Here is a 56,699-nt window from a genome sequence, read left to right on the forward strand (position 1 = left end):
TCCGGCTGCTGCGGGCACGTGACCGGCACTGCCGGTTCCCCGGATGCCGGCAACCCGCGATCCGATGCGAGCTCGACCACACCGTCGCCGCCTCAGCCGGCGGCCCAACGCACGTGTGCAACCTCGCGAACCTCTGCAAGAGACACCACGACGTCAAACACCACACCCGCTGGCGAGTCCAACAGCTTCCGGGTGGTCGGCTCGTCTGGACCTCCCCCACCGGACGGATCTACCGCGAAGACGCACCACCACCCCTCGTCGCCTTCACGACCACAGACCCACCCGACCCGGGGGCCGCGCCATTCTGAGCGGTCGAGTTCCAGCTTCTCCTCGCCGGGCGCGTTGCCCTGCGCGCCGCCGACCCGGTTTGTCCTGCCGTCGGGAACGCCGGTGGCCGCGGCATCCGATTGCTCGGATCCGCGGCCGCCGGATAAGGGGAACGGTCAGCGCGTCGCGGCCTCGCGACGGAGGCGAGCGCGCTCCTCCTTGGCCGCCGCCTCCTCGAGAGCGGCGTCACCGAGGCCCTGCGTGTTGACGGCACCGGTGTCGTCCGACATCCCGTCGTGACCATGACCGGAGAGCATCGCCTCGTCGAACGGGCGCTCTCCGCTGAGGACGGCGCGGGCCTGGTCGCGGTCGAACTCGCGGGTCCAGGTTCCGATGAGGATCGTGGCGACGGCGTTGCCCGTGAAGTTGGTCAGCGCGCGACCTTCCGACATGAAGCGGTCGATACCGACGATCACGCCGACGCCGTTGACGAGGTCGGGGCGGTACGCCTGCAGACCGCCCGCGAGGGTTGCCAGTCCCGCACCGGTGACTCCGGCCGCACCCTTCGAGGCGATGATCATGAAGACCAGCAGGCCGATCTGCTCGGGGATCGACATGGGAGCGCCCATACCCGCGGCGATGAACAGCGACGCCATCGTGAGGTAGATGGCCGTCCCATCGAGGTTGAAGGAGTATCCCGTGGGGACGGTGATGCCCACGACCGGCTTCGAGACGCCGACGTGCTCCATCTTCGCGATCAGGCGGGGCAGCGCCGACTCGCTCGACGACGTCCCGACGATCAGCAGGTACTCGCGTGCGAGGTACTTCATCAGGCTGAAGATGTTGATCCGCGCCACGGCGTAGAGCAGCGTGCCGAGCACCGCGACGATGAAGACGATGCACGTGATGTAGAACGCGATCATCAGCACGCCGAGGCTCACGATGGCGGCGACACCGGTCTTGCCCACCAAAGCGGCGATCGCCCCGAAGGCGCCGATCGGAGCGAGCCACAGGATCATGCCGAGGATGCGGAAGACGAGCGTCTGCAGGTTCTTCACGGCGCTCATGATCGGCGCGCCTTTCTCACCGAGTCCCTGAAGCGCGAATCCGACCAGCAGCGCGATGAACAGCACCTGGAGCACGCTCTCACCGGTGAACGCCGAGAAGAACGTGGTGGGGATGATGCCGAGCAGGAAGTCGGTCGTCGACTTCGCCTCGGCCGCCGTCCCGGCGTCGTAGACCGCGCTCTGCATGTTGAGCCCCTCACCCGGGTGGATGATGTTGCCCACGATGAGACCGATCGCCAGGGCGAACGTCGACATCACCATGAAGTAGAGCAGCGCGAGACCACCGATGCGTCCGACCGTCGCGGCCTTGGCGATCGAGCCGACGCCCACCACGATCGTGCAGAAGATGATCGGCGCGATCATCATCTTGATGAGGTTGACGAAGCCCTTCCCGAGCGGTTCGAGGCCGACCGCGAAGGTGGGCCACACGAGCCCGACGATCGCGCCCAGCACGACCGCCAGGATGACCGAGACGTAGAGCCAGGTGTGCTTGTCCCAGGCCTGCTTGCCCTTCCGGGCGTTGTACCCCGGCAGGCGAAAAGATGATGTGAGAGCCATGGTCTCCTCCAGCTGAACAGTCGTTGTCCGATGCCGACGTCTCTGTCGGTGCGCTCTCAGCGTCGGACTGTTCCGCTCGCACGCCGATTTATGGTCGTATTGGTCGCGGCCCGCGACCCGGGCGCACCCGACGATGACGACGAGAGCGAGAGCGGCATGACGACGCGTACCCGCAGCGCCGCCTCGCTGGTGTTCGTGGCGATCGCCGTGGCCGTGGCCGTCCTCACCCTGGCCATCGCCGGCATCCTCATCGCCGACGGGCAGCGGTCCGCGCGGTCCGAGGCTGAGCGCGTCACCCAGGCCGTCGCGCAGACCGTCGCCGACTCGGCGCAGGTCGCCGACCTCCTCGCCACCGGCGACCGCGACCTCGCGTCCGCAGCACTGCAGCCCCAGGTCGAGCAGGTCATCGTCGATGCGCGCGTCGACTTCGTCACGATCATGGATCCCGGCGGCATCCGGATCACGCATCGCGACCCCGAGCGGATCGGCGAGCGCTATCTCGGCTCCATCCCCACCGCACCCCGGGCCCTCACCGAGGAGTTCACGGGCACCCTCGGCCCCTCGATCCGCACGATCGTGCCCGTGGAGAGCGACGGCTCCGTCGTCGGGTGGGTCTCGGTCGGCGTGACGATCGGCAGCATCGCGGCGACTCTGGGGCCCCGCATCCTCGTCGTCATCGGCATCGCGGCCGCGCTTCTCGCAGCCGGTCTCGTCGGAGCCGTCGTCGCACGTCGGGCGACGCGGCAGGTCACCGGAGACCTGCCCGCCGGCGCCATCCGCGACGCCGTCTCGTCGTTCGAGTCGCTCCGCACCCTCGGCGAAGCCCTGCGGGCGCAGACTCATGAGCACGGCAACCGCATGCACACCGCCATCGCCCTGCTCGAGCTGGGTCGCACCCCCGAAGCGATCGAGATCCTCGCCGAGACCTCGCGGCAGAGCCAGGTGCTGGTCGACGAGGTCGCCGCCCGCCGCGACGGTGACCCGACCGTCGGGGCGCTGCTGCTCGGCAAGGCCTCGCAGGCCAAGGAACGCGGCATCCGGTGGCGCTCCCGCATCGAACCCGACGCGCCTCGCTCGGTGCTCTCGCCGGTCGACGCCGTCTCGGTCGTCGGTAATCTCATCGACAATGCGCTCGACGCCGCCGCCGCCGGACCCGAACCGCGCTGGGTGGAGATCAGGATGACGCGCACCGAGGAGGACGAGCTCGAGATCGCCGTCTCCGACTCGGGAACCGGCGTTCCTCCCGAGCTTCGGCGCCGGATCTTCGAGCACGGCTTCTCGACCAAGCCCGCCGCCGCCGAGGGTCGCGGTGTAGGCCTCGCCCTCGTCGCGGCGATCGTCGACGACGCCGGCGGTACCCTCGCCCTCGACCACGACCCGACGACGTTCCGCGTCATCCTGCCGAGGAGGCAAGCATGATCGGCGTGCTGCTCGTCGACGACGAAGCCCTCACCCTCGACCTGCACCGTCACTACATCGACCGGCTCGACGGGTTCGGTGTCGTGGCCGAATGCAGCGGGGCGCGCGCGGCGCTGCGGGCACTCCTCGACAGTCCCACCGCCGACGAGATCGACCTCGTGCTGCTGGACATGACGATGCCGGACGGCTCAGGACTCGATGTCCTCCGTCATCTGCGAGCACGAGCGCGCGATGTCGACGTCATCGCGATCACCTCCGTGCGCGATGCGGACGTGGTGCGCCAGGTCGTCGGCCTCGGCGCGGTGCAGTACCTCGTGAAGCCGTTCACCTTCGCCGACTTCCAGGAACGGATGTCGCAGTACGCGCGATTCCGCGCACGCGCGAGCGAGACCACGGGCGCAGCGACCCAGGCCGAGATCGACGCACTGCTCGGGGCGCTGCGACCGATCACCGCGCCGATCCCGAAGGGCCTGGCCCCCGAAACGCTCGAGCGCGTGTCGAACCGGCTCCGCGACGCGGGCGCCCTGTCGGCCCGCGAGGCTGCGGAGGCGCTCGGGATGTCGCGGGTCGCCGCCCGTCGATACCTCGAACACCTCGCCGACGCCGGCCGCGCCGAGCGCGCCCAGCGCTACGGCACCCCCGGCCGTCCCGAGGCCGAGTACCGCTGGCGCGCGTGACCCCCGCCCGCTCCGCCGAGAACGCACCCGTGCCGTGAACGCGTACCGGCGAAGGTGCGTTGTCGCGGGAACGGTACGCGCTCGTCGGGGCGGGGCGGGGCGGGGCGGGGCGGGGCGGGCTACTGCTGCGGGGAGGGCGAGCGGCGCGAGTCCATGGGGCCGATGCGCACGTAGGCGGGGAGCTTGGGGGCGACACCGTCGCCGGCGGTACGACCGCGCAGGCGCCGCCACACCCACGGCAGAGCATCGCGCCGCAGCCATGTCCCGGGCACAACCGGGTCGTCATCGAGGTGGAAGGCCTCGTCGAGACCGGCCAGCGCCTCGGCATGCGGCACCCCGAGCGCTTCCGCGGCGCGATAAGCCACGAGCCGGTGCCCGCGCGAGCGCAGGTGCACCTTGTCGTCGGCCCACAGTTCCAGGCGGGCGAGCTCCGGCACCGCCTCGAGATCGACCAGGATCGCGCCCGTCGTCGCTGCGATCGTCCGCAACCGCGCGTTGTAGGCGGCGAACCGGCGGGCGAAGATGCCCGCGGCGGCCCGGCCGGGAAGGAACACGGTGGCGAGCAGCACGTCGGCGCCGGACTCCCGCAACCGCCGGACGGCGATCTCGACCTCGTCTGCGACGCTCGCGACGTCGACCCGTGCCTGCACGAGATCATTGGCTCCGATGAGCACCGAGACGAGGTCGGGTCGCAGCGCCAGACACGCCGGCACCTGCTCGTCGACGAGGTGACGCACCCGTCTGCTGCGCACGGCGAGGTTCGCGTACTGGAAGGCGCCCGTTCCCCCGCCGACGCGCGGCGCCGCCGAGGCGAGCAGCTGCGCGAGGCGGTCGGCCCAGCCCCGGTGCATGCCCGCGGGCATTCGAGAGGTGTCGCAGAGCCCCTCCGTGATCGAATCGCCCAGCGCGACGTAGCGCCGCCAGAGCGGTGGTCCGTCTGCGGCGGCGGGCAGCTCGGCTCGCGGCCACACCCGCGCGCGCCGCGCGCGGTCGAGCGCATGCAGCTCACCCGCACGCTCGTAGTGGCCGAGCAGCGCGTCGCCGAGGCTCTCCCAGGTCCGCGCGGCGACGGCCTCCCGCGCGGCGGCACCGAACGCTCGCCGTTTGGCGGCGTCACCCGCCAGGTCGGCGACCCGGCTGCGGAGGTCGTCGGGGTCACCGGGCCGGTAGAGCCACCCGTCGACACTGCTGCGGACGAGATCCAGGGGTCCCCCGCGTCCGGTCGCGACGACCGGCACACCGCTCGCCTGCGCCTCCTGGATGGTCTGTCCGAACGTCTCGCTCTCACCCGGGTGCACGAACACGTCGAAGCTCGCCATCGCCGTGGCCAGCTCATCACCCTGCAGATGCCCGAGGAACACGGCATCCGGCAGCAGGCGCTCGAGCCCCGCCCGTGACGGACCGTCGCCCACGATGACCAGTCGCACTCCGGGCAGCGAGCTCAGCGCGGCGAGGTCCTCGATCTGCTTCTCGGGTGCGAGCCGCCCGACGTAGCCGACCACGACCTCGCCGCTCGTCGCCCCCGGCACGGTCCGGGCCCGCCACGCTTCGTCGCGCCGATGCGGTGCGAAGCGGATGCCGTCGACCCCGCGGCCCCAGATCGCCACACGATCCACCCCGAGGCCGACGAGCTGGCGTCGCGCCGCATCGGCGGGAGCGAGCGTCAGCGTCGCGCGGCGATGCAGTCGCCGCACGTGTGCCGCCGTGAGCGCGGTGGCGTGCGGCAGGCCGTAGCGCTCGGTGTAGGCGATGACGTCGGTCTGGTAGACGGCGACGCTCGGCACACCGAGACCGTCGGCTGCGAGCAGCCCCTGCCACCCGAGGAGGAACGGCGAAGCCAGGTGCACGACGTCGGGTCGGAACGAACGCAGGGCGCGGGTGACCGATGCCACCGGCGGAGCGGCGACGCGCACCGCCGGATAGCGGGGCATCGGGATCGACCTGACCGACCGGCCCGGAACAGCGAGCGGATGCCGGCGGCCCGCGCCCGGCGCGACGACGAAAGCTTCATGCCCGCGACGCTCGAGATGCTCGAGCACCCGCAGCACAGAACCGGTCACCCCGTTCATGTGGGGGAGGAAGGACTCGGTGACCACCGCGACTCTCACGAGACCAGGGTGTCGCCCGCTACGCCTCGGCACGCGCGGATGCGGCAGGTATCGCGCACTGTTCACGCGTTCCTCGGCGGCCGGTCACCTCGCGGATGCCTGACCGTCGCCGTTCCCGCACCGTTCATCCCCGGCTGATAGGGATGCCACGTGCTGGCCGACCTGCTGAACGCGATCTCCGGCGGGCCGTGGCTCCTCGTCGCGGTCTTCGTGCTCGTCCTGCTCGACTCGGTGCTGGTCGTCGTTCCCGGGGAGATCGCGGTGACGGCGGCGGGAGCACTCGCGGCGTCGACCGGCGATCCCCCCGTGGCGGCCGTCGTCGGTGTCGCCGCGGCGGCGGCGTTCTGCGGGGATGCGCTCTGCTACGCCGTGGGGCGTCGGATCGGCCTCCGCCGCTGGCGATGGATGCGGCATCCGCGCGTGCAGCGCGCGTTCACGTGGGCGGGGGCTCGGCTGCAGCGGGGAACGGCGACGGTCGTCTTCACCGCCCGCTTCATCCCCTTCGCGCGCCTCGCGGTCAACCTCACCGCGGGCGCGACGCGCGTGTCTGCCGCGCGCTTCCTCACCGTCGCCGCGGTCGCGGCCACGACCTGGGCCGCCTATCAGAGCATCATCGGAGCGGCGATCGGCGCGCTTCTTCCCGATGCTCCGCTTCTCGCGGTCGTCCTGTCGGTCGTCGCGGCGCTCGCGCTGGGCGTCGTGATCGATCTGATCACGGCCGCCGTCGCGCGGCGCCGCGAGCGGGTCACTCCCCCGCGAGACCGCCCAGCAGATGACCGAACGACTTGCCCTCGCCCAGGTACGAGGCCGGGTCGAACGGATCCGCGTCGGTGACGGGCGTGCGTGCCACGACGGCCGCCGCCAGCTCACGCGCCCCGCGCTCGACCCTGGCGCTCAGCGGAGCGACCTCGTCGGCCTTGCTCCCCCAGTCGCTCGATGCCGCGAACACGCCGGTCGAGACCGGGGCCGCGTGCAGGTAGGCGAACAGCGGGCGGATGGCGTAGTCGATCGCCAGCGAGTGCCGTGCCGTGCCCGCGTTGGCCCCGATGAGCACCGGCTTCCCGGTGAGCGAGTCGGGATCGAGCACGTCGATGAACGACTTGAACAGTCCCGAGTAGCTCGTCGAGAAGATCGGCGTCACGGCGATGAGCGCATCGGCCGAGACGACCGAGTTGATCGCCGACTCGAGCGCGGGCGGCGCGAAGCCGGTCAGGAGGTTGTTGGTGATGTCGTGCGCGAGATCGCGCAGCTCGATGACGTCGGCGGTCGCGGTGATGTCGGATGCCGCGAGCTCCGCGATCGTGGCGGTCGCCAGCCGATCGGCCAGCATCCGCGTCGACGACGGGTTCGACAGCCCCGCCGACACGACGGCGATCCGGCGCGCGCTCATCGTGCCGCCGCCACGCCGAAGGCCGAACCTGCGGGCGCCGGAGCGTCCTGGTAGGGCGAAGGGCCGCTGAGGTTGTCGCCGCGGTTGGCGCGGGGCCGCGCCTCGCGAGCGGGGCCGTCACCGTACACCTCACGGACGCGCGCAGCGTGCGTCGGGGCGTCGGGCACCGCGGCGCGGCGTCCCTGCGCGAGCTCCTTGCGCAGCACGGGCACGACCTCGCCGCCCAGGATGTCGAGCTGCTCGAGGACCGTCTTCAGCGGCAGCCCCGCGTGGTCGATGAGGAACAGCTGACGCTGGTAGTCGCCGAACGTCTCGCGCATGGCGGCGTATCGGTCGATGACCTGCTGCGACGATCCCACCGTCAGCGGGGTCATCTCGCTGAAGTCCTCGAGCGAGGGGCCGTGGCCGTAGACGGGCGCGTTGTCGAAGTACGGACGGAACTGCCGGACGGCATCCTGCGAGTTGGCGCTCATGAAAACCTGGCCGCCGAGACCGACGATCGCCTGCTCGGGGGTGCCGTGGCCGTAGTGAGCGAAGCGCTGACGGTACAGGTCGATCAGGCGCTGGTAGTGCTCCTTGGGCCAGAAGATGTTGTTCGCGAAGAAGCCGTCGCCGTAGTAGGCGGCCTGCTCGGCGATCTCGGGGGTGCGGATCGAGCCGTGCCAGACGAACGGCGCGACGCCGTCGAGCGGGCGGGGCGTCGAGGTGAAGCCCTGCAGCGGGGTGCGGAACTTGCCCTCCCAGTCGACGACGTCCTCCCGCCACAGCTTGTGCAGCAGGGCGTAGTTCTCGATCGCGAGCGGCAGACCCTGACGGATGTCCTTGCCGAACCACGGGTACACCGGGCCGGTGTTGCCACGGCCCATGATGAGGTCGACGCGGCCGCCCGACAGGTGCTGCAGCATCGCGTAGTCCTCGGCGATCTTCACCGGGTCGTTCGTCGTGATGAGCGTCGTGGCGGTGGAGAGGATGAGGCGCTCGGTCTGCGCCGCGATGTAGGCGAGCGTCGTGGTGGGCGAGGACGACCAGAACGGCGGGTTGTGGTGCTCTCCGATCGCGTAGACGTCGAGCCCGACCTCCTCGGCGTGCTTGGCGATGGTCACGGCTGCGCGGATCTTCTCCGCCTCGCTCGGGGTGTGGCCGGTCGTCGGGTCTGCCGTGATGTCGCTCACGGAGAAGATGCCGAACTGCATCCCCGACCAGCCGGTGTGTTCGCTCGTGTGCGTGTTCACGTCGGTCCGCCTTCCCGGATGCCGCGGCATCCGTTTCATGCAAATGAATATAAACCATGCAACGCCGTCGCGCTCGGACTATTCCCGCGGGATAGTGTTTCATCCACGATGACGCATCCCGCCACCGGCACGACCGGAACGCGCCCGAAGCGGCGCGTGCCCTTCTGGGACAACGCCCGCTTCGCCTGCATCGTGCTGGTGGTGCTGGGACACGCCGTCCAGCGCCTGACGTACGACTCCGACATCGCGATGGCGATGTACCTCGTGATCTACGCGTTCCACATGCCCGCGTTCGCGATCATCTCGGGCTACTTCTCGAAGTCCGATCCGCCGTCGCGGCGACAGATGGCCCGCGTCATCACCGACATCATCGTGCCGTACGCGATCTTCGAGGGCCTGTGGACGCTCACGAAGTTCCTCGTCGAAGGACACGCGAACCCCAACCCGACGCAGCCCTCGTGGACGCTGTGGTTCCTGCTGGCACTGGGCATCTTCCGCCTCGTGCTGCCCTACCTCGCGCTCCTGCGGTGGCCGCTGCTGTGGGCCGTCGCGATCTCGATCGTCTCGGGCTACCTCCCCAACATCGACTCGACCCTGTCGCTGTCGCGCACCCTCGGCTTCCTGCCCTTCTTCGTCCTGGGCTGGTGGCTGCGCGACCGCGACGTGGTCGACAGGTTCGACCTGCTGCGACGCAATGCCGCGACCGTGACGGCGGCCATCGCGACGCTCGGGCTCGCCGGCTGGGCGGCGTGGGCCTTCATCGGCACGTGGCGCGACATCAACCTCGGCAAGTGGATGTTCTACGACGCGAGCTACTCCGACGCGGGCAGCTCCGAGTGGTGGGCGGGAGCGGTGCGGATCGCCCTCGTCCTCGTGGCGCTGGCCCTCACGGCATCCTTCTTCGCCCTCATCCCCCGCGGCTCGCACCGCTGGACCCGCCTCGGGCAGTACACGATGTACGTCTACCTGCTGCACTCGTTCGTGCTGTACCCGTTCCGGGAATCGGGCGTGCTGCGCGATGCCGAGCCGACGTGGGTATGGCTGCCGCTCGTCGTCGTCGCGTCGGTTCTCATCGCGCTCGGACTCGCCACAGCGCCGGTGCGACGCTTGTTCCGACGGCTCGTCGAGCCGCGCCCCGCATGGCTGTTCCGCGACCCGGAGCTCGCCGGACGCGAGGGCCGGCGCAACGATCCGACGGGCTCGCGTCGTCCGCGAGAGCCCGGCGCGGTCATCCCGCGCAACAATCGAGCGGATGCCGCAGACGGCTCGTAACCTCGCTGCATGAGCGAGCTCTCCCTCCCCGTTCTCGACTTCTCGCAGCTCGACGGCGACGCCGACCACATCGCCCGCTTCCGCGACGAGCTGCGCGCCGCGACGCACGACGTCGGCTTCTTCTACCTCACCGGCACCGGCATCCCCGAGGGGCTCGAGGACCGCCTGCACCGCGTCGCGCGGGAGTTCTTCGCCCTGCCCGAGGACGACAAGCTCGCGATCGAGAACGTCAACAGCCCGCACTTCCGCGGCTACACGCGCGTGGGCGGCGAGCTCACCCAGGGCCGGGTCGACTGGCGCGAGCAGATTGACATCGGCCCCGAGCGGCCCGCGGTGACCGATCCCGAGGCCCCCGACTACGCGCGCCTCATCGGGCCGAACCTCTGGCCCGCGGCGCAGCCCGAGCTGCGTGAGGTCGCCGATGCGTGGGTCGCCCACCTCTCGGAGGTCGCGCGGCGCCTGCTCCGCGCCTGGGCCGAAGCGCTCGGCGCGCCCTCGACGTACTTCGACGACCACTTCGGCGAACCCCAGACGCTGCTGAAGATCGTCCGCTACCCCGGCAAGGACGACCCGACACCGCAGCAGGGCGTCGGGGCGCACAAGGACTCGGGCGCCCTGACGCTGCTGTGGGTCGAGCCCGGCAAGGGCGGGCTGCAGGTGCAGCGCGAGGGCGAATGGGTCGACGCTCCACCGGTGCCGGGAGCCTTCGTCGTCAACATCGGCGAACTGCTCGAGTACGCGACCGACGGCTATCTCATCGCGACGAACCACCGCGTCGTGTCGCCGCGGTACCCCGACGACCGCATCTCGGTGCCGTTCTTCTTCAACCCCGCCCTCGACGCCCGATTCCCGCTCATCGAGCTGCCCGCAGAGCTCGCCGCCGAGGCGAAGGGCGTCACGAAGGACCCGAGCAACCCCATTCACGGGGTCCACGGCGAGAACGCACTGAAGTCGCGCCTGCGGGCCCACCCCGACGTCGCCGAGCGCTGGCACGCCGACCTGCTCGCCGCGGCCCGCCGCTGAGCACACCCCGCCGAACACCCGCCGCTGAGCACGCACCGTCTCCGCGACGACGTACCAGATGGCGTACGTTCTCGCGGTGAAGGTACGTTCTCGCGACGCCGGCTCGGGAAAAGCCGAAGGCCGCCCCACACCTGGGACGGCCTTCGCAAGAATGTTTTGCGCGATTGTGCGCGGAGTCGCTCTCCTTAGCGGCGGAGACCGAGGCGCTCGATCAGCGTACGGTAACGCTGGATGTCGAGCTCCTGGAGGTAGCCGAGCAGTCGACGGCGCTGACCGACGAGCAGGAAGAGCCCACGGCGCGAGTGGTGGTCGTGCTTGTGGGTCTTGAGGTGCTCGGTGAGGTCCTTGATGCGCTGCGACATGAGCGCGACCTGCACCTCGGGGGATCCGGTGTCACCGGGGTGCGTCGCGTACTCTTCGATGATCGCCTTCTTGACGTCTGCTTCGAGTGCCATAGATGGGATCCCCTTCCTTCTCATTGCGCGGCGCCCGTCACCCGATGTGCGAGCTCTCTTTATCCGCGGCCGATCGAACGGCAACCGCTCTACTGTACCAGTCATCTAGGCTCGTCTGATGCGCCTGCGTCGGGATCACCTCATCGATCTGCGGCCGTTGACCACCTCCCCCGCCTTCGCGCGCATGTGGGTCGGCTCGACCCTCGCGGGTCTCGGGGGGCAACTGACGATCGTCGCGATCATGCTCCACATGTACGACCTGACGGCGTCGACGTTCGCCGTCGCGATGATCGCGGTCGCCGGGCTCGTGCCGATGATCATCGCCGGCCTCTACGGGGGCATGCTCGCCGACGCGTTCGACCGGCGGCGGGTCGCCCTCATCGCGGCATCCGTGACGTTCGCCTCGACGGCCGTCCTGATGGTCCTGACCTGGAGCGGTGGCGAGACGGTCGCGTGGCTGTACGCCATCGCGGTCGTGAACTCCGCGGCCAATTCGGTCGTCATGGCGGCACGGCAGGCGATCGTGCCGCGGCTGATCCCCCGCGAGCTGCTGCCCGCAGCCTCAGCGCTCGGGGGCATCACGATGGGCATCATGGTCTCGGTCGGGCCGGCCGCGGCCGGGCTGCTCGTGGCCTTCACCGGCTACGGCTGGACCTACACGATCGACCTCGTGCTGATGAGCGCCCTCTTCCTCGGCCTCTGGTCGTTGCCCAGCATTCGCCCGGAGGGCGCCGTCGTGCGCCCGGGGCTGCGCTCGCTCGCCGACGGCTGGCGCTTCATCAAGCGGGCGAAGAACATCCGGCTGCAGTTCATCCTCGACATCATCGCGATGACCTTCGGGCAGCCCACCGCGCTCTTCCCGGCCATCGGGGCCGTCCTCCTCGGTGGCGGCGCGATCACCACGGGGCTGCTGACGGCCGCCATCGCCGTCGGAGCGTTCTTCTCGAGCCTGTTCTCGGGACCGATCGCGCGCTACCCGATGCACGGGCGCGGAATCGAGCGGGCGATCATCGCCTACGGCATCACGATCGCCCTGTTCGGCGGCGTCCTGCTCGCGGGCTCGCTGGGCGTGCTCTCCCCCGGAAACGTGGGCGAGGACTCCGCGAACGTCGCGCTCATCGCCCTCGCGGCGATCGCCCTGGCCGGGTCGGGCGCTGCCGACAACGTCAGCTCGATCTACCGGAACACGATGGTGCAGGCCGCCGTCCCCGACGCGATCCGGGGCCGCCTGCAGGGCCTGTTCATCGTCGTCGTGGCGGGCGGTCCGCGTCTGGGCGCGCTGTACGCCGGCACCCTCGCGACGGTCACGGCGCTGTGGTTCCCGCCGCTGCTCGGCGGGTTCATCATCGTCGGGCTGGTGGCGCTGCTCGTTCGCCTGGCCCCCGCGTTCCGTTCCTACGATGCGGCACACCCGACGCCCTGAGCCGGCCGAACCGGGGCCGATGACACGACGAGGGGCGGATGCCGCGGCATCCGCCCCTCGTGGGTATCCGGGCGATCAGGCCTGGATGGAGCCCTGCAGGTCGAGCTCGATCGTGACGTCCTTGCCGACGAGCACGCCGCCGGTCTCGAGCGCGGCGTTCCAGGTGAGGCCGAACTCCTCGCGGTTGATGACGGTCTTCGCCGTCGCGCCGGCCTTGTAGTTGCCCCACGGGTCGGTGCCGAAGCCACCGAACTCGACCTCGAAGGTCACCGGCTTGGTGACGTCCTTGATGGTGAGGTCACCGTCGACGAGGAAGTCGCCGCCCTGCTGACGCACACCGGTCGAGACGAACGTGATGTTCGGGTACTTCTCGACGTCGAAGAAGTCGGCGCTGCGGAGGTGGTTGTCACGCCCCTCGTCCTTGGTGTTGATCGAGGCGACGTCGACCTTGGCGTCGAGCGTCAGCTCGAGCGGGTTCTCGGGGGCGACGATGGTCGCCTCGGCGACGGCGAAGGTGCCGCGCACCTTCGAGATCATCATGTGGCGGACGCTGAAGCCCACCTCGCTGTGGGAGGCGTCGAGCACCCAGGTGCCAGCCTTGTAACCGGGGATGTCGGTGGTCGTGGTCATGATCGTCCTTCGTTGTAGGTGTCCGGGAGGGGTCCGGCGTACAGGGGCGGCAACGCGACCCTCGCACAGCCTATTCCCGCGAATGTAAATTTTCGGTGGCCGAACGGCGACGGGCGGATGCCGCGTCGCGCAGCATCCGCCCGTCGAGAGGTATTCGCCCGCTCAGCCGACCGCGAGCAGGTCGATGATGAAGATCAGGGTCTTGCCGCCGAGGAAGTGGCCGCCGGCGGGGCCGTACGCCAGGTGCGGCGGGATCACGAGCTCGCGGCGTCCGCCGACCTTCATGCCCGGGATGCCGTCCTGCCAGCCCTGGATGAGTCCGCGCAGCGGGAACTGGATGCTCTCACCGCGGTTCCACGACGAGTCGAACTCCTCGCCGGAGGTGTACTCGACGCCGACGTAGTGGACGGTGACGGTGTCGCCGGGCTTGGCCTCGGCGCCGTCGCCGACGATCAGGTCGCGAACGACGAGGTCATCGGGCGCGGGACCCTCGGGGGCGTCGATCTCGGGCTTGGTGCGGTCGTCAGTCATGATGTCCATCCAACCCGAGGGCGCGAGCCGGTGCAACGCGGGGCCCGTCCGAGCGCGCCTCTTGACGCGGCGCGGCGGCGGGAGGATCATGAGGGCAGGCCAACTCAGCGCCCGGGAGACATGCAGGCATCGCCGCAGCACCGGGCGCTGAGTCTTTCACCGGGCGGCGCCGTCCCGGTCCCGCGTCACGGGCGCAACAGCGTCTGGCGCAGGCGCGTGGCCCGGGCGAGATGCTCGCGCTCGTCGGCAAGGGCCCGATCGTCACGGCCGGTCAGCGCCCGCTGCCGCGCCGCAGCCAGACGCGTGGCCTCGGCGATGAAGGCGCGCATCGTCTCGCTGCGGTCACCGGGGAGGGTCCGCGCCCAGGCCAGCGCGCGCCGCCGGCCTCCCCCGGTGGCGAGGAGGTCGACCTCGACGGGGGTGAACCATCCCGCTGCCGCGTAGTCGTGGAGGCGCTCCCGCGTGAGCCGCGCCTCCTCGCGTCGCAGCAGCAGGACACCGAGCACGAATCCGATGAACAGGGGCACCTGCAGCGTGACGTAGAGAGCGAAGAAGTCGGCGAACGCGGCCGAACCGTTCCAGAGCGCGTGCAGCAGGATCGCGACGGCGAGACCGGTCGCCCACGGCCCGAAGACGGCGCTGCCGCGCGCGCCGCGGCGCACCGCGAGTCCGACCGCGAACCCCGTGGCGGCGGTGAACATGACGTGCGCGAAGGGCGAGAGGATGCCGCGCAGCACGAAGGTCACCGACACCTGCGCGATACCGCCGGTGATCAGGCTGTCGGCGAAGTAGAGGATGTTCTCGGTGAAGGCGAAGCCGGCACCGATCATCGCGCCATAGACCACGCCGTCGACGGGGCCGTCGAAGTACCGGCGGCCGATGCGGAGCATGAGGAGGACGCCGAGCCCCTTCGCGATCTCCTCCACGATCGGCGCCTGCACGACACTCCCCATCGCCTGCGCGAGCGGGTCGCGCGCGGGACCGGCCACGATCGTCACCAGCAGGTCGACGCCCAGCGCGATGACCACCGAGGCGACGGCTCCCCACCCGAGGGCGAGCCACAGCAGCCGCGGCGGCTCGGGCTCCCACCGATCGACGATGCGGACGGCCCAGAGCACGCCGAGCAGCGGAAGCAGGGCCAGCACCGCACCCACGATCGCCGCGAACCACCCCAGGAAGGAGACCAGGTAGGCGACGAGTCCGAGCAGCAGCAGCACGAGGACGGCGCCCACCCAGAGGGCGGCCCATCCCCCGGGGCGTACCCGCACCGGCACGACGGGCGGCGACGTCGGTGCGGCCGGGATGGGACCGGGATGACCGGGCTGCGGCTGCGACAGGGGCGACGGGAACGACACGCCCCCACCCTAGGGCGCGAGCGGGCTCCGCCCGATGATGAGCAGCCCGCGCCGCGACCGAGTCGCGAGCCGGGTAGCCTGACAGTATGCGCTTTGCCCACGTGATGACCGCGGGGGCCGACGATCCCCGCCTCGTGCTCGTCGACGACGACCGGGCCACCTTCGTCGGCGACCTGTTCGCCGGCGCACCCGAGCGTCTGCAGCAGCTCATCGAGCTCGGTGACGACGGGCTCGCCCGCGTCGCCGATGCCTCGACGGGCGACGACGTCGCGTGGCACGGCATCGACGGTTCGGCGTTCGCGTCGGCCGTCCTGGCCCCGCCGATCGTCCTCGCCGTCGGCCTGAACTACGCGGCGCACTCGAGCGAGCTGGGCCTGAAGGCCGACACCGCACCCACCGTCTTCACCCTGTGGCCGAACTCGCTCACCGCTCACGAGGCCATCACGTCGTGGCCGCGGAGCCTCAGCGAGTCCGTCGACTACGAGGCCGAGCTCGGCGTCATCATCGGAACGGCGGCGAAGGATGTGACCGCCGACGCCGCCCTCGACCACGTCTGGGGCTACACCGTGGTCAACGACATCACCGCGCGCGACATCCAGTTCTCCGAGGCGCAGTGGTCGCGCTGCAAGTCGTTCGACGGGTTCACCCCGACGGGGCCGTACGTGGTGACCGCCGATGAGATCGCCGACCCGCAGGACCTGCACATCTGGGCGGTCGTCGACGGACAGACGGTGCAGGACGCCTCGACGGGGCAGATGATCCGATCGGTGGCCACGCTCGTCGCGCACCTCTCGACCGCGGCGACGCTGCTGCCCGGCACGCTCATCTCGACCGGCAGCCCGGGCGGAGCGGGCTACTCGCGCGACCCGCAGATCTTCCTGCGCGACCGCTCCGTCGTGACCGTCGGGATCGACGGGATCGGCGAGCTGCGGACGCACTGCCGCATCACGGACTGACCGCGCACCCGCAGCTCCCGCCGACCCGGAGTCCCACCTCGACGCGCACGCTTCGGCGCGCTGACCCGTCGCCCGGATCGTTCAGCAGCAGGTGGGCGGCGATGCGCCCCATGAGTTCCATCGGCTGACGCACGGTGGTGAGCGGGGGCGACGACATCCCCGCCGCCTGGATGCCGTCGAAGCCCGCGAGCCGGACGTCGTGCGGCACCTGCACACCGCGGGCGTGCAGCACGTCGAGCGCAGCGAGCGCGATCTGATCGGTCGCGCACAGGACCGCGTCAGGCAGCGTGCCCGCGTGCGCCCGTGAGCTGAGCCCCGGGAAAACCGGCGCGCGCTCGAGCTCGACGGTGTCGATGATCTCCGCGCTCGCGCCGGGATGGGCCGCGACGGCCTCGAAGAAGGCAGCGCGGCGCTCGTCGGTGTCGAAGCCCGCGGGCGCGTCGATCCACCCGAAGGTGGAGACGCCGTGGACCTCGACGAAATGCTCGACGAGCATCCGCTCCCCGCCCGCGTTGTCGGCGAGGACGTGGTGCGCGTCGCCGAGCGGCGAGCTGAGCACGGCGACCGGAAGCGTCGACGACACCGAGCCGAGGGATGCCGTCACCGTCGGCCCCGGGAGGATCGCGAGGCCGTCGACCTGGCCCGCCGTGTCGGCGATCTCGGATGCTCCCAGGCCCCCGGTGCTGAGCAGCACCGCGGTGCCGGCCCGTTTGCACTCGAGCACGAAGCCGCGCTGGATCTCGTCGACGTAGAGCGGGAAGGTGCGCGGAGCACTCCGGCGGACGTCCTCGTCGGCGTCCCAGGCGATCAGGTCGACGTCGAGGTCGAGCTCGGCGAGATCGGTGAGCCCGGGTGGCGGCGTCGGCCCGGCGGACGGCGCGCCCGCGGACAGCCCCGTCTCGACGGGCGGCGCCGATTCGACCAGCAGGTCGAACAGGTGCAGCCCGAGCACACCGGTGCGGCCGCGTGCGAGGTTCCGGGCCGATCCGCTCGGGACGTATCCGAGCTCGCGCGCGACACGCAGCACCGTGTCACGCGTCTCGGTGCGCACCTTGTCGGGGCGCCGGAACGCGAAGGAGACCGTCGCGATCGACACCCCGGCCCGTTCCGCGACGTCGTACACCGTGGGCCGTCCGACCACCATGACTACCTCGATTCCCCGGGGAGTCTACCGACGCGCCTCACGCCGGCACGATCGACAGCCCGGTCCCCCGCGGGAAGATCGGCTCGTCCGTGTCGCCCGGGACGTCGGTCCGGGAGCGGCGCACGGCCTCCATCGATCGCGGGATCTCGACCGGCAGCGTTCCCCGCGGCGGCACGGCGCCGGTGAGAGCGGCGAGCACCGCGGCATCCGAGCTGCCGTAGTCGGCGACGATCGCCGAGGCGATGGGGACGAAGGGGGTGAGCACGGCGGGCCTGTCGAGACCGACGACCAGCACCAGCGGGGCGTGGGCGGCGACACGGCCCAACCGCGACACGAGTCCGGGCCCGAAGTCGAGAGAACCCTGGTGGAACCATTTCTCGAGGAACAGGTCGTCGCGGGGCTCGAAGGGCGCTCCGACACGGACGATCGCGACGTCGGCATCCTCGGGCCGCTCGACGCGGTCGCCGTACGCGGCGAGTGCGCTGTCGCCGACGTTCTCGGCGTAGATCCTCGGCCGGGGCTCCGAGCGGATGGGCAGCACGTCGTCGCGATTCTGCAGGACGGTCAGCGACTCCGCCTGCGCACGGGTCCCGAGCTCGCGGAAATCGGCGTTGCCGACGATGCGCTCGGCCGCGTCCTCGTCGACGTACGGGTCGTCGAAGAGGCCCAGCCGGAACTTCACGAGCAGGATGCGGCGGGCGGACACGTCGATGCGCTCGAGGGGCACGGTGCCGGACTCGACGAGGTCGACCAGCAGCTCCGTGCACTCCTCGCCGCCGAACTGGTCGACACCGGCATCCAGCAGCCGCAGCATCCGCTCGGTGGGGTCGAGGTCCTCGACGCCCCACGCCCGCGCCGGCAGCACCTGATCGCCGACGTGATTGTCGTTGACGAGCTCCCAGTCCGTGACGACGACGCCGTCGTAGCCGAGCTCGTCGCGCAGGAGGTCCGTCACGATCTGACGGTTGTAGGCGAACCCCACCTCGGCGATCGGCACCCCGTTCCGCTCGAGTCCGACAGGCATGCCGTAGTACGGCATCATGCCGGCCGTGCCGCGCCGGATCGCCTCGCGGAAGGGCTCGAGGTGGTAGTCGAACATGCCGCCCGGGTACACCTGCTCGCGGCCGTACGGGAAGTGCGCGTCCTCGCCGTCGAGCTGAGGCCCGCCGCCCGGGAAGTGCTTCGTCGTGCAGGCGACGCTCTCGGTACCGAGCTCGTCGCCCTGGAAGCCCCGGAGGTAGGCGGCGGTGATCTGCGAGACCCGTTCGGCATCGAAGCCGAAGGTCTGCGCCTGCCGCCCCCATCGCGCCTCCGTGGGCAGGTCGATCTGCGGATGCAGCGCGGCTCGGATGCCGACCGCGCAGTACTCGCGTCGGGCGACGTCGGCGAACTGCTCGATGACCTCGAGGTCGTCGAGAGCGGCGAGACCCAGCGGCTCGGGCCACTGCGAGAACGGTCCCGCCGAGAAGGCGACCCCGGTGTTCTCGACGAAGGCGTGCCGCGGATCCGTGCTGATCGTGACCGGGATGCCGTGCGGCGTGCACTCGGCGAGACGCTGGAGGTTGTTGTTCCAGCGCGCGCCCTCGCGGGCGGTCCGGATGGCGTGCACGTTGAAGTGCGTCATGTTCTTGCCGACCACGACATCGGTCGTGGGCGACTTCGAGATGGCCCCCGGCGTCTCGAGGAGCTCGCCGTCGGGGCCGATCTCGATGACGGTCTGGAACATGAGGCCGATCTTCTCGGCCGGCGACATCCGGCCGAGAAGATCGTCGGTGCGTTCCTCGGGGGTCAGGCGCGGGTCCTCGTACGGGTCGAGGATGCCGTTGCCGTTGAGGTCGCGGAAGCGGGTTCCGTCGGGGGCGGTGTGGAATTCGGGTCGCATGAGGGACTTTCGATCGTGGGGGGACGGATGCGGCGACGCGGAGGTCCGCGCGAGGGTCACTTCAGGCCGGTGGTGGCAACGCCCCGGATGAACCAGCGCTGCAGGAACACGAACAGCACGATGATGGGCGCGATGACGAGCACCGAGCCGGCCAGGAGCAGTCCGTAGTTGGTCGCGTTCTGCCCCGTGGAGTAGAGCGACAGCGCCACGGGGAGCGTGTACATCTCCTCGGTCTGGGCGGCCACCAGGGGCCACAGGAAGTTGTTCCATGAGGCGAGGAACGTCAGGATGCCGAGGGTCGCGAGCGGCGGCCCGCACAGCGGCATCACGATGCGCGAGAAGATGCGCCACTCCCCCGCCCCGTCGAGGCGCGCCGCCTCGAGCAACGCGTCGGGAATGCCCATGATGAACTGCCGCATGAGGAACACGCCGATGGGGGCGGTGATGAAGGGCAGGATGAGCGCGGGATAGGTGTTGACGAGCCCGAGCGAGGAGACCATCACGAACAGGGGCACGAAGGTGACGACTCCCGGCACCATGAGCGTCACCATGACGAGGACGAAGAGCGCCTTCTTGCCGGGGAACTCCATCTTCGCCAGGGCGTAGCCCACCATCGAGCAGAACACGATGTTGCCGAGGACGGTGACGACCGCGACGATGAGGCTGTTGGCGAAGAAGTGGCCGAAGTCCAAAGGCCCGAACCACTGCGCGAAGTTCTCGCCCGTCGGGTTCTCCGGGAACCACGTGGGCGGACGGCGCAGGATCTCGCCCTGCGTCTTGACCGATCCCAGCACCATCCACAGGAACGGGATGAGCCAGAGGGCGAGTCCGACCGTCAGGACGGTGTAGGTGATCGCGCGCGGGCCGAACCGACGGCGGCGGCGCCGGGGAGCGGGCGGTGGCGTGACGGTGTCCACCACGGGAGCGGGGATGGTTGTCATCGGGTCAGTCCTTCGAACGGAGCAGCCGGAACTGCAGCAGGCTCAGCAGCGCGATGGCCAGGAACAGGACGTAGCTGGCGGCTGACGCCAGGCCGTATTCGCCGAAGCCGAACTGTTGGAAGGTGTAGTACGCGACCGACAGGGTGGAGTCGAGCGGCCCGCCCTTGGTCATGACGAACGCCTCCTCGAAGAACTGCAGGTAGCCGACGGAGATGAGCACCGCGCCGAGGAGGATCGTCGGCCGCAGCAGCGGAAGGGTGACCGAGGTCAGACGCCGCCAGGCTGATGCGCCGTCCATCGTCGCGGCCTCGTTGACGTCCTGAGGCACGGCCTGCAGGCCCGCGAGGAAGATGACCATGAGCGTGCCGACGTTGCGCCACACCGCCATCATGATCAGCGACGGCAGAGCGAAAGCGGGATCGTTCAGCCAGTTGGGACCGTCGATGCCGACGAGGGCGAGGGCCGAGTTGAGAAGGCCGTCGGGCTGGAGGATGTACCGCCAGACGACCGCGACCGCCACGATGCTCGTGACCACCGGTGCGTAGAAGCCGACCCGGAAGAACGCGACGATGCGCCCGCCGCCGCTGTTGAGTGCCAGGGCGAGGGCGAGGGCCAGCACCATCGTGACCGGGATGCCCACCACGACGAAGATCGCGGTGACCCCGAGGGAGGTGAGGAAGCGCGGGTCGCCGAAGAGCGTCGCGAACTGGTCGAACCAGACGAAGTTCACCGCGAAGGGCGAAGTGATGTCACGCGCCGTGAAGTCCGTGAACGACATCGCGAACGAGCCGACGATCGGGATCAGCATGAAGACGGCGAAGACCGCGACGAAGGGCAGGCAGAACGCCCAGGCGATGAGGGCATGGCGCTTGCGCTGCCTCGCGTGCAGCCCGCCGGGGCGGGAGGCCCCGCGGCCGGAGTCGACTCCGGCCGCGGGGAGGGTGGTGGTGGACATCGAGGTCACTCGAGTCCGATCGCGTCGGCGTCGGCCTGCAGCTTCTGCAGCACCGCGGGAACGTCGGCGCCGCCGCGGCGCAGCTGCTCGAGGGCCTGGTCGCCCTTCGCGGCGACCTGCACCCAGCTGGTCGTCACGGGCGGAGCCTTGGCGGTCTGGAGCTGTTCGCCGAAGGTCGTCAGGCTCGCGTCGTCTGCCAGCGCAGGAGCGTCCCACGCCGCCTGGAGAGCGGGCAGGTCACCCGTCGTCTCGTAGAAGGCCGCCTGGGTCTCCGGCTCGCTGAGCCAACGGACGAGCTTCCACGCCGATTCGGCGTTCTTGCTCTGGTTGAACACGACGAGGTTGGCGCCGCCGCTGAACGAGACCGACCCGGTGTCGGCGGGCAGGACCGCTGTGGCGTACTTCGAGGCGAAGTCGGGGCCGCCCAGCAGCTCGAGCTGACCACGCAGGAACGGGCCCTCGACGACCATCGGGGTGGTCCCGGCCACGAACTCGGCCTCCGTGGCTCCGGCCGAGATGTCGGCGTTCGCGTCGGCGAGGCCCGTGTCGAAGAAGCTCTTGTAGTACTCCAGCCCCGTGGTCATCTCGGGGGTGTCGAGCGTCCAGGCGTCACCGTCGGTGAGCTCGGCACCGGCAGACCACGGCATCCACATCGCGCCCTGGAACGAGTCGTTGCCGCCCGGCATCCGGATGCCGTACTCGGCGCCGGCCTTGTCCTTCATGTCGGCGGCGAGCTGCTGCAGTTCGTCCCACGAGGTGGGAGCCTGCGTCCAGCCCGCCTGCTGCGCGAGATCGGTCCGGTAGTAGAGCACCCGCGTGTCGACGTACCAGGGCACGCCGGCGGCGCGGTCGTCGAACTCCGTCGTGCTGAGGGCACCGGGGAAGAAGCCGTCGGTCGCGATCTCGGCCGGGACGGTGGCGAACGCGTCGCCGAAGTCGGCCATCCACGTCGAGCCGACCATGGCGACATCGGGGGTGTTCCCGCCGGCGATCGCCGTCTGGAACTTGTTGTGCGCCGCGTCCCACGGAATGGCGGTGACGTCGATCTTCACGTCCGGGTTCGCTTCCTGGAACTTCTCGACGAACGCGGGCAGCGCTTCGCCCTCGGCACCCATCGCCCACACGCTGATCGTGCCCGTCGCCGGGCTGTCGTCGATCGTGGTGACCTCAGCAGGTCCGGCAGCCGACTCGTCCGCCCGGCCGCAGCCGGTCAGGATGAGCGACACCGCGGCCAGGGTGGCGATGCCACCTGCCACTGTCTTGAACTTCACGTCTTCCTCCTTGAATCGCGGGATCGCCGCGGCGATCAAAGCGCTTAACCTCTGCGCCGTCGTCGAGTTTAAGCGCTTTGAGCGCCAAGACGCAATCGCGCCCGGGAGTCCTGAGCCGGGCATGAGGAAGCCCCCGCGGATCGGATCCGCGGGGGCTTTCGGTGTTGGCGTCGGCTCAGTACCGCGCGGAAGAGCAGGGCTGGGTCTGACCCCAGACCGTCACGGTGTCGGCCCCTTCCACGACGCAGGTCTGGTAGATCTCGTTCGCCATGTTGCCGAAGACGGTGAACAGCACGATCGCCACGACGACGCCGATGACCATGAGCACGGAGCTGATGATGATCGCGGCGAGCGCGAACCCGTTCTTGTGCCCCGCCTTCTTGCTCTGGACGAGCGCGACGATGCCGAGGACGAGGGCGACGAGCTGCGCGAAGAACGACAGGACGAAGGCGACGATACCGAGGGTCTTGCCCGGGATCGGTGCGTTGGGGTTGCCGTACGAGGCGTCGGAGGATGACGTCGGGTACGCCGGTGGCTGGTAGGCCGGAGGCTGCGGCGCGGACGGGTTGTTCGGGTCGGTCATGGGATCCCCCGGTCGGTCGGTAAGAGGTGGACTTCTCGACGTTAGCGAGAGCCGACCCCCCGGCACAAAGGGGTGGTCAGCCCGACACGCTCTCCTCAGCGTCGGCGAGGACGATCGGGATGGCCGCCGTCACGGCCTGCAGCCCCGACAGCCGCGCGGGCGAGAGCTGCTTGTCGACCTCCTCGCGCGACATCAACCCCGCCTCGACGACGAGGTCGCCCACGTTGCGGTGGGTCAGCAGTGCCGTCTTGGCGAGGGCCGCCGCCGCCGCGTAGCCGATGAAGGGGGTGAGCGCCGTGACCACGCCGACCGACGAACCGACCATCGCGCCCAGCCGCTCGCGGTTGGCGGTGATGCCGTCGACGCAGTTGACGCGCAGTGTGCGCATGGCCCGCCGCATCCACGTGATCGACTGGAAGATCGAGTGGGCGATGATCGGTTCGAATGCGTTGAGCTGCAGCTGTCCACCCTCGACCGCCATCGTCACCGTCAGGTCGGCGCCGGCGACGGCGAACGCGACCTGGTTGACCACTTCCGGGATCACCGGGTTCACCTTGCCGGGCATGATGCTCGACCCCGCCTGGCGCGCCGGGAGATTGATCTCGCCCAGGCCCGCCTGGGGGCCGCTCGAGAGCAGGCGCAGATCGTTGCTGATCTTCGAGAGCTTGATGGCGTTGCGCTTGAGCGACGAGGAGAACGACATGAACGCGCCGGTGTCGCTCGTCGATTCGACGAGGTCGACGGCGCTGGAGAGGTCGAGGCCGGTGATCTCGCGCAGGTGGCGGACGACCGCGGGACGGTATTCCGGATGCGTCGTGATGCCCGTACCGATGGCGGTCGCACCCATGTTGATCTCGTAGAGGAGCGACGCGTTCTCGCCGAGGCGGGAGTGGTCCTCACCCAGGGTCGTCGCGAAGCCGTGGAACTCCTGTCCGAGCGTCATCGGAACGGCATCCTGGAGCTGCGTGCGCCCGACCTTGAGCACGTCGTGGAACTCGACGGCCTTCGCCAGGAACGATTCGCGCAGCAGCGCCAGCTCGTCGAGCAGCCCCTGCAGGTCGAGGGCGAGACCGACCTTGATCGCCGTCGGGTAGACGTCGTTGGTGGACTGGCTGCGGTTCGTATGGTCGATCGGCGAGAGGAAGCCGTAATCGCCCTTGGGGCGGCCCGCCAGCTCGAGGGCGATATTGGTGATGACCTCGTTGGCGTTCATGTTCGTCGAGGTGCCGGCACCGCCCTGGACGACGCCGACCACGAACTGGTCGTGGTACTCGCCGTCGATGACGAGCTGCGCGGCCCGGTCGATCAACTCGGCGCGCTCGGCGTCGAGCACGCCGATCTCCCGGTTCGCACGCGCCGAGGCCTGCTTGACCATCGCGAGGGCCCGGACCAGGTCGCGATAGACGGAGATCGGCCGCTGCGAGATCGGGAAGTTCTCGAGTGCGCGAGCGGTGTGCACGCCCCAGTAGGCGTCGGCGGGGATTTCGAGCGAACCGAGCGAATCGGTCTCGGTGCGGGTGGCGGGAGTGGACGACATCATGCACGGGTCCTTGTGGGTCTCACGGCGATGGGAGGGACGATCCCAGCCTAGTCAGCGCTTGCGGGAAAACGCCTCGAGACGCTCCTGCGGCGACAGCCGCGCCATCTCGGCGACCCACTCGGCGGAGAAGTAGTCGCCCGTCGGAGCGTCGACGACGGGCACGACGGTGTGGGTGATCACGTCGTCGTAGACGTGCACCAGCTGGAACGCCTGGCCGGCGTCCATTCCGTTGACCGCCTGCGGCGGGCGCTGGAGGTTCATCGTGTAGCAGGTGGCCGACGCGACCGAGACCGGAACGCCCGCGAATGTCCCGGAGGTGGAGTAGTGAAGGTGACCGGCAAGGATGCCGCGCACGTCGGTCCCCGCGATGGTCTCCGCCAGCGCCTCCTGATGACGCAGCTCGAGGATGTCGAAGAACGGCACGTGGCTCGGCAGCGGCGGATGGTGCATCGCGAGGATCGTGCCGTGGGGCGCGGGCTCGGACAGGATCCCGCGCAGCCAGTCGCGCTGATCCGCATCGATGTCACCGTGGTGCCAGCCCGGGACCGTGGAGTCGAGGGCGACGAGCCGCAGTCCCGACAGGTCCCAGACCCCGGTCAGCGGTTCCCGGGTCGACGGTCCGCCGAACAGGCCCACGCGCATCGCGTCGCGTTCGTCGTGATTGCCGGCCACCCACACGATCGGCGCCGCCAGCCGCTCCGCCACGGGTTCGACCGCCTCGCGGAGGCGGCGATACGCGTCCGGCTCGCCGAGGTCGGTGAGGTCACCGGTGAAGACCAGCGCGTCGGGTCGGACGCCGGTGCGCTCGACGGCCGCGAGGGTGGCGTCGAGGTTCGCCTCGACGTCGTAGCGCCCGCCGAGCGCAGCACCACCCGCCAGCAGGTGCGTGTCGCTGATATGGACGAGGACGTGACCAGCGGGCTCATGACGACCGAAACGCACGGATGCCGCAGGGTCGCGAGGCTGTGTGGAACCGTCCGACGGCGCTGCTGAAGTCATGGCCACAGCCTATGCCGGGGGTCCTACCGCCCCGCCACGATGAGGACGATGCCCCCGAGGACGGCGAGCCCGCAGAGGGCGAAGGCGCCGTAGGCGGCCACGAGCGCGACCCTCTTCTGGGCCGCCGTCAGCGGGTTCTTCTTCGCCGCCTTGGCCGCGGCCTTCGCGTGGCGGCGCGCCTGCTTCTCGCTGATGACCGCGATCGCGTCGGTGAACTCCGCGGGAGTCACGACCGGCACGCGGCCCGCACGAACCAGCATCCGCAAGCCGAACGCGTAGAAGCCGACGACGAGCACGGCGCCGGTGATGGCCGCCGCGAACACCTGGACGAAGGCGAACCAGTCGATCGAGACGTTCATCGCTCGCCCTCCGTCTGCTCCGAGCCCGACTTCCTCGCCGCGGCCGCCGCCTTCGCGCGCCGCTGCCGCCGCGTGGGCGGCGGATCGGCCGGCACCTCGACGGCGAGACCGGAATCGGCGACCTCGCTCATCGCGTTGCCCGCGTGCACCTCGTTGCGACGCGAGCGGAGGAACAGCGCGAGGACGATCGCGACGGCGGCGATCGCATCGATGACGATGCCCACCGGCCCGAACCACACCACGAGCAGAGCGGCGACGGCGCCCACGGCCCCCGAGGCGGGAAGGGTCAGCAGCCAGCCGACTGCGATGCGGCCCACCGTGGCCCAGCGGACCGTCGAGCCGCGGCGTCCGAGTCCGGAGCCGATCACCGAGCCCGACGCGACCTGCGTCGTCGACAGCGCGAAGCCGAGGGCGCTCGAGGCGAGGATCGTCGACGCGGTCGACGCCTCGGCCGAGAACCCCTGGGCGGGCTTGACGTCGGTGAGCCCCTTGCCGAGGGTGCGGATGATGCGCCATCCCCCCATGTAGGTGCCGAGCGCGATCGTGACGGCGCACGCCACGATGACCCACAGCTGGGGCTCGGCGTGCTCGGCGCTCTGCCAGCCGGCCGCGATGAGGGCGAGGGTGATGACGCCCATGGTCTTCTGCGCGTCATTGGTGCCGTGCGCGAGCGCGACGAGAGAGGAGGTGAAGATCTGCCCCCAGCGGAAGCCGTCGCGACCATCGGGCTTGCCGTCGTGGCGACGGGTCACGGCGTAGGCGACCTTCGTCACGGTGAACGCGATGACACCGGCCGTCACGGGCGCGATCAGCGCGGGCAGGATGATCTTGCTCAGCACGACGCCGAAGTCGATCGCCATCGCCCCGACACCCACGAGGGTCGCGCCGATGAGGCCGCCGAAGAGGGCGTGGGACGAACTCGACGGGAGTCCCAGCAGCCACGTCAGCATGTTCCACGTGATCGCGCCGATCAGCCCCGCGAAGATCAGCGGCAGCAGCGCGGTGGCGGCGAGCTGATCCTCGTGGATGATCCCGTGCGAGACGGTCTTGGCGACCTCCGTCGACAGGAATGCTCCGACGAGATTGAGGCCGGCGGCCAGGAGGACGGCGACCTTGGGCTTGAGCGCCCCCGTCGCGATCGGCGTCGCCATCGCGTTGGCGGTGTCGTGGAAGCCGTTGGTGAAGTCGAAGAAGAGTGCCAGTCCGATGACCAGCAGAAGAATGAGTACAGCGGTTTCCACTGTGCGCTCTCTGTGCGTGCGGGCCCGCGAACACGGGTCCTCGAGTACGGATCGGGATGCCGCGGCAGCGGCGGGCGCGAACGAAGAGTTCACCGTCTGTTCAGGGTCCGGCAACCGGACCATCGAATCCTGCCACACCATCGCCGTCACCGTGAATCCGAGCGGCCGGATCGGGCGGTCACGGCGCTAGCGTGGAACGGTGACCGACACCCGCGACATCCTCAGCCCCTCTTCCTCCGACGCTCCCGCGGCCCCTGTCGCGGCCGTGCGCGAGCACCGCCGCACCCACCACGGCGACGAGTTCGTCGACCGGTACGAGTGGCTGCGCGAGAAGGACGACGCCGAGGTGATCGCGCACCTCGAGGCGGAGAACGCGTACACCGACGCCCGCACGGCGCACCTGAGCGGGCTGCGCGAGCGGATCTTCGAGGAGATCAAGGGCCGCACGCTCGAGACCGACCTCTCTGTTCCGAGCCGCCGCGGCGACTGGTGGTATTACAGCCGCACCGTCGAAGGCAGCCAGTACGGCATCCACTGCCGCGCTCCCCTCGCGTCGCCCGACGACTGGACGCCTCCGCAGCTCGAGCCCGGCGTCGATGTCGCCGGCGAGCAGGTGCTTCTCGACGGCAACGTCGAGGCCGAAGGCGCGGAGTTCTTCTCGCTCGGGAGCTTCGAGGTCTCCGCCGACGGTTCCCTGCTGCTCTACGGCGTCGACACCGAGGGCGACGAGCGATACACGCTGCGCCTTCGCGACATCGCCACCGGCGAGAACCTGCCCGACGAGATCACCGGGACCTTCGCGGGAGCCTCGCTGTCACCGGACGGCCGATTCGTCGTCTACTCCACGGTGGATGACGCGTGGCGACCGGACTCGGTCTGGCTGCACGAGATCGGCACCGACACGGCATCCGACGAGCGTCTGTTCCACGAGCCCGACGAGCGCTACTGGGTGGGTGCGGGCTTCACGCGCAGCGACCGCTACCTCGTGATCGAGGTCGGCTCGTCGATCACGAGCGAGGAGTTCCTCGTGCCGGCGGACGACCTGCGGGCCGAACCCCGGTCGGTGTGGCCGCGGCGCGAGGGCGTGGAGTACTCCGTCTCGCACGCGGTCGTGGCCGGCGAGGACGTGCTCTACGTTCTGCACAACGAGGACGCGCTCGACTTCGAGCTCGTCCGGGTCTCGGCCGCCGACCCGACGGGTGCGCGCGAGGTCGTGCTCCCCCACGAGCCGGGACGCCGCCTCGAAGGGCTCTCGACCTTCCGCGACTGGGCGCTGCTCGGCTACCGGCGCGACGGACTGCAGCGTCTGGGCATCTTCGACTACGGCTCGGGCTCGGTCACCGAGCTCGAGTTCGACGAGCCGCTCTACACCGTGGGCTCCGGCGGCAACCCCGAGTGGGCGCCGCCCGTGCTGCGTCTGGGCTACGGCTCGTTCGTCACCCCCGGCACCGTCTACGACTACGTCGTCGCCACCGGCGAGCTGCTGCTGCGCAAGCGCCAGCCGGTGCTGGGCGGATACGACCCCGCGGACTACGAGCAGCGACGGGTGTGGGCGACGGCCGACGACGGGACACTCATCCCGGTCTCGGTCGTGTGGAAGCGGTCGTTCGGCGACCCCGCCGAGAGCGAGGGCGAACAGCCGCGCGCGCTGCACCTGTACGGCTACGGATCGTACGAGCACTCGATCGACCCGGCGATGTCGGTGGCGCGCCTGTCGCTCCTCGACCGCGGCGTCGTGTTCGCCGTCGCCCACGTGCGAGGCGGCGGCGAGATGGGGCGCCAGTGGTACGAGGACGGCAAGCTGCTGCACAAGCGCAACACGTTCACCGACTTCGTCGCCGTCGCCCGCCACCTCGTCGAGACCGGCTACACCACACCCGATCGGATGACCGCCGAGGGCGGGTCGGCCGGCGGGCTCCTCATGGGCGCCGTCGCGAACCTCGCCCCCGAGCTGTTCTCGGGCGTCCTCGCCGCCGTGCCGTTCGTCGACGCGCTCACGACGATCCTCGACCCGTCGCTGCCCCTGACCGTCATCGAGTGGGACGAATGGGGCGACCCGCTGCACGACCCCGACGTGTATGCCTACATGAAGTCGTACTCGCCGTACGAGAACGTCCGCGAGGACGCCACCTACCCCCGCATCCTCGCGGTCACCTCACTCAATGACACTCGTGTGATGTACGTCGAGCCCGCGAAGTGGGTCGCCCGGCTGCGGGAGGTCGGGGCCGACGCGTTGCTGAAGTGCGAGATGGTGGCCGGCCACGGCGGGGTGAGCGGCCGGTACAACTCGTGGCGCGAGCGCGCGTTCGAGCTCGCGTGGCTGCTCGACGTCGTCGGCCTGGCCGACCAGCCGGCCTGACACCACCCGAGGGGCGCTGTCAGAGCTGGCGGCGCCCCTCGAACGCACGGCCGAGGGTGACCTCGTCGGCGTACTCGAGGTCGCCTCCGACGGGGAGGCCCGATGCCAGCCGCGTCACGCGGATCTCGAGAGCGGTCAGCAGGCGACTGAGGTAGGTCGCGGTGGCCTCTCCCTCGAGGTTCGGGTTGGTCGCGAGGATGACCTCCTGCACGGTGCCGTCGGCCAGACGCTGCATGAGCTGCGCGATGCGGAGGTCGTCGGGGCCGATGCCGCCGATGGGACTGATCGCGCCGCCGAGCACGTGGTACAGGCCTCGGAACTCGCGGGTGCGCTCGATCGCCGCGACGTCCTTGGCGTCTTCGACGACGCAGATGAACGTGCCGTCACGCCGCGGGTCTCGGCAGATCGCGCAGCGGTCGTGCTCGGACACGTTGCCGCAGACCTCGCAGAAGCGCACGCGCTCGCGCAGCTCGCCGAGCAGGTGCGAGAGCTTGGAGACGTCGAAGGTGGGAGTCTGCAGGATGTGGAACGCGATGCGCTGCGCCGACTTCGGTCCGATGCCGGGCAGGCGACCGAACTCGTCGATGAGGTCCTGGACGATGCCGTCGTACATGGCTTAGCCGAATCTCGTGGGTGAGGTGAAGGGTTCTTCGCGGACGAAGGTGGCCCCGAGCATCTGGCGGACGACCGCTTCGCCGTAGCGCTCGATACCGCCCCGCGCGGGCACGGCGTTCGAGCGGCCGTTCGACGGCGCGGAGGCGGCGACTGCGGACCCCGGCGATGTCTGTGCGGGGCCTGTCGTCGCCGGAGCGGGGGTCGTGGACCGTTCGACGGCGACCGGCGCCCGCGGGGGCAGCGGCGCATATTCGTCGACGGGAGGCGGCGGGTAGTCGCGGTCCTCCTCGTCGATGGGTGGCAGGGGCTCGGGGTACGGGTCGACGTCACCGTCGTGGGGAGCCGTGAGCGTGCGCACGGGGGCGGCGACGGCATCCTCCGGCTCGTCGTCCACAGCGAACTGCGGTGCCGGGTCGCCCTGCGGGATCGGCGCGACGGCCCACTCGGTGACGGGGCTGGCGGAGGACGCGGAGCCGGAAGGTGACGCGGATGCGGCCGGACGGGCGCCCGCCGACGCCGAGGGAGCGCCCGCGGCGCGTTGACCGCCGGGGGCCGGCTGCGACGGCGGGCCAGCCGCGGGCTGCCGGTGATCCCCCGCGGGCTGCTGTCGCGGTGCGCCGCCCGACTGACCGCCCGGTTGCGGGGCCGGCGGGCCGCCCGGTGCCGGGCCGCCGCCGGGGTCGGAGTCGTGACGGGCGACGTACTTCACGCGGACGCCGAGGACGCCCAGGATCGCGCCCCGCAGGTCTTCGCTCGGTCCCTTGCCTGCGTTGAGCTTCTTGAACTGCAGGACGTCGGACTGGCTCTGGAACGACAGCGTCAGCACGCCCGTCTCGGAGAACGCGACAGGTGTGGCGACGGAGGCGATCATCCACGAGGTGCGGCTGATCGACTCGAGACGCTGCAACACCTCGGGCCATGCGTCGCGCATCTGCGCGAGCGTGACGGTCGACGGATCGCGTGGTTCGGCGGAGCTCGCGGCCGCGGGACGCTGCGTATCGGGCGCGGGGGCTCCCGACGCGGCGGCCAGCGCGGTGGGGGCGGCGGACGGCGCGGACGCGGCGCGCTCGGGCTGCGCAGGGGCCGAAACCTGAGCCGGAGCGGGCGTGACGATGCGCGGCGGGGCTGCGGGCGCGGCCGCGGGAGACGAGGCGTGCGACGCGGGAGCGGCGGCGACCGGGGCCTGGTCGGCTGCCGGAACACTGTGCTGCGCGGCGGCGAGGACGCGCGCCACGAGCAGCTCGAGCTGAAGCCGCGGCGACGTCGCTCCCGACATCTCGTCGAGGGCGGTGACCACGAGGTCGGCCGTGCGCGAGAGGCGGTCGGTGCCGAAGAGCGAGGCCTGCCGCCCCATCCGCTCGAGCTCTTCCGCGGACACGCCGCGCAGCACGGCGGACGCGCCCTGGCCGGTGGCCGAGACGATGATGAGGTCGCGCAGCCGCTCGAGCAGGTCGTCGACGAACCGGCGAGGGTCCTGCCCCGTCTGGATCACCCGGTCGACCGCCGCGAAGGCCGCGGCGGCGTCGACGGCTCCGAACGCTCCGACGACCTCGTCGAGCAGCTCCGCGTGGGTGTAGCCGAGGAGGGCGACCGCGCGCTCGTAGGCGACCGCGCCGTCGTCGGAGCCGGCGATCAGCTGGTCGAGCAACGAGAGCGTGTCGCGGGGCGACCCGCCCCCGGCTCGCACGACGAGCGGCAGCACGCCGGCCTCGACCTGCACGCCCTCCTGGGCGCACAGCTGCTCGACGTACTCGAGCATCGCGGCAGGCGCCACGAGCCGGAACGGGTAGTGGTGGGTGCGCGAGCGGATCGTGCCGATGACCTTCTCGGGCTCGGTCGTGGCGAAGATGAACTTCACGTGGGCCGGCGGTTCTTCGACGAGCTTGAGCAGGGCGTTGAAGCCCTGCGCCGTGACCATGTGCGCCTCATCGAGGATGAAGATCTTGAAGCGGTCGCGGGCCGGGGCGAAGACGGCGCGCTCACGAAGGTCGCGGGCGTCGTCGACACCGTTGTGGGAGGCCGCGTCGATCTCGACGACGTCGAGCGAGCCGCCCCCGCCTCGGCTCAGTTCGACGCAGCTGTCGCACGTGCCGCACGGCGTGTCGGTGGGGCCCTGAGCGCAGTTGAGGCAGCGGGCGAGGATGCGGGCCGAGGTCGTCTTGCCGCATCCGCGAGGACCCGAGAAGAGGTACGCGTGACCGACGCGGTCGGAGCGGAGCGCCGTCATCAGGGGTTCGGTCACCTGCGACTGGCCGATCATCTCGCCGAACGCTTCGGGACGGTAGCGGCGGTAGAGGGCGGTGGTCACCCAGACAGACTACGGCGTACCGCTGACACCGGCCCCGTCGGCATCCCCACGTCGGGAACAGCGCGCGCCAGCGCGCGGTTGCACGGGGCATGGAAGCAGCGCGCGTCGATGTCGTCGTCATCGGCGCGGGGCAAGCGGGGCTCTCGGCCGCCTACCATCTGCGGCGGCGCGGGTTCGTCCCTCTCTCCCCCGGCGAGACCCCCTCCGACGCGTCGGTGCGATCCTTCGTCGTCCTCGATGCCGAGGACGCTCCCGGCGGCGCCTGGCAGCATCGCTGGGAATCGCTGCGCATGGAGACCGTCAACGGCATCCACGAGCTGCCCGGTTTCGCGGTGCCGCCGGCCGACCCGGCAGCTCCGGCCCGCACCGTGCTGCCCGCATACTTCGACGACTACGAGCGACGCTTCGGCCTCGGGGTGCATCGCCCCGTGGAGGTGCGGCGCGTCGAACGCGAGGACGCCGATCCGCGCGGCCGGCTGCGCGTGGTCACCGGCACCGGCTCGTGGTCGGCCCGCTGGGTCGTCAACGCCACGGGGACGTGGCGCCGCCCGTTCTGGCCGCGCTACCCGGGAGCCGAGACCTTCGCGGGGCGTCAGCTCCACGTGCACGACTACGTCTCGGCCCACGAGTTCGCGGGCCAGCGGGTCGTCATCGTCGGCGCCGGCATCTCGGCCATCCAGCTGCTCGACGAGATCTCCCGCGTCGCCGACACCTTCTGGGTGACGCGCGACGAGCTGCGGTGGGATGCCGGCGGGTTCGACACCGCCGCGCGCATCGCGGCCATCGCCGGGGTCGAGGAGCGCGTGCGGCAGGGGCTCCCGCCCGGCAGCGTCATCTCGGTCACCGGCCTGCACTGGAACCGCTGGGCCGAGTCGGCTCAGCAGCGCGGCGTGCTCGTGCGGCATCCGATGTTCGAGCGGATCGAGCCGACCGGCGTGCGCATGCCGGACGGCCGGGTCGAGCCCGCCGATGCGATCCTGTGGGCGACCGGCTTCCGCGCCGACATCCCGCACCTGACCCCGCTGGGCCTGCGGACCGCTGCGGGCGGCATCCGGGTCGCGAACGGGCGCGCGATCGACGAACCGCGGCTGTTCCTCATCGGCTATGGGCCGTCGCAGTCGACGGTCGGCGCCAACCGCGCGGGCCGCGACGCCGTGCGGGCGATCATGTCCGAGCTCGCGGCGGCCCCTGCGCCGGATCCCGAACCCGCCGCGGCGGCGGTTCCCTGAGCCGGCCGGCCAGGGCCCGCCGCCGTCGTCAGGAGTCGGAGCCCACCTGCTGGTCGGCGAAGGTCTGCGCGTAGTCCTCGACGACGGGAACCTCACCGGTGATGATCGGAACGTCCGTCGTCACCGTCGGAATCGACGTCGTCACCGTCGCGTCGGGGATCGAGGCCGACAGCAGCGAACCGTCCTCGCGTCGCGACTGAGCGAGCTGGCGCAGCGACGGGCGGCCGGACAGGAGCGGTCCCTGACCGGCGAGCGGGATGCGGACGGTGTCGCCGCCCGCGACCCGGAACTCTCGACCGCGCACCGAGAAGTCCACCGGGTCGCCCGGCCCCGCGGCGACGGTCATCGCGTCGGCGGTCAGCGTGATGTCCAGGCGCGTGCCCTGCCAGTGCAGGGTGTACTCCAGCGAGGGCCAGTCGCGCGGCAGGCGCGGGTCGAAGCTCAGGGCTCCGTAGTGATCGCGCATGCCGCCGAATCCGGACACGAGAGCGGTCCACACGCCACCGGCCGAGGCGACGTGCACGCCGTCCGAGGCGTTGCTGTGGAGGTCGCCGAGATCGACGTAGATCGACTCGAGGAAGTACTCCAGCGCGAGGTCCTGGTATCCGACCTCGGCCGCGAGAATCGACTGCACGACACCGGACAGGGTCGAGTCGCCGGTCGTGAGCGGGTCGTAGTACTCGAAGTCGGCCAGCTTCTCCTCGTCGGTGAAGTGGTTGCCCTGGAGGAACAGCGCCAGCACCACGTCGGCCTGCTTGAGCACCTGGTAGCGGTAGATCACAAGCGGGTGGAAGTGCAGCAGCAGGGGCCGCTGGCTGTCGGGGGTGTTCTCCAGGTCCCACACCTCGCGGTCGAGGAACACCGCGTCCTGCGGGTGGATGCGCAGCGATTCGCTGAACGGGATGAGCAGTGCCTCGGCAGCCCGCTCCCACCCGTCGGCCTCTGCGGGGTCGAGATCGAGACGCTCGATGAGCGCGCGGTACGCCTCGGGCGCCTCCTCGGCCATGTCGCGCACAGTCCGCGCGGCGAACCGCAGGTTGAACCGCGCCATGACGTTCGTGAAGAGGTTGTCGTTGACGACCGTCGTGTATTCGTCGGGTCCGGTGACGCCGTGGATGTGGAACGACTCTGCGGATCCGTCCTCGCCGAAGCGCCAGAACCCGAGCGTCGACCACAGCCGCGCCGTCTCGACGGCGATGTCGACGGCCTCGCGGTAGAGGAAGTCCACGTCGCCCGTAGCCCGCACGTACTTCGCGAGGGCGAAGCTGACGTCGGCGTTGATGTGGTACTGCGCGGTGCCGGCGGCGTAGTAGGCCGAAGCCTCTTCGCCGTTGATCGTGCGCCACGGGAACAGGGCGCCGGCCTCGTTGAGCTGACGGGCCCGGCGGCGCGCGGCGGGGAGCATGAGGTAGCGCATGCGCAGCGCGTTCCGGGCCCACAGCGGAGTCGTGTAGGCCAGGAAGGGCAGGACGTAGACCTCGGTGTCCCAGAAGTAGTGGCCGCTGTATCCCGACCCGCTGACACCCTTGGCGGGCACGCCCTGTCCATCGGCTCGGGCGGCCGCCTGCGCGAGCTGGAACAGGCACCAGCGGGTCGCCTGCTGCAGGTCCTCGTGGCCGCCGATGCGCACGTCGGAACGACGCCAGAAGTCGGCGCACCACGCCGCCTGCCGCTCGAACTGAACGGCGACGCCCTCCTCGCGGACCCGGTCGAGCACGCGGCGGCCCCGCTCGACGAGCTCGCGCGCCGGCACGCCGCGCGACGTGTGGTAGCTCACGAGCTTGGTGACGGTGATGGGGACGCCCTGCCGGGCGTTCACCCGGTAGACGTTCTTGGCGATGTCGGGCTCGATGAGCCGGCGAGACGAGTACTCGTTCTCGGTCTCGACGAGGTGGTCGGCGACGACCGACACCGTCATGCCCGAGTTGGTGGACTTGTACGACAGGACCGACCGGCCGTCCTCGTCCTGCCAGTACTCCTGCGGCTGGAGGACCCGCTCCTCGATCTTCTCGGTCTTGCGCGGATCGAAGCCCGCGGCGGCGCGGCCCGGCGCCGACCCCCCGTAGACGTCCTCGCCGTCCTGACGGTTGACGATCTGGCTGCTCACCGAGACCGGGGCGTCGGAGTTGAGCACCGTGATGGTCAGCCGCATGATCGCCAGGTGCCTCTGCTCGAACGAGACGAGGCGCTCGAAGTCGACCTGCACCTCCTTGCCGCTCGGGGTGACCCACAGCAGCTTCCGGGTGAGCACGCCGGTGCGCATGTCGAGAACCCGCTCGTAATCGCGGATGTCGGCGACGTCGAGCGAGAGAGGCTCGTCGTCGACGTAGACGCGCATCACCTTCGCGTCGGGCGCGTTGATGATCGTCTGCCCGACCTCGGCGAAGCCGAAGGCCTTCTCGGCGTGGCGGATCGGGAAGATCTCGTGGAAGCCGTTGATGAACGTGCCGTGCTCGTGCGCGTAGCGTCCCTCGGGGTGGTTGCCGCGCAGCCCGAGGTAGCCGTTGCCGACCGCGAAGAGCGTCTCGGTCACGCCGATGTCCTCGACCGAGAACCTCTTCTCGACGAGACGCCAGGGGTCGACGGGGAAGCGATCGCGATCGATCATGAGGGCCTTCCGGAGGACGGGCCCCGCCGCTGGAGGCGGGCGATGCGGGCGGGTGTTGACGTTGGGTCAGACGAACGCGTCGAGATCGTCGACGACGACGTGGGCTCCGAGCGCGCGGAGCGCGTCGGCGCCGGCGCCGCGATCGACGCCGACCACGAGAGCGTAGCCTGCCGCGACTGCCGACTCGACACCCGAGTGGGCGTCCTCGATCGCGACGGAACGGGCCGGATCGACGCCGAGCATGCGCGCGCCCTCCGCGAAGACGTCGGGCGCGGGCTTGGAGGGCAGGTGGCGCTCCTCCGCGATGACGCCGTCCATGACGACGGGGAACCTCTCCAGAAGCCCCGCGACGGCGAGGACCTCGCGCGCGTTCTTCGAGCTGGACACCACGGCGATCGGGACCCCGGCGGCCTGGAGCTTGTCGACCAGGGCCAGCGATCCGGGGTACGGCGCGATTCCCTCGGCTCGCAGGACGCGCTCGAACACGGCGTTCTTGCGGTTGCCGATGCCGCAGATCGTGTCGGCCGACGGGTCGTCGCCGGGGTCGCCCCACGGCACCTCGACGTCGCGCGAACGCAGCAGGCTCGCGACGCCGTCGTAGCGCTTCTTGCCGTCGAGATGGCGGAAGTAGTCGTCCGCGGTGTACTCCGGCGTGATCCCCCAGGCCGTGAACAGCTCGGTGAACATGGCCTGCCAGGCGTGCATGTGCACGTCGGCGGTCGGGGTGAGCACGCCGTCGAGGTCGAACAGGACGCCGTCGTAAGTGGTCAGGTCGGGAAGCTGAGCCGAGGTCACGGAACCAGCGTAATGAGGTCCGGCGGTCACGCCGTCACGGCGATGGTCTGCCGCGCGATCTCCAGCTCCTCGTTCGTCGGGACGACGAGCACCTCGACCCGGGAGGAATCCGTGGAGATCCGGCGGATGCCGCGCCCGCGCTGCTCGTTTCGGGCCGGATCGATCTCGACACCGGCGAACCCGAGCGTCTCGAGGGCTGCGGCGCGCACCAGCGGGGAGTTCTCCCCCACGCCGGCGGTGAAGGAGATGACGTCGACGCCGCCGAGCTCCGCGAGGTACGCACCGGCGTAGGCGCGCAGCCGGTGCGCGTAGACCTCGAACGCCAGTGTGGCCGCCTCATCGCCGCGCTCGACCCCGTCCTCGATGTCGCGCATGTCGGAGACCCCCGCAAGGCCCAGCATGCCGCTGCGCTTGTTCAAGAGGTCGTCGAGCTGAGGGATGGTCATCTCGGCGCGGCGGGCCAGGTGGAAGATGACGGCCGGGTCGATGTCGCCCGACCGCGTGCCCATGACCAGGCCCTCCAGCGGCGTCATCCCCATCGACGTGTCGACCGAGCGACCGCCGTCGATCGCCGTGACGGATGCGCCGTTGCCCAGGTGGAAGACGATCTGGCGCAGCTCGGCGAGCGGACGGCCGAGGTGAGCCGCGGCGGCCTCGGAGACGAACTTGTGGGACGTGCCGTGGAACCCGTAGCGGCGGACGCGATGCGCCTCGGCGAGCGCCGCGTCGATCGCGTAGGTGTAGGCGGCGGGCGGCATCGTCTGGTGGAAGGCGGTGTCGAACACCGCGACGTGCGGCAGGTCGGCGAAGGCGGCCTTGGCCGCACGGATGCCCTGCAGCGCGCCGGGGTTGTGGAGGGGCGCGAGCACCGAGAGCTCGTCGATGTTGATCTCGACGAGGGGCGTGATGAGCGTCGGCTCGAAGAACCGCGCGCCGCCGTGGACGACGCGATGGCCGACGGCGACGGGCGCGTGCTGCTCGAGTGACGGGCCGTTCTCGGCGAACGCGTCGAGCATGAGCTGGAAGCCCGCGGTGTGGTCGGCGATCGGAAGCTCGCGCTCGAAGGTGGCGTCGGTGGCGGTGACCGCGGCCTCCCCGCCAGCGGCGGGCGGGAAGAACACGGTGTGCTTGACCCGGCCCTGCTCCTGCCCGATGCGCTCGACAAGACCCGACGCGTGAGGGAGCCCGGTCTCGGCGTCGATCAGCTGGTACTTGAACGACGACGAGCCGCTGTTGATGACGAGCACGATGCTCATGCGGATGCCCCTCCCTGGGCCTGGATCGCGGTGATGGCGATCGTGTTGACGATGTCTTCGACGAGGGCTCCGCGGGAGAGGTCGTTGATCGGCTTGTTCAGACCCTGCAGAACGGGACCGATCGCGACGGCGCCGGCGGAGCGCTGGACCGCCTTGTAGGTGTTGTTGCCGGTGTTCAGGTCGGGGAAGACGAACACCGTCGCCTTGCCCGCCACGGAGGATCCGGGCATCTTCTTGGCCGCGACGGCGGCGTCGGTCGCGGCGTCGTACTGGATCGGTCCTTCGACCAGCAGCTCGGGGGCGCGCTCGCGAACGAGCGCGGTGGCCGCGCGCACCTTGTCGACGTCGGCGCCCGACCCCGACTCCCCCGTCGAGTACGACAGCATCGCCACGCGCGGGTCGATGCCGAACTGGCGCGCCGTCTCGGCCGACGAGACGGCGATGTCGGCGAGCTGCTCGCTCGTGGGGTCGGGGATGACGGCGCAGTCGCCGTAGACGAGGACGCGGTCGGCGAGCGCCATGAGGAAGACGCTCGAGACGACCGAGACGCCGGGCTTGGTCTTGATGATCTCGAACGCGGGACGGATCGTGTGCGCCGTCGTGTGCGCGGCTCCCGAGACCATGCCGTCGGCGAGACCGAGGTGCACCATGAGCGTGCCGAAGTACGACACGTCGGTGACCGTGTCGGCCGCCTGGCCGTACGTCATCCCCTTGTGAGCGCGCAGGCGCTCGTATTCGCGGGCGAACTTGTCGACGTGGACGGCGTCGAAGGGCGAGAGGATCTCGGCTCCGCGCAGGTCGAGACCGAGCTCCAGCGCTCGCGAGCGCACCTCGATCTCCTCGCCCAGCAGCGTGATGTCGGCGATGCCACGGGCGAGGACGATCGACGCAGCGTGCAGCACGCGGTCGTCGTCGGCTTCGGGCAGGACGATGCGGCGGCGGTCCGTGCGCGCCCGCTCGACCAGGCCGTACGCGAACATCAGCGGGGTCACGACGGTGGACCGCGCGAGCCCGAGCGCCTCGGTCAGCTCATTGGTGTCGATGTGCCGCTCGAACAGGGCCGCGGCCGCCTCGTAGTGCCGGCGCGAATCGGCCGCGAGGCGCCCACGCGTGCCCATGATGCGGGCGGCGGTCTCGTAGGTGTCGAGATCGGTGGCGATGATCGGGAGCGTCTCGCCGACGCCGTCGATCAGCCGGTCGACCGCCTCAGGCAGCGGGAACCCGCCGTTGATGACGATCGCCGAGAGCGAGGGGAACGTGCCCGACCCGTGCGCGAGCAGGGTCGCGAGCAGCACCTCGGCCCGGTCGGAGGGGATGACCACGACCGAGCGCTCGCTGAGCCGCGGGAGCACGTTGACCATCGACATCGCGCCGATGACGACCCCGAGCACCTCGCGCCCCAGGAGGTCGGCGTCGCCCTTGACGAGCGAGCCCTCGACCGCGGCCAGGACGGTGCTCACCGACGGCGAGACGAGGAAGCGGTCCTCCGGCACGGCCCAGACCGGGACGCTCTGCGGCACCGCGCCGCGCACGGCGTCGATGATCTCGTCGAGACGATCGCCGTCCGCACGGTTGGCGACGACGGCGAACAGCTCGGCGCGGTCGCCGCGCAGCTCCGACACCGCCAGCGAGGCGATCTGCCCCATCTCGTCAGGGGTGCGCGCGGGGGCGGACCCGAGCTTCTCGCCGCCGCCCTGTCCCGCCCGTCCGCCGAGGACCAGCAGCACCGGCGCGCCGAGGTTCACCGCGATGCGGCCGTTGTAGCTCAGCTCGGCGGGGGAACCGACATCCGTGTAGTCGCTGCCCATGATGACGACGGCGTCGCACTTGGCCTCGACCGACTTGTACCGCTCCACGATGCGAGAGAGCGCCCCGTCGGGGTCGCGCCGCATGTCGTCGTAGGTGACGCCGATGCACTCGTCGTACGCGAGGTCGACGCCGTCGTGGTCGAGCAGCATCTCGAGGACGTAGTCGCGTTCCTCCGTCGACCGGGCGATCGGCCGGAAGACGCCGACGCGCGGCGCGACGCGGCTGAACGCCTCGAGCACCCCCAGCGCGATGATCGACTTCGCGGAATGGCCTTCTGCGGACGTGATGTAGATGCTCTGAGCCACGGGTTCAGCCTAAGAGGGAGAGGCCTGACCACGAGCCGTGAATATCGCCACGGTCGTGGCGGCGGATGCCGCAGGCCACGACGGTGGGGGAAAAATAAGACTCTCCGCGAACCCGGCAGAGCCCGGTTACCCTTGCTACGTTTCCGTCCTGGGGGAGTTGGCCTGGATGCCGCCTCGCGGAGAGCTGTCACCAGTCTAACCCGGAACCTGAGTCCTCCCGTCACCGGGGCCGGTTAGGCTCTCGCCAGACGGGCGCGACGCGGCGGGGCACGCGACGCGGAGAACGAGGGGATCGCATGACCAACCACGGCACCCAGGCAGCTTTCGGTCCCGACCGGTTCGCCGCCACCACCGATGCCATCTCGGCGAGTATCGCCCGCGTCATCGACGGAAAGCCCGAGGCGGTGCGCTCCGCGCTCGTCTGCCTCCTGGCCGAGGGGCATCTCCTCATCGAGGACGTGCCCGGCGTCGGCAAGACGATGCTCGCGCGTGCGCTCGCCGCGACGGTGGACGCCACGGTGCGCCGCATCCAGTTCACCCCCGACCTGCTGCCCGGCGACGTCACGGGCGTGAGTGTCTTCAATCAGGCCGATCGCGAGTTCGAGTTCAAGCAGGGGGCGATCTTCGCCCACATCGTCATCGCCGACGAGATCAACCGATCCTCCCCCAAGACGCAGTCCGCGCTGCTGGAGGCGATGGAGGAGCGCCAGGTGACGGTCGACGGGCGCACCCATGCGCTGCCCGCGCCGTTCCTGGTGGTCGCGACGCAGAACCCCCTCGAGATGGAAGGCACCTACGCCCTGCCGGAGGCGCAGCGCGACCGCTTCATGATGCGCATCTCGATGGGCTATCCCGACGCCGGATCCGAGGCTCGGATGCTGCGCGAGCGCGACACCGTCAACCCGTTGTCGTCGCTCGCCCCGGTCATCACGGCGCGCGAGGTGCAGGATCTCATCGCCTGGGCCCGCAGCCTGCATGTCTCGCCCTCCGTCGAGGAGTACGCGGTCGCGATCGCCCGCGCCACCCGCGATCACCGCGACCTGCGCCTGGGGGCCAGTCCCCGCGCCACTCTGCAGCTCGTCCGTGCCGCGAAGGTGTGGGCAGCCCTCGACGGCCGCCCCTTCGTCATCCCGGACGACATCGTCGCGCTGCTTCAGCCGGTCTTCGCCCACCGCCTCATCCCGGCGCGGACGACCGGCGCGTCCCGCGGCCGCAGCGGTGCCGAAGTCGTCGAAGCGGCGTTGGCCGACATCGCCGCGACGGTGCCGGTGCCGCTGCCGGTCCGCTGAGTCCGCCATGACCGGTTCTTCCCGTCCGGCTCACCGCCGGCATCGGCTGGGCCCCGCCCTCCGACGGGCCTGGCCGCTGACAGCCCGCGGTTGCGGCGCGCTGCTGATCGCCGTCGCCGCCATCGTCTGCGCGCACGCCTTCGGCGTCGTGGAGCTCGTATACGTCGGCGTGCTGCTGATCGCGGCCGTCGCACTGGGCTGGGTGTCGCTGTGGTTCGTCCACAGGTACGGCGACGTGTCGCGTTCGTTCTCCCCCGACGTCGCCGCCGTCGGGAGCGAGAGCGTCGTGACCGTGCACGCGACGGCCCGCGGCGGGGTCTCCGGCGCGATCGCCCGGTGGACCGACATGTTGCCGAACGGCGTGGAGGGAGACGCATCCGGCATCCTCACCGGTGCGGCCGCTCTCGACCGCATCCGGCTGACCTACCGCATCCGGGGCACCCGGCGCGGCATCCGCGACGTCGGCCCCTTCGCCCTCGTCGTGACCGATCCCTTCGGGTTCACCCGCCGGAGCGTCCGCATGGGCCGGGCTGAGCCGATCACCGTCGCGCCGGCGACCGTGATGCTTCCCCCGCTGACGGAATACCCCGGCGAGGCGGGCGGCAGCCTCCACACCGCGACGCACCAGCTGGGCGAGGGCGCCGACAACCTCATCCCCCGGGCCTATGCGCCGGGCGACTCGATGCGGCGGATCAACTGGCGCGCGAGCGCGCACCACGACGAGCTGATGGTGCGTCAGGAGGAGCAGGAGTCCACTCCCGAGGCCACCGTCGTGCTCGACCGGGCGGCGTCCCGCTGGGCTCCCGCCGCGTCGCGACCCGGCGAAGACCCGGCGTTCGAGGCCGCCGTGACGGCGGCGATCTCGGCCGTCGCACGCCTGGCCCGGGAGGGCTACGACGTCACGGTCATCGACTCGGAGGGACATCCGGTGGGCGTGCCCGTTCCGGCCGGCGATTCCGTCGCGGTCGAGCAGCTGGCCCTCGACCTGGCCACGATCGTCGCCGGCTCCGACGATCGACTGGCGGCGCTCCCCCGCCTGTTCGCAGGCACCGTCGCGGGACCGGTGGTCGTCGTCTCCGCACGCGTGACGACGGCCGACGCCGATGCGTTGGCGCCGCTCGTGGCGCACAGCGCGCTTCCCGTGCTGCTGGCGGCCGAATCCTCGGAACAGGCGCTCGCACGGGCATCCGCCGCCGGCTGGCGGGCCGGCGTCCTGACTCCCGACGGCGACCTCACCGAGAGCTGGCGAGCCGCGACCGAACGGGGGACCGCTCGTGCCGCGTACTGATCCGTCGCGCCGGTGGCGGCATCGTCCGACGATGCCCTCGCGAGCCGAGCTGAGCCGCACCGGCGACACGCCCCTGGCGGCCGTCCTCCTCCTCTCGATCGTCGCCGCGATCCTCCCGCTGCTGCGCGTGGTCGCCGCCGGCACGTGGCTCGTCGTCGCGGTCGCCGTGGCGGCCGCCCTGCTGCTCGTCGGCGTCGGACTGCGGCGGCTGCACACGCCCGCCGTCGTGGTCACCCTCGCCGAGCTGGTGACGGCGGGTGCACTCGTCACCGCCGTCTACTTCGGCGACACCGCGCTGCTCCTCGTCATCCCGACCCCCGGAACCTTCGCCGAGGTGCCGTCCCTCATCGCCGGCGCGAGCGGGCAGATCGTCAACGGAGTCGCGCCCCTCACCGCGGACCGCCCGCTCGCGGTTCTCGCCGTGACCGCGGTCGCAGCTCTCACGATCCTGCTCGACCACACCGTCATCACGGCACGGATGCCGCTGCTGGCGGCCATCGCCCTCGTCGCGGTATGGCTGATTCCCGCACTGTCCGTGCCTGCGCCCGTCGACCTGATCGCGTTCGTCGTCTTCGCGGCCGCGGTGCTCCTGCTCATCCGGACCGAGACCCGCTCGCGCGAGCGTGCGCTGGCCCGATCGGCCGCAGCCGCCAGCGCCGCCGAGGCGCGACAGCGCGGCGAGGCCGAACCACGGCGCCGCCTGCCACGCTCGGGTGCCGTGCTCGCAGCGGGCCTCGCGGTGACGGCGATCGTGGCGACCGTCATCGTGGTGCCCGAGCTCCCCCGCCCCGCGCCGCGCGTCGGAATCGGAACGGGCCCCGCCACCACCATCAACGCCAGCCTCGAGCTCGGCGACGATCTGCGGCGCCCCACCGACGTCGAGGTGCTCACGACCCGCACCAACGCGCCCAGCATGCCCTACCTGCGTGCCGCGACGCTCTCGAGCTTCGACGGACGCGTCTGGGAACCCGACCGCGACGAGACCACCCCCCTCACTCCCGAGGCGCTCGGTCCGGTCGTCGCCGACCCCGACGTGCGGGTGACCGAGTACCAGACGACCGTCAGCATCACGCAGCTCTCGTCCGCATGGCTGCCGGTACCCGGCCCGGCCGTGCGCGTGGACGACCTCTCCGGCGGCTGGGAGGCGATGCCCTCCAACCGCACGGTGGTCGCCGCGGACACCGACACGCAGGGACAGGAGTACGTCACGACAACCCATGTCGTGCGTCCGACCCTCGAGCAGATCCAGGCGGCCGGGACGACCATCGACGGCCTCCCCGACACCGTCACCCAGCTGCCCGCCGACATGCCCGCCGCGATCGAGCGGACGGCGCGCGAGGTCACCGCGGGGGCCGAGAACGATTACGACCGGCTCGCCGCCCTCCAGCGCTGGTTCCGCAGCGCGGAGTTCACCTACTCGCTCGATGCTCCGGTCTCCGACGGGTTCGACGGATCGGGCGTCGACGCGATCGCGGACTTCCTCGAGGTGCGCAGCGGCTACTGCGTGCACTTCGCCTCCGCGTTCGCGGTGATGGCGCGGACGCTCGACATGCCGTCCCGCATCGTCGTCGGATACCTGCCCGGAACGCTGACCGGCCGCGTCGTCGATGGCGAGAGCGTCGCGACGGTGCTGAGCTCGCAGCTGCACGCGTGGCCCGAGGTGTACTTCGCCGGCATCGGCTGGGTGCCGTTCGAGCCGACGAACAGCCTCGGCACCCCCGCCAGCTATACGCGCTCGGCGCAGCCGCTGCCGGACGACGGCGGGCAGGACGTGCCCCCCGCGCCCGCGCCGCAGCAGACGGCGACGGTCGCGCCCGACGGCGGCCCCACTCCGACGCCGACCGCCTCGACGGGGACGAGCGCGGGCTCCGAAACCTCGCCCCTCGCGCTCGCGCTGCCCTACGGCGGAGTCTTCCTCGGCTTCGCGGCGCTCGTGCTGCTGCCCGCCCTCCTCGGTGCCGCGCGGAGGCGGTGGCAGACGACGGCTGCCGAACGCGGCGATGTGCTCGCGGCGTGGCGGATCGTCCGCGAGAGCGCCCGCGACATCGGCGTGCGCATCGACGACGCCGAGAGTCCCCGCGCGCTCGGCATCCGCCTGGCGGCCGTGCCGCCGGTTCCCGTCGACCGCATCGACGCGCTCGTCGCGGCGGTCGAACGGACGAGCTACGACGTTCCCGACGGCGACCGCGACGCCGCGATCGGCCGCGCCGCGGCATCCGACGCCCTGGCCGTCCGCCGAGGGCTGCTCGCATCCGTCTCGACGCCGCGGCGCATCGGCGCCGTGCTGCTCCCCCGATTCCTCGTCCGCGCCTGATCTCCGCGGGCCCCACGCATGCCGATGGGGCGCACATCCCGACATCGAGCGCAGAAGAAGCTGCGCCGGATGCCGAGAGGTGCGCCCCGTCGCGGTGGGCGCGAGCGTCAGGCCCGGGCGGGGGCCTCCACCTCGTCGGCGCTGTCGTCGGCGAACGGGTCGCCCGAACGCTCGGCGTCGTACAGCTCGCGGTCGAGGATGCCCTCGCGCTTGGCCACGATCGTCGGCACGAGCGCCTGGCCCGCGACGTTGACGGCCGTGCGGCCCATGTCGAGGATCGGGTCGATCGCCAGCAGCAGGCCGACACCCTCGAGCGGCAGGCCCAGGGTCGTGAGGGTCAGCGTGAGCATGACGGTCGCACCCGTCGTGCCCGCCGTCGCGGCGGAACCGACGACAGAGACGACCACGATCAGCAGGTACTGCACCGCGTTCAGCTCGAGGCCGAAGAACTGCGCGACGAAGATCGCGGCGATCGCCGGGTAGATCGCAGCGCAGCCGTCCATCTTCGTCGTCGCCCCGAACGGCACGGCGAACGAGGCGTACTCGCGCGGAACGCCGAGGTTGCGCTCGGTGACCCGCTGCGTGAGCGGCAGGGTGCCGATCGAGGAGCGCGAGACGAAGGCGAGCTGCACGGCGGGCCACACGCCCGAGAAGTACTGCCGCACCGACAGGCCGTGGGTCTTCAGCAGCACGGGATAGACGACGAAGAGCACGAGAGCGAGGCCGATGTAGATGGCGACGGCGAACCAGAGGAGCGTCGTGAGCTTCTCCCAGCCGTAGGTGACGACGGCCGACCCGATCAGGCCGAGGGTGCCGATCGGAGCGATGCGGATGATCCACCAGAGCACCCGCTGGACGACCTTCAGCGCCGACTCGGTGAACGACACGAACGCCTCGGCGCGCTTGCCGAGCTTGAGGGCGGCGATGCCGATCGCGACCGAGATGACGATGATCTGGAGCACGTTGTAGCCGACGCTCGAGCTCGCGGCGCCCGTCTCGGGGTTGATCGAGGTCGACACCGACAGACCGAGGAAGTTCTGCGGGATGAGCCCCGTGAGGAAGCTCCACCAGGAGCCGACGCTCGAGGGGACGTCGGGCGTGAGCTGGCCGGCGTCGACGCGCGCGCCCGGCTGGATCGTGACACCCAGCACGATGCCGATCGTCACGGCGATCAGCGCGGTGATCCCGAACCACAGCAGGGTCTGACCCGCCAGACGCGCGGCGTTGGTGACGTTGCGCAGCTGCGTGATCGAGGCGACGATCGCGAGGAAGATCAGCGGCACGACCGCCGTGCGCAGCAGTGTGACGTAGCCGCTGCCGATCGTCGACAGCGTTGCGGCGAGGCCGTTCGGGTTGCCCTCGGCATCGGGCCCGAGCTGGCGTGCCAGCAGGCCGAGGAGGACGCCCGCGACGAGCGCGATCGTGATCTGGAAGCCGAACGAGCGGTAGAAGGGCTTCTTCCGCTTCGCCGGCGCGGCGTTCTTCGAGGTGGCAGAACTCATGGTGGTGCTCCTGAGAGGGATGACGTCGCGATGGCGACCCACCGACGCTAAACCCGAATCGGGGTCGCCGGGGCCGTATGACCTTCCATGACACCCGCCGGCCTGCTCGCGCCGTCGCTTTCGGGACACGGGCGCTCTGATGTCTGCCGGAGTCGGCAGCGGGGCGGTCGGGTTTGCCGCCGCCACCCCAGAATGAGCGCATGATCCGTGATCTCGACCGCCTCCTCGCCCCGCCGACGCCCACCGCCGCGCTCGCCCTCGAGGCGGTGAGCCGGTGGTCGTCGGCCGTGCTCGTCGACCACGGCATCCGGTCGTGGGCCTGGGCGCGGCTGCGCGCCGAAACGCTCGGGCTCGACCACGACCCCGAACTGCTGTTCGTCGCCGCGATGCTCCACGACCTCGGCGTGACACCCGCGTTCGACGCGCACGAGATGGCGTTCGAGTCGGCCGGCGGCGCGGCGGCGTGGCTCTTCGCGGCCGGTGCGGGGTGGCCCGCCGCGCGCCGCGAACGCGCGCGCGAGGTCATCGAGCGGCACATGTGGCTGAGCGTCGACCCGGCGCTCGACCCCGAGGGTCATCTGCTGGAGGTCGCGACGAGCCTCGACGTCTCGGGAGTCGCGCCGGAGCTATGGGATGCCGAGACCCTGCGGGCCGTCACGCGAAGGCATCCACGCCGGGACTTCGCCGCGCAGTTCGCGGGGTGCATCCACGCACAGGCGCGCCGCAAGCCCGGCACTCCTGCGGCCCGGCTCGACGCGTCACAGCGCATCGCCGAGGGCGGGCGGGTGTGGGACGACATCCTGGCATGACGAAGGGCGCCACCCTCGCGGAGTGGCGCCCTTCATTTCGGCGGAAGTGACAGGATTTGAACCTGCGAGGCGAGTTACCCCGCCTACATGGATTCCAGCCATGCTCCTTAGGCCGCTCGGACACACTTCCGTCGACGAGTTTATCAGTCCCCGGCGTGGACTCCCGCCGCGTCGGTCTCGGACCGCGGAGCTAGGCTCGTGGCGTGACTGATTCCTCTCTCGTCCTGGTCGCCAACGCGGGTGACAGCAGCATCAGCGTGTTCCGTCTCGATGGCGACGCCCTCGAACGGCTCTTCGTCGCCGACGGCCTCACCGGCACCGGCACCTTCGCGATCGACCGCGAGCGCGGCCTCGTCTACGCGGGAGTCAAGGGTGCGACCTCCGACGAGCCCGCGGCGATCGTCACGCTCTCCCTCGACCGCGCCACGGGCGAGCTCACCCCCCGCTCGCGCTTCGCGCTTCCGGACGGCTCGGTCAGCTACATCGCTCTCGCCCGCGGGGGCACGGCGCTCCTCGCCGCCTCGTACGGCGGCGACTACGGGTTCGTCGCCCCGATCTCCGACGGCGCGATCGGCGAGCCGACCGGCCGCGTCGAGTTCGCCAAGCTGCACTCGGTGCTGCCCTCCTCCGACGGGCGCTTCGCCTACTTCGTCTCACTCGGCGACGATCTCGTCGGACAGTTCGAGCTCGGCGACGACCTGACGCTGACTCCGGTCGGCCCGGGCACCGCCGCGGCGCCCGCCGGCAGCGGACCCCGCCACCTGGTGCTCAACAGCGCCGAGGACGCCGTCTACGTCATGACCGAGTACTCCGGCGAGGTGCTGCACTACGTGCGCGACGCGGCGACGGGCGGCCTGGAGCTGCGCTCCCGGGCCAACGCAGTCGACCCCGCAGCCGGACTCGTGCGTGGTGAGATCGGCGGCGACCCGGTCGCCAACCACGCCGTCTGGGGCGCCGACATCCACTTCGGCGCGGACGAGCGGTACCTCTGGATCTCGGAGCGTTCGACGAGCACGCTGGGCGCCGCGCCCGTCGCCGAGGACGGCACCGTGCAGGACGTCGGGTCCTTCATCCCCACCGAGCCGCAGCCGCGCGGCTTCGCCCTCTCACCCGCCGGCGACCGCCTGATCGCGGCGGGTGAGAAGTCGCGCACGGTCTCGCTCTACGCCGTCGACGGCGCCGAGCTGACGTTGCTCGAGCAGGCCGAGACCGGCGCGGGCGCGAACTGGGTCCGCTTCGCCTGACCCGCGGCGCCCCGGGTACCGTGGGTGAGGTGGCTCTCTCCTCTCGCACCGCTCCCCGTACCCCGCGCCCGAGCATCCAGCTCGAGGTCGTCGGAACCGAACGCCTCTCCGCGCACCTGGTGCGCGTGACCCTCGGCGGCGACGGCTTCGCGGGGTTCCAGAACCGGCCCGAGACCGACAAGTACGTCAAGCTGAAGTTCACGACTCCCGCTCGCGAATCCGCACCCGTCACGCGGACGTACACCGTCCGGCGGGTGGATGCCGTCGCCGGCACCCTCTCGATCGACTTCGTCGTGCACGGTGACGAGGGCCTCGCCGGGCCGTGGGCGGCGCGCGCGCAGGTCGGCGACCAGATCGAGCTGATGGGACCGGGCGGCGGCTACGCCCCGGATGCTGCCGCCGATTTCCATCTCTTCGCCGGAGACCTCTCGGCCGTTCCGGCGATCGCCGCCGCACTGGAGGCGCTGCCGTCGGATGCCGCCGGACACGCGTTCGTCGAGGTGGAATCCGACGACGCGATCCTGCCTCTCGACGCGCCTGCGGGTGTCGAGGTGGAGTGGGTCGTCGACCCTGCCCACGACCCCGAGGCTCTCGCCGCCGTCGTGCGGCAGTACGACTGGCCGGCGGGCGACGTTCAGGTCTTCGCGCACGGTGAGCGCGAGTCGATGAAGGCTCTGCGACGCGTGCTCTTCGACGAGCGCGGACTCGAGCGCGGCCGTGTCTCCCTGTCGGGCTACTGGGCCCGGGGCCGCAACGAGGACCGGTTCCAGGCGGAGAAGCGCGAGCCCATCGGCCAGATCCTCTGAGCCCGCCGTACCGAACGACTCGGTGCGTCCTTCATTCTGCGCTGTCGGAGAAGATGTCCTCGATCGCGCATCCGAACACCCGAGCGAGCCGGAACGCCAACGGGAGGGACGGATCGAAGCGCCCGCGTTCGATCGAGATGATCGTCTGACGCGAAACCCCGAGCTCATCGGCGAGACGCTGCTGCGACCACCCCCGGTCGCGTCGGCGCTCGGATACCGAGTTCTCCATGTTCAGCCGCGGCGCTGCTGCGCCAGGTAGCGCACCGCGACCGAGCCCATCGCGATCATCAGTACCGCTGACAGAGCGATAAGGGTCGGGACCTCGACGCGCGTGAACGCGAGGGTCGCCGTACCGAGCCCCACGATGAGGAGGGTGTCAGTGAGAGCGCCGCTCGTGGCCCGCTCGAACCACCGCGACTCGACCGACTGCTCGGGCTGCTCGGCGGCTCCTCGCAGAGTGGACCGGTCGACGACCGCCACCCAGGCGAAGCCGATGCACGGGGCGAGCGTGAGAGCGACGATCACGGCCGCTCCGACCACCGGCTGCGGTCCGCCGCCTCCCGTCGCGACCACGAACGCCGCGAGTGCCGATGACGCGAGCGCACCCGCTGGGATCGCGATCCACAGCGCGGAGAGCCGGCGATCGCCGAACCTCATGCGTCCCCAGCGGGGGCGCGTATCAGCGACGGACAGCGTGTTCCGGTTCTCTTTCATCATCTTCCCGACTGTCAAGTGAGCTTTACTGTTAACTAAACTTTACATAGTTTTCAGCCCCGAGGGAATGCCGGGGCCGCCACCGACCGTTGCCTTCCCCATGACAACTGTGGGAATCATCGGAGCAGGACACATCGGAAGCGCTCTCGCCGAGGGCCTGGTCGCACGCGGCTACGACGTCGTGATCGCCAACTCGCGCGGGCCGGAGACGCTCGGCGACCTCGTCGCGCGGCTCGGCGAGCGCGCACGGGCGGCGACCGCGCAGGAAGCGGCCGAGGCGGCGGATTGGGCCGTCGTGACGGTGCCGCTGAAGGCGCTCGAGGACGTCCCCGCCGAACCGCTCGCGGGCAAGATCGTGCTCGACACGAACAACTACTACTGGGAGCGCGACGGCCGCATCGCCGAGCTCGAGGAGAAGCTCACCACGACGTCCGAGATGGCGCAGCGTCATTTCGCCGAGTCGAAGGTCGTCAAGGCGTTCAACCACATCCCCGCCGCCGACATCAACACCGACGGCTCCCCCGCGGGAACCCCGGACCGGCGCGCGCTCGCGACGGCGAGCGACCACCCGGATGCCGTCGCCCACGTCACGGCGCTCTACGACGCGTTCGGCTTCGACACCGTCGACATCGGTTCGCTCGCTGAGAGCTGGCGCGTCGAGCGCGACCAGCCCGCTTACGTCGTGCGGCAGAACGCCGACGAGCTGCGCGCAAACCTCGCCCGCGCCCAGCGCTGAACGAAGCGCGGCAACGCCTCCGCGGGCCTGTTCGAGCGGGTCACCATCCCATCGAACCGGGAACCCCCTTGAACGGGCCTGCGAGGTTCGACGTCACCCAGCCGCCGTAGAACCCGCCGGGCTGTGGCACGACGACCTCGCCGTCGACCGTGCACCGGTCCATCCCGCCCGCGTAGACGGCCACGCGACCGACGAGCTCCTCATACCCCGGCGACGGGTTCGGATAACCCCACGCGGCGCGCTCGCGCACCGCCGTGCCGCGGACGACGTCGAAGTACTCGGCGGCACCCTTGAACTCGCAGAACGAGCTGCCGGCCGCAGGTATCAGCGAGCCGGGCACGAACGCCGCGGCCGGCAGGTAGTACACGGGCGGATGGCTCGTCTCGAGCACCCGCACGACGTCGTCGGTGTCGACGATCGTGACGGCGGCGAAATCGATCGTGACGCGCGCCTGGACGCGTTCGAGACGGGGCGGTCGCGGGTAGTCCCAGACGGACTCCTGTCCGGGACCGACGGGATCGGGGGTGGGGCGGCGCATGCCCGACAGGTTACGCGCGAGGAGCGACATCCCGGCTGCGAGGACGCCCATCGCCGCGCGACCGCAGCGAACGGATGCCGCGGGCGATGAGACGCCACCCGATGAGCAGGACGAGCAGCGTCAGCGTCGCGACGACCACGAACGGCAGTGCCGTCCCCTGGCCCGAGAGCGCGCGCAGCAGCATCCCGCCGACGACCGTGACCGCCCAGACGACCAGACCCGTCGGCACGATCCCGGTCGGCGATCGCCAGGCGCGCACGGCAACCCACGCCATCAGCAGGCCGGCGAGGAACGGCCACGAGGTGTGCCAGAGGCCCGCGAGCACATCGGAGTCATGGCTCGCCCGGCCGGTCGCCGCGAACGCCACCACGAGGACGGCATCGAGCAGGAAGGCGAGGACGGACGCACGGATCATCTCTCCATCCTCTCCCGCCACCACCGTGTCGGCCGTCCCCGATAGCGTGACGGGCGTGCGACTGCTCCTGCTCTCCCTGCATCCCGGCGCGCTGCGCCCGTTCCTCGACGACGGCGACCGCCCGGGCCCGATCGTGTACATCGACGACGCGCAGGCGGCGTTCCGCGACGCGCCCTTCGTCGCCGCCGAGCGCGAGGCGGTGCGCTCGTTCGGCCGCGACGTGATCGATGCGACGTTGCGAGACACCGCGCCCGAGGACGCGGACCGTCTGCTCTCGCGCGCGGGGGCGGTGTACGTCGCGGGCGGAAGCACCTTCGCGCTTCTCGAGGCCCTGCGACTCTCCGGCAACGACGACGTCCTCGTCGACCACGTCCGGCGCGGGCTCCCGTACATCGGACTCAGCGCCGGATCGATCGTCGCCGGACCCGACGTGACGCCCGCATCGCTGATGGACGATCCTGCCGACGGTCGCGCACTCGAGAACCACGACGGGCTCGGGCTGATCGACGCCACACCGATCCCGCACGCAGACGGACAGCTGCCGCAATACCCGCCCGAGCTGATCCGCCGAACCATCGACACGTACGGGTCGGACTTCGCGCTCCTCCCGCTGCGCGACGATCAGGCGCTGCTGGTCGAGGACGGCAGCGCCACGGTGATCGCCTCGCGCTGAATCCGTGCGTCCCATGCTTCGCCCAGCATCCGCTTCTTCCTAGACTCGGAAGGCGTCCGCCGCGCCTGCTCCGGACGAGAGAACAGATCCGAGGCCCATGTCTTCTCCCGATGCGACGGCGGCGACGGCCGCATTCCGCGCCGCCCGCGACTTCCTGCTCGACAACGCGCACTCACCCGAGGCGGCCCACGCCGGGTTCAGCTGGCCCGACGTCGGCGACCACTTCAACTGGGCCGTCGACTGGTTCGACGCCATCGCCTCGGGCAACGACCGCATCGCCCTGCACGTCGTCGACGAGGACGGCAGCGAGACGCGGGTCACGTACGACGAGATGCGTCGTCGCTCGAACCGCGTCGCCAACTGGCTCACCGGCCTCGGCGTCGGGCACGGAGATGCCGTCATGCTCATGCTCGGCAACCGTGTCGAGCTGTGGGAGGCGATGCTGGCGATCCTCAAGATCGGTGCCGTCATCCTGCCGACCTCGGTCGTGCTGGGCGCCGACGACCTCCTCGAGCGCGTCGAACGCGCCGACATCCGCGCCATCCTGGCCGACCCGGTCGACGCCGCCAAGTTCGACGGGATCGCGGGCGGCTTCGAGCGCGTCGTCGTGGGCGGCGAGCGTCCGGGATGGCACTCGTTCGCGGATGCGGCCGACGCCGACGACGCGGCACCCGGTGTCGTCGTGGCCTCCGATGATCCGGCCATCGTCTACTTCACCTCCGGCACCACGTCGCGGCCCAAGATGGTCGTGCACACGCACGTGAGCTATCCGGTGGGGCACCTCTCGACCACGTACTGGATCGGCGTGCGCCCCGGCGACGTGCACATGACGATCAGCGCTCCCGGGTGGGGAAAACACGCGTGGAGCCTGTTCTTCGCGCCGTGGATCGCCGAGGCGACGATCTTCGTCTACAACTACGCCCGGTTCGACGCCGCGCGCCTCGTCGAGCAGCTCGACCGCAACGCGGTCAACACCTTCTGCGCCCCGCCGACGGTCTGGCGCATGCTCATCCAGGCCGACCTCGAGAAGCGGCCCCGCGCACTGCGCGAGCTGCTCTCGGCCGGCGAGCCCCTCAACCCCGAGGTGATCGACACGATCCAGCGCTGGTGGGGGCTGCAGATCCGTGACGGGTACGGGCAGACCGAACTGACGGCGGTCATCGGCAACACGCCGGGCGTCGCCGTCAAGCCCGGCGCGATGGGCCGACCGCTCCCGGGCAACGACATCGTGCTGATCGACCCGCTCACCGGGCGCATCGGAGACGAGGGCGAGATCTGCCTGCCGACCGCGCCGATCCGTCCGCTCAATCTCATGCCCGGCTACCTCGGCGAGCCCGAGCGCACCGCCCGGGTCGACCACGACGGCTACTACCACACGAGCGATGTCGCCGTCCGGGATGCCGCCGGACAGCTCACGTTCGTCGGGCGCACCGACGATGTGTTCAAGGCCAGCGACTTCAAGGTGTCGCCGTTCGAGGTCGAGTCGATCCTGCTGACGCACCCGGCCGTGGCCGAGGCGGGCGTCGTCGGGGCGCCCGACGCCGTGCGTCTCAACATCGTCAAGGCGTACGTGTCGCTCGCGGCATCCTGGGAGGCGTCGGCCGAGACCGCGCGGGCGATCCTCGCGCACGCCCGCGAGCACATGCCTCCGTACATGCGGGTGCGCCGCGTGGAGTTCTTCGAGCTGCCGAAGACGATCTCGGGCAAGATCCGCCGGGTCGAGCTGCGCGAGCGCGAAGTGGCCGCCGCGCATGCCGGCGAGCGCGTGACGACCGAGTGGCGCGAGTCGGACTTCCCCGACCTCAAAGGCTGAGGCGCGGCTCGCCTGCCGCTCAGGCGAGCCATCCGCAACCCCTGGCATGCGCACAGGCGGCGGGAGAAGACTGAGGGTGTCCGGACAGCCTCAGCAGAAGGAGCCCTCGTGCCGCAGAACGTCGCCGAACAGATCGTCGCCCAGCTGATGGATGCGGGGGTGAAGCGGATCTACGGCATCGTCGGCGACTCGCTCAACCCGATCGTCGACGCGGTACGACGAACCGGAGGTGCGGCGTCGGGCGGGATCGACTGGATCCACGTCCGCCACGAGGAGGCCGCCGCGTTCGCCGCCGCCGCGGACGCCGAGCTCACGGGCGAGCTGGCGGTGTGCGCGGGCAGCTGCGGCCCCGGCAATCTGCATCTGATCAACGGCCTGTTCGATGCGCAGCGGTCGGGTGTGCCGGTGCTCGCGATCGCCAGCCACATCCCGAGCCTGCAGATCGGTTCGGGGTACTTCCAGGAGACGCATCCCGAGCGCCTCTTCACCGAGTGCAGCGACTACTGCGAGATGATCCTGACGCCCGAGCAGTCGCCGCGCGTCGTGAATTCCGCGATCCGTCACGCCACCGCGGGGTCGTCCGTCTCGGTGATCGTGCTGCCCGGCGATCTCGCCGAGCTGCACTCGACGGGCGAGTTCCCGCCGTTCGTCGCCGCTCGCCCCGGTCGCATCGCGCCCGACGAGCGGAGCGTCGCCGAGCTCGCCGCCGCCATCGACAAGGCCGAGAAGATCGCGATCTTCGCCGGCGAGGGCGTCCGCGACGCGCGCGAGGAGGTCATCGCGTTCGCCGAGCACCTGCAGGCGCCGATGGGGCACTCGCTGCGCGGCAAGCAGTGGATCCAGTACGACAACCGCTTCGACGTCGGCATGTCGGGCCTGCTCGGCTACGGCGCGATCGACCACGCGATGCACGAGGTCGATCTCCTCCTGATGGTCGGCACCGACTTCCCGTACGAGCAGTTCCTCCCCGACGGCGCCAAGACGGTCATCGCGCAGATCGACATCGACGCGCAGCGGCTCGGGCGCCGAGCGGGGGTCACGCATCCCGTCCACGGCGATGTCGGCCTCACCCTCGCGGCGCTGCGCGCACGGACCACCGCGAAGACTGACGACGCGTTCCTCCAGCACACGCTGAAGCGGTATCGGAAGGCGATGAAGGATTCGGTCGCGGCGTACACCGACTCGGATGCGCAGCCGATCCATCCCGAGCGTGCCATGTCGGTCATCGACCGGGTCGCGGCATCCGATGCGGTCTTCACCGCCGACACCGGCATGGGCAACGTCTGGCAGGCCCGCTACGTCACTCCCGGGCCCGAGCGGCGTCTGCTGGCGTCGTGGCGGCACGGGTCGATGGCCAACGCCCTCCCCCACGCCTTCGGCGCGCAGATGGCGTACCCCAATCGGCAGGTCATCGCGATCGCGGGAGACGGCGGACTCTCGATGCTGCTCGGTGAGCTCATCACGGTGGCCGCCTACGACCTGCCGCTGAACGTGTTCGTGTTCAACAACTCCACGCTCGGGATGGTCAAGGCCGAGATGCTCGTCGCCGGCTTCCCCGACTTCGGCGTCGACGTGCCGATGGTCGACTTCGCCGCCGTCGGGCGGGCGCTCGGGTTCCACGCGCAGCGGGTGACCGATCCGGCCGATCTCGAGGCGGCCGCCGCCGCGGCGCTCGCGCACCGGGGGCCGTCCATCGTCGACATCGTCACCGACCCCGATGCCCTCTCGATGCCGGCATCGATCACGGCGGAGCAGGTCGCGGGCTTCGGGATGTCGATGGCGAAGATGGTGCTCGGGGCGAAGGACTCCGGCGGCATCGGCGCGGTGCTCGAGACGGCGAAGTCGAACATCAAGCACATCCGGAGTCTCTGACACCCCGTCGGCCCGCATCCGGCGCGCCCGCGCCCGCCGATACATTCGTCGGACTCGCGGGGCTGGTGTGCCCTCGGCGCCCGCTCGAGACGACGCCAGCCCCGCCGGTCCGACGGGTGTATCG

General features: G+C 70.7%; 49 protein-coding genes, 1 tRNA gene and 1 other RNA gene. 20 read left to right on the forward strand and 31 right to left on the reverse strand.

The window, feature by feature from the left end; all coding sequences use genetic code 11:
- Positions 1 to 308: HNH endonuclease signature motif containing protein (locus tag CBF90_RS18630; protein WP_206780507.1), on the forward strand; the 308-nt coding region annotated here is incomplete at its 5' end.
- Positions 309 to 443: 135 nt separating this feature from the next.
- On the opposite strand, the gene CBF90_RS12950 is transcribed toward CBF90_RS18630, so the two are convergent.
- Entirely contained in the window at positions 444 to 1,892 is a 1,449-nt protein-coding gene (locus CBF90_RS12950) for a cation:dicarboxylase symporter family transporter (RefSeq protein WP_088380785.1), read from the reverse strand.
- Positions 1,893 to 1,982: 90 nt separating this feature from the next.
- On the opposite strand from CBF90_RS12950, the gene CBF90_RS12955 reads away from it, so the two are divergent.
- Together CBF90_RS12955 and CBF90_RS12960 are read left to right on the forward strand one after the other, a co-directional pair.
- Positions 1,983 to 3,311 carry an ATP-binding protein gene (locus CBF90_RS12955; protein ID WP_306460406.1) on the forward strand — a complete coding sequence of 443 codons (1,329 nt, stop codon included), beginning with the start codon at positions 1,983 to 1,985 and terminating at the stop codon, positions 3,309 to 3,311.
- Entirely contained in the window at positions 3,308 to 3,988 is a 681-nt protein-coding gene (locus CBF90_RS12960) for a response regulator (protein ID WP_088380786.1), read from the forward strand. The genes CBF90_RS12955 and CBF90_RS12960 overlap by 4 nt, the downstream gene beginning before the upstream one ends.
- 119 nt (positions 3,989 to 4,107) lie before the next feature.
- On the opposite strand, the gene CBF90_RS12965 is transcribed toward CBF90_RS12960, so the two are convergent.
- Positions 4,108 to 6,096 (reverse strand): GDSL-type esterase/lipase family protein, encoded by a 1,989-nt coding sequence (locus tag CBF90_RS12965; RefSeq protein WP_088380787.1) that lies wholly within the window; start codon positions 6,094 to 6,096, stop codon positions 4,108 to 4,110.
- Between the two features lie 150 nt (positions 6,097 to 6,246).
- Between CBF90_RS12965 and CBF90_RS12970 the strand changes: the two genes are divergently transcribed.
- On the forward strand, positions 6,247 to 6,930 hold the full coding sequence (locus tag CBF90_RS12970; RefSeq protein WP_064956936.1) for a DedA family protein: 684 nt from the start codon (positions 6,247 to 6,249) through the stop codon (positions 6,928 to 6,930).
- Here the strand turns inward: CBF90_RS12970 and CBF90_RS12975 are convergent.
- Both CBF90_RS12975 and CBF90_RS12980 read right to left on the reverse strand, forming a co-directional pair.
- A complete protein-coding gene (locus CBF90_RS12975; protein ID WP_023951815.1) occupies positions 6,842 to 7,486 on the reverse strand; it encodes a CE1759 family FMN reductase in 645 nt (214 codons plus the stop codon). The two genes, CBF90_RS12970 and CBF90_RS12975, sit on opposite strands and share 89 nt — an antisense overlap.
- The gene (locus tag CBF90_RS12980) at positions 7,483 to 8,679 is read right to left on the reverse strand and encodes an LLM class flavin-dependent oxidoreductase (protein ID WP_088380840.1); all 1,197 of its coding nucleotides are present in this window, start codon (positions 8,677 to 8,679) and stop codon (positions 7,483 to 7,485) included. The genes CBF90_RS12975 and CBF90_RS12980 overlap by 4 nt, the downstream gene beginning before the upstream one ends.
- A 147-nt stretch (positions 8,680 to 8,826) precedes the next feature.
- Here CBF90_RS12980 and CBF90_RS12985 point away from each other — a divergent pair, with 147 nt between their 5' ends.
- Both CBF90_RS12985 and CBF90_RS12990 read left to right on the forward strand, forming a co-directional pair.
- A complete protein-coding gene (locus CBF90_RS12985; RefSeq protein WP_064956938.1) occupies positions 8,827 to 9,990 on the forward strand; it encodes an acyltransferase family protein in 1,164 nt (387 codons plus the stop codon).
- A 9-nt stretch (positions 9,991 to 9,999) separates the two neighbouring features.
- Positions 10,000 to 11,013: an isopenicillin N synthase family oxygenase gene (locus CBF90_RS12990; RefSeq protein WP_064956939.1), complete on the forward strand. Its 1,014-nt coding sequence runs from the start codon at positions 10,000 to 10,002 to the stop codon at positions 11,011 to 11,013.
- A gap of 185 nt (positions 11,014 to 11,198) precedes the next feature.
- Here the strand turns inward: CBF90_RS12990 and rpsO are convergent, their stop codons facing one another.
- Positions 11,199 to 11,468 (reverse strand): 30S ribosomal protein S15, encoded by a 270-nt coding sequence (gene rpsO, locus CBF90_RS12995; RefSeq protein ID WP_023951820.1) that lies wholly within the window; start codon positions 11,466 to 11,468, stop codon positions 11,199 to 11,201.
- 118 nt (positions 11,469 to 11,586) lie between these two features.
- Here rpsO and CBF90_RS13000 point away from each other — a divergent pair, with 118 nt between their 5' ends.
- Positions 11,587 to 12,891 (forward strand): MFS transporter, encoded by a 1,305-nt coding sequence (locus CBF90_RS13000; RefSeq protein ID WP_023951822.1) that lies wholly within the window; start codon positions 11,587 to 11,589, stop codon positions 12,889 to 12,891.
- Positions 12,892 to 12,966: 75 nt separating this feature from the next.
- On the opposite strand, the gene CBF90_RS13005 is transcribed toward CBF90_RS13000, so the two are convergent.
- The 3 genes from CBF90_RS13005 to CBF90_RS13015 form a co-directional block, all read right to left on the reverse strand.
- The gene (locus tag CBF90_RS13005; protein ID WP_023951824.1) at positions 12,967 to 13,521 is read right to left on the reverse strand and encodes a YceI family protein; all 555 of its coding nucleotides are present in this window, start codon (positions 13,519 to 13,521) and stop codon (positions 12,967 to 12,969) included.
- A 162-nt stretch (positions 13,522 to 13,683) separates the two neighbouring features.
- Positions 13,684 to 14,052, reverse strand: a complete 369-nt coding sequence (locus CBF90_RS13010) for an FKBP-type peptidyl-prolyl cis-trans isomerase (protein WP_023951826.1) — start codon at positions 14,050 to 14,052, stop codon at positions 13,684 to 13,686.
- A gap of 185 nt (positions 14,053 to 14,237) precedes the next feature.
- Positions 14,238 to 15,407, reverse strand: coding sequence for a PrsW family intramembrane metalloprotease (locus CBF90_RS13015; protein ID WP_088380788.1), 1,170 nt, complete (start codon positions 15,405 to 15,407; stop codon positions 14,238 to 14,240).
- Positions 15,408 to 15,493: 86 nt separating this feature from the next.
- Here CBF90_RS13015 and CBF90_RS13020 point away from each other — a divergent pair, with 86 nt between their 5' ends.
- Positions 15,494 to 16,363: a fumarylacetoacetate hydrolase family protein gene (locus CBF90_RS13020; RefSeq protein WP_023951829.1), complete on the forward strand. Its 870-nt coding sequence runs from the start codon at positions 15,494 to 15,496 to the stop codon at positions 16,361 to 16,363.
- On the opposite strand, the gene CBF90_RS13025 is transcribed toward CBF90_RS13020, so the two are convergent.
- The 10 genes from CBF90_RS13025 to CBF90_RS13070 all read right to left on the reverse strand — a co-directional run bounded on the left by CBF90_RS13025 (position 16,353) and on the right by CBF90_RS13070 (position 27,278).
- Positions 16,353 to 17,507: a LacI family DNA-binding transcriptional regulator gene (locus CBF90_RS13025; RefSeq protein WP_023951832.1), complete on the reverse strand. Its 1,155-nt coding sequence runs from the start codon at positions 17,505 to 17,507 to the stop codon at positions 16,353 to 16,355. The two genes, CBF90_RS13020 and CBF90_RS13025, sit on opposite strands and share 11 nt — an antisense overlap.
- A 37-nt stretch (positions 17,508 to 17,544) precedes the next feature.
- The gene (locus CBF90_RS13030) at positions 17,545 to 19,389 is read right to left on the reverse strand and encodes a glycoside hydrolase family 3 protein (RefSeq protein ID WP_088380789.1); all 1,845 of its coding nucleotides are present in this window, start codon (positions 19,387 to 19,389) and stop codon (positions 17,545 to 17,547) included.
- A gap of 56 nt (positions 19,390 to 19,445) precedes the next feature.
- Positions 19,446 to 20,330, reverse strand: a complete 885-nt coding sequence (locus CBF90_RS13035) for a carbohydrate ABC transporter permease (protein WP_023951834.1) — start codon at positions 20,328 to 20,330, stop codon at positions 19,446 to 19,448.
- A gap of 4 nt (positions 20,331 to 20,334) precedes the next feature.
- The gene (locus CBF90_RS13040; RefSeq protein WP_088380841.1) at positions 20,335 to 21,285 is read right to left on the reverse strand and encodes a carbohydrate ABC transporter permease; all 951 of its coding nucleotides are present in this window, start codon (positions 21,283 to 21,285) and stop codon (positions 20,335 to 20,337) included.
- A gap of 5 nt (positions 21,286 to 21,290) precedes the next feature.
- A complete protein-coding gene (locus CBF90_RS13045; protein WP_242435678.1) occupies positions 21,291 to 22,556 on the reverse strand; it encodes an extracellular solute-binding protein in 1,266 nt (421 codons plus the stop codon).
- Between the two features lie 175 nt (positions 22,557 to 22,731).
- A complete protein-coding gene (locus tag CBF90_RS13050) occupies positions 22,732 to 23,139 on the reverse strand; it encodes a DUF4190 domain-containing protein (protein WP_023951837.1) in 408 nt (135 codons plus the stop codon).
- Positions 23,140 to 23,215: 76 nt separating this feature from the next.
- On the reverse strand, positions 23,216 to 24,676 hold the full coding sequence (locus CBF90_RS13055; RefSeq protein ID WP_036305018.1) for an aspartate ammonia-lyase: 1,461 nt from the start codon (positions 24,674 to 24,676) through the stop codon (positions 23,216 to 23,218).
- A gap of 54 nt (positions 24,677 to 24,730) precedes the next feature.
- Positions 24,731 to 25,678 (reverse strand): phosphodiesterase, encoded by a 948-nt coding sequence (locus CBF90_RS13060; protein WP_088380791.1) that lies wholly within the window; start codon positions 25,676 to 25,678, stop codon positions 24,731 to 24,733.
- Between the two features lie 23 nt (positions 25,679 to 25,701).
- Entirely contained in the window at positions 25,702 to 26,037 is a 336-nt protein-coding gene (locus CBF90_RS13065) for a hypothetical protein (protein WP_023951841.1), read from the reverse strand.
- Positions 26,034 to 27,278, reverse strand: coding sequence for an inorganic phosphate transporter (locus CBF90_RS13070; RefSeq protein WP_064956942.1), 1,245 nt, complete (start codon positions 27,276 to 27,278; stop codon positions 26,034 to 26,036). Before CBF90_RS13070 ends, CBF90_RS13065 begins: the two co-directional genes overlap by 4 nt.
- A 265-nt stretch (positions 27,279 to 27,543) precedes the next feature.
- Here CBF90_RS13070 and CBF90_RS13075 point away from each other — a divergent pair, with 265 nt between their 5' ends.
- On the forward strand, positions 27,544 to 29,637 hold the full coding sequence (locus CBF90_RS13075) for a S9 family peptidase (protein WP_036305020.1): 2,094 nt from the start codon (positions 27,544 to 27,546) through the stop codon (positions 29,635 to 29,637).
- A gap of 19 nt (positions 29,638 to 29,656) precedes the next feature.
- On the opposite strand, the gene recR is transcribed toward CBF90_RS13075, so the two are convergent.
- Positions 29,657 to 30,250 carry a recombination mediator RecR gene (gene recR / locus CBF90_RS13080; protein WP_023951846.1) on the reverse strand — a complete coding sequence of 198 codons (594 nt, stop codon included), beginning with the start codon at positions 30,248 to 30,250 and terminating at the stop codon, positions 29,657 to 29,659.
- A 3-nt stretch (positions 30,251 to 30,253) separates the two neighbouring features.
- A complete protein-coding gene (locus tag CBF90_RS13085; RefSeq protein WP_088380792.1) occupies positions 30,254 to 32,560 on the reverse strand; it encodes a DNA polymerase III subunit gamma and tau in 2,307 nt (768 codons plus the stop codon).
- Between the two features lie 89 nt (positions 32,561 to 32,649).
- On the opposite strand from CBF90_RS13085, the gene CBF90_RS13090 reads away from it, so the two are divergent.
- A complete protein-coding gene (locus CBF90_RS13090) occupies positions 32,650 to 33,789 on the forward strand; it encodes an NAD(P)-binding domain-containing protein (protein ID WP_088380793.1) in 1,140 nt (379 codons plus the stop codon).
- 28 nt (positions 33,790 to 33,817) lie between these two features.
- On the opposite strand, the gene CBF90_RS13095 is transcribed toward CBF90_RS13090, so the two are convergent.
- The 5 genes from CBF90_RS13095 to ffs form a co-directional block, all read right to left on the reverse strand.
- Positions 33,818 to 36,397 carry a glycoside hydrolase family 65 protein gene (locus tag CBF90_RS13095; RefSeq protein ID WP_083990571.1) on the reverse strand — a complete coding sequence of 860 codons (2,580 nt, stop codon included), beginning with the start codon at positions 36,395 to 36,397 and terminating at the stop codon, positions 33,818 to 33,820.
- 66 nt (positions 36,398 to 36,463) lie between these two features.
- On the reverse strand, positions 36,464 to 37,192 hold the full coding sequence (locus tag CBF90_RS13100; protein WP_071918374.1) for an HAD family phosphatase: 729 nt from the start codon (positions 37,190 to 37,192) through the stop codon (positions 36,464 to 36,466).
- 26 nt (positions 37,193 to 37,218) lie between these two features.
- The gene (locus CBF90_RS13105; protein WP_071918375.1) at positions 37,219 to 38,448 is read right to left on the reverse strand and encodes an acetate/propionate family kinase; all 1,230 of its coding nucleotides are present in this window, start codon (positions 38,446 to 38,448) and stop codon (positions 37,219 to 37,221) included.
- A complete protein-coding gene (gene pta, locus CBF90_RS13110; RefSeq protein WP_088380794.1) occupies positions 38,445 to 40,562 on the reverse strand; it encodes a phosphate acetyltransferase in 2,118 nt (705 codons plus the stop codon). The genes CBF90_RS13105 and pta overlap by 4 nt, the downstream gene beginning before the upstream one ends.
- 92 nt (positions 40,563 to 40,654) lie before the next feature.
- Positions 40,655 to 40,751: signal recognition particle sRNA small type (gene ffs / locus CBF90_RS13115), an RNA gene on the reverse strand.
- Positions 40,752 to 40,858: 107 nt separating this feature from the next.
- Between ffs and CBF90_RS13120 the strand changes: the two genes are divergently transcribed.
- From CBF90_RS13120 to CBF90_RS13130, 3 genes are read left to right on the forward strand one after another with little or no spacing between them, the layout of a single operon-like run.
- Positions 40,859 to 41,851 carry a MoxR family ATPase gene (locus CBF90_RS13120; RefSeq protein WP_023951861.1) on the forward strand — a complete coding sequence of 331 codons (993 nt, stop codon included), beginning with the start codon at positions 40,859 to 40,861 and terminating at the stop codon, positions 41,849 to 41,851.
- A gap of 7 nt (positions 41,852 to 41,858) precedes the next feature.
- On the forward strand, positions 41,859 to 43,139 hold the full coding sequence (locus CBF90_RS13125) for a DUF58 domain-containing protein (protein ID WP_088380795.1): 1,281 nt from the start codon (positions 41,859 to 41,861) through the stop codon (positions 43,137 to 43,139).
- 31 nt (positions 43,140 to 43,170) lie between these two features.
- A complete protein-coding gene (locus CBF90_RS13130) occupies positions 43,171 to 45,453 on the forward strand; it encodes a DUF3488 and transglutaminase-like domain-containing protein (protein ID WP_088380796.1) in 2,283 nt (760 codons plus the stop codon).
- Between the two features lie 107 nt (positions 45,454 to 45,560).
- Here CBF90_RS13130 and CBF90_RS13135 read toward each other — a convergent pair whose 3' ends face one another.
- Positions 45,561 to 46,955, reverse strand: a complete 1,395-nt coding sequence (locus tag CBF90_RS13135) for a dicarboxylate/amino acid:cation symporter (protein ID WP_064955922.1) — start codon at positions 46,953 to 46,955, stop codon at positions 45,561 to 45,563.
- Positions 46,956 to 47,155: 200 nt separating this feature from the next.
- Here CBF90_RS13135 and CBF90_RS13140 point away from each other — a divergent pair, with 200 nt between their 5' ends.
- Entirely contained in the window at positions 47,156 to 47,764 is a 609-nt protein-coding gene (locus CBF90_RS13140; protein WP_088380797.1) for a cyanamide hydratase, read from the forward strand.
- 41 nt (positions 47,765 to 47,805) lie between these two features.
- On the opposite strand, the gene CBF90_RS13145 is transcribed toward CBF90_RS13140, so the two are convergent.
- A tRNA-Ser gene (locus CBF90_RS13145) sits at positions 47,806 to 47,894 on the reverse strand.
- Between the two features lie 73 nt (positions 47,895 to 47,967).
- On the opposite strand from CBF90_RS13145, the gene CBF90_RS13150 reads away from it, so the two are divergent.
- Together CBF90_RS13150 and CBF90_RS13155 are read left to right on the forward strand one after the other, a co-directional pair.
- A complete protein-coding gene (locus CBF90_RS13150; RefSeq protein ID WP_088380798.1) occupies positions 47,968 to 49,008 on the forward strand; it encodes a beta-propeller fold lactonase family protein in 1,041 nt (346 codons plus the stop codon).
- Positions 49,009 to 49,037: 29 nt separating this feature from the next.
- Complete coding sequence (locus CBF90_RS13155; RefSeq protein ID WP_088380799.1) at positions 49,038 to 49,814, forward strand: siderophore-interacting protein; 777 nt, start codon at positions 49,038 to 49,040, stop codon at positions 49,812 to 49,814.
- Positions 49,815 to 49,845: 31 nt separating this feature from the next.
- Here the strand turns inward: CBF90_RS13155 and CBF90_RS13160 are convergent, their stop codons facing one another.
- Positions 49,846 to 50,043: a helix-turn-helix transcriptional regulator gene (locus CBF90_RS13160; protein WP_088380800.1), complete on the reverse strand. Its 198-nt coding sequence runs from the start codon at positions 50,041 to 50,043 to the stop codon at positions 49,846 to 49,848.
- Positions 50,044 to 50,045: 2 nt separating this feature from the next.
- Complete coding sequence (locus tag CBF90_RS13165) at positions 50,046 to 50,531, reverse strand: hypothetical protein (RefSeq protein ID WP_242435679.1); 486 nt, start codon at positions 50,529 to 50,531, stop codon at positions 50,046 to 50,048.
- Between the two features lie 97 nt (positions 50,532 to 50,628).
- Here CBF90_RS13165 and CBF90_RS13170 point away from each other — a divergent pair, with 97 nt between their 5' ends.
- Complete coding sequence (locus CBF90_RS13170) at positions 50,629 to 51,264, forward strand: NADPH-dependent F420 reductase (RefSeq protein ID WP_088380802.1); 636 nt, start codon at positions 50,629 to 50,631, stop codon at positions 51,262 to 51,264.
- Between the two features lie 40 nt (positions 51,265 to 51,304).
- Here CBF90_RS13170 and CBF90_RS13175 read toward each other — a convergent pair whose 3' ends face one another.
- Both CBF90_RS13175 and CBF90_RS13180 read right to left on the reverse strand, forming a co-directional pair.
- Positions 51,305 to 51,802, reverse strand: coding sequence for a DUF427 domain-containing protein (locus tag CBF90_RS13175; RefSeq protein ID WP_036305025.1), 498 nt, complete (start codon positions 51,800 to 51,802; stop codon positions 51,305 to 51,307).
- A gap of 10 nt (positions 51,803 to 51,812) precedes the next feature.
- On the reverse strand, positions 51,813 to 52,217 hold the full coding sequence (locus CBF90_RS13180) for a DUF3054 domain-containing protein (protein WP_088380803.1): 405 nt from the start codon (positions 52,215 to 52,217) through the stop codon (positions 51,813 to 51,815).
- Positions 52,218 to 52,272: 55 nt separating this feature from the next.
- Here CBF90_RS13180 and CBF90_RS13185 point away from each other — a divergent pair, with 55 nt between their 5' ends.
- The 3 genes from CBF90_RS13185 (at position 52,273) to CBF90_RS13195 (ending at position 56,575) form a co-directional block, all read left to right on the forward strand.
- Complete coding sequence (locus CBF90_RS13185; protein WP_064956199.1) at positions 52,273 to 52,890, forward strand: Type 1 glutamine amidotransferase-like domain-containing protein; 618 nt, start codon at positions 52,273 to 52,275, stop codon at positions 52,888 to 52,890.
- Between the two features lie 97 nt (positions 52,891 to 52,987).
- Positions 52,988 to 54,703 carry an AMP-binding protein gene (locus tag CBF90_RS13190; protein WP_088380804.1) on the forward strand — a complete coding sequence of 572 codons (1,716 nt, stop codon included), beginning with the start codon at positions 52,988 to 52,990 and terminating at the stop codon, positions 54,701 to 54,703.
- Between the two features lie 108 nt (positions 54,704 to 54,811).
- On the forward strand, positions 54,812 to 56,575 hold the full coding sequence (locus tag CBF90_RS13195) for a pyruvate dehydrogenase (RefSeq protein ID WP_088380805.1): 1,764 nt from the start codon (positions 54,812 to 54,814) through the stop codon (positions 56,573 to 56,575).
- The last annotated feature ends 124 nt before the right edge of the window (positions 56,576 to 56,699 follow it).

It is taken from the genome of Microbacterium sp. AISO3 (assembly GCF_002204305.1).
Lineage (GTDB): Bacteria > Actinomycetota > Actinomycetes > Actinomycetales > Microbacteriaceae > Microbacterium > Microbacterium arborescens.

Excerpts from the sequence above, each read along its gene's own strand:
- CBF90_RS13000 (WP_023951822.1), top strand. The coding sequence starts at position 11,587 with ATGCGCCTGCGTCGGGATCACCTCATCGATCTGCGGCCGTTGACCACC.
- CBF90_RS13055 (WP_036305018.1), bottom strand. The coding sequence starts at position 24,676 with ATGTCGTCCACTCCCGCCACCCGCACCGAGACCGATTCGCTCGGTTCG.
- CBF90_RS13135 (WP_064955922.1), bottom strand. The coding sequence starts at position 46,955 with ATGAGTTCTGCCACCTCGAAGAACGCCGCGCCGGCGAAGCGGAAGAAG.
- CBF90_RS13170 (WP_088380802.1), top strand. The coding sequence starts at position 50,629 with ATGACAACTGTGGGAATCATCGGAGCAGGACACATCGGAAGCGCTCTC.
- CBF90_RS13140 (WP_088380797.1), top strand. The coding sequence starts at position 47,156 with ATGATCCGTGATCTCGACCGCCTCCTCGCCCCGCCGACGCCCACCGCC.
- CBF90_RS12950 (WP_088380785.1), bottom strand. The coding sequence starts at position 1,892 with ATGGCTCTCACATCATCTTTTCGCCTGCCGGGGTACAACGCCCGGAAG.
- CBF90_RS13165 (WP_242435679.1), bottom strand. The coding sequence starts at position 50,531 with ATGATGAAAGAGAACCGGAACACGCTGTCCGTCGCTGATACGCGCCCC.
- CBF90_RS13060 (WP_088380791.1), bottom strand. The coding sequence starts at position 25,678 with ATGACTTCAGCAGCGCCGTCGGACGGTTCCACACAGCCTCGCGACCCT.
- recR (WP_023951846.1), bottom strand. The coding sequence starts at position 30,250 with ATGTACGACGGCATCGTCCAGGACCTCATCGACGAGTTCGGTCGCCTG.
- CBF90_RS13130 (WP_088380796.1), top strand. The coding sequence starts at position 43,171 with ATGCCCTCGCGAGCCGAGCTGAGCCGCACCGGCGACACGCCCCTGGCG.
- CBF90_RS13040 (WP_088380841.1), bottom strand. The coding sequence starts at position 21,285 with ATGTCCACCACCACCCTCCCCGCGGCCGGAGTCGACTCCGGCCGCGGG.
- CBF90_RS13035 (WP_023951834.1), bottom strand. The coding sequence starts at position 20,330 with ATGACAACCATCCCCGCTCCCGTGGTGGACACCGTCACGCCACCGCCC.
- CBF90_RS13030 (WP_088380789.1), bottom strand. The coding sequence starts at position 19,389 with ATGCGACCCGAATTCCACACCGCCCCCGACGGAACCCGCTTCCGCGAC.
- CBF90_RS13065 (WP_023951841.1), bottom strand. The coding sequence starts at position 26,037 with ATGAACGTCTCGATCGACTGGTTCGCCTTCGTCCAGGTGTTCGCGGCG.
- CBF90_RS12955 (WP_306460406.1), top strand. The coding sequence starts at position 1,983 with ATGGTCGTATTGGTCGCGGCCCGCGACCCGGGCGCACCCGACGATGAC.
- CBF90_RS13005 (WP_023951824.1), bottom strand. The coding sequence starts at position 13,521 with ATGACCACGACCACCGACATCCCCGGTTACAAGGCTGGCACCTGGGTG.
- CBF90_RS13095 (WP_083990571.1), bottom strand. The coding sequence starts at position 36,397 with ATGATCGATCGCGATCGCTTCCCCGTCGACCCCTGGCGTCTCGTCGAG.
- CBF90_RS12985 (WP_064956938.1), top strand. The coding sequence starts at position 8,827 with ATGACGCATCCCGCCACCGGCACGACCGGAACGCGCCCGAAGCGGCGC.
- CBF90_RS13125 (WP_088380795.1), top strand. The coding sequence starts at position 41,859 with ATGACCGGTTCTTCCCGTCCGGCTCACCGCCGGCATCGGCTGGGCCCC.
- CBF90_RS13050 (WP_023951837.1), bottom strand. The coding sequence starts at position 23,139 with ATGACCGACCCGAACAACCCGTCCGCGCCGCAGCCTCCGGCCTACCAG.
- CBF90_RS13020 (WP_023951829.1), top strand. The coding sequence starts at position 15,494 with ATGCGCTTTGCCCACGTGATGACCGCGGGGGCCGACGATCCCCGCCTC.
- CBF90_RS13010 (WP_023951826.1), bottom strand. The coding sequence starts at position 14,052 with ATGACTGACGACCGCACCAAGCCCGAGATCGACGCCCCCGAGGGTCCC.
- CBF90_RS13175 (WP_036305025.1), bottom strand. The coding sequence starts at position 51,802 with ATGCGCCGCCCCACCCCCGATCCCGTCGGTCCCGGACAGGAGTCCGTC.
- CBF90_RS12980 (WP_088380840.1), bottom strand. The coding sequence starts at position 8,679 with ATGCAGTTCGGCATCTTCTCCGTGAGCGACATCACGGCAGACCCGACG.
- CBF90_RS13105 (WP_071918375.1), bottom strand. The coding sequence starts at position 38,448 with ATGAGCATCGTGCTCGTCATCAACAGCGGCTCGTCGTCGTTCAAGTAC.
- rpsO (WP_023951820.1), bottom strand. The coding sequence starts at position 11,468 with ATGGCACTCGAAGCAGACGTCAAGAAGGCGATCATCGAAGAGTACGCG.
- CBF90_RS13090 (WP_088380793.1), top strand. The coding sequence starts at position 32,650 with ATGGAAGCAGCGCGCGTCGATGTCGTCGTCATCGGCGCGGGGCAAGCG.
- CBF90_RS12990 (WP_064956939.1), top strand. The coding sequence starts at position 10,000 with ATGAGCGAGCTCTCCCTCCCCGTTCTCGACTTCTCGCAGCTCGACGGC.
- CBF90_RS13180 (WP_088380803.1), bottom strand. The coding sequence starts at position 52,217 with ATGATCCGTGCGTCCGTCCTCGCCTTCCTGCTCGATGCCGTCCTCGTG.
- CBF90_RS12975 (WP_023951815.1), bottom strand. The coding sequence starts at position 7,486 with ATGAGCGCGCGCCGGATCGCCGTCGTGTCGGCGGGGCTGTCGAACCCG.
- CBF90_RS13120 (WP_023951861.1), top strand. The coding sequence starts at position 40,859 with ATGACCAACCACGGCACCCAGGCAGCTTTCGGTCCCGACCGGTTCGCC.
- CBF90_RS13160 (WP_088380800.1), bottom strand. The coding sequence starts at position 50,043 with ATGGAGAACTCGGTATCCGAGCGCCGACGCGACCGGGGGTGGTCGCAG.
- CBF90_RS12960 (WP_088380786.1), top strand. The coding sequence starts at position 3,308 with ATGATCGGCGTGCTGCTCGTCGACGACGAAGCCCTCACCCTCGACCTG.
- CBF90_RS13190 (WP_088380804.1), top strand. The coding sequence starts at position 52,988 with ATGTCTTCTCCCGATGCGACGGCGGCGACGGCCGCATTCCGCGCCGCC.
- CBF90_RS13025 (WP_023951832.1), bottom strand. The coding sequence starts at position 17,507 with ATGGTGGTCGGACGGCCCACGGTGTACGACGTCGCGGAACGGGCCGGG.